The 45,695-nt window shown below is 63.6% G+C and carries 37 protein-coding genes and 1 pseudogene; 29 read left to right on the top strand and 9 right to left on the bottom strand.

The window, feature by feature from the left end; all coding sequences use genetic code 11:
• The 5 genes and pseudogenes from SX1_RS22790 to SX1_RS16385 all read left to right on the top strand — a co-directional run.
• Positions 1 to 2,591, top strand: a pseudogene (locus SX1_RS22790) (Tn3 family transposase); the annotation flags it as partial.
• 63 nt (positions 2,592 to 2,654) lie between these two features.
• Complete coding sequence (locus tag SX1_RS16400; RefSeq protein ID WP_019053861.1) at positions 2,655 to 2,876, top strand: YbhB/YbcL family Raf kinase inhibitor-like protein; 222 nt, start codon at positions 2,655 to 2,657, stop codon at positions 2,874 to 2,876.
• 179 nt (positions 2,877 to 3,055) lie between these two features.
• Positions 3,056 to 3,802 carry an SDR family NAD(P)-dependent oxidoreductase gene (locus SX1_RS16395; protein WP_019053860.1) on the top strand — a complete coding sequence of 249 codons (747 nt, stop codon included), beginning with the start codon at positions 3,056 to 3,058 and terminating at the stop codon, positions 3,800 to 3,802.
• A 289-nt stretch (positions 3,803 to 4,091) separates the two neighbouring features.
• On the top strand, positions 4,092 to 5,255 hold the full coding sequence (locus SX1_RS16390; RefSeq protein ID WP_019053859.1) for an epoxide hydrolase family protein: 1,164 nt from the start codon (positions 4,092 to 4,094) through the stop codon (positions 5,253 to 5,255).
• 96 nt (positions 5,256 to 5,351) lie between these two features.
• Positions 5,352 to 6,089, top strand: a complete 738-nt coding sequence (locus SX1_RS16385) for an alpha/beta fold hydrolase (RefSeq protein WP_019053858.1) — start codon at positions 5,352 to 5,354, stop codon at positions 6,087 to 6,089.
• A 58-nt stretch (positions 6,090 to 6,147) separates the two neighbouring features.
• On the opposite strand, the gene SX1_RS16380 is transcribed toward SX1_RS16385, so the two are convergent.
• Positions 6,148 to 6,885: an IclR family transcriptional regulator domain-containing protein gene (locus SX1_RS16380; RefSeq protein WP_052310917.1), complete on the bottom strand. Its 738-nt coding sequence runs from the start codon at positions 6,883 to 6,885 to the stop codon at positions 6,148 to 6,150.
• Between the two features lie 154 nt (positions 6,886 to 7,039).
• On the opposite strand from SX1_RS16380, the gene SX1_RS16375 reads away from it, so the two are divergent.
• From SX1_RS16375 to pcaF, 3 genes are read left to right on the top strand one after another with little or no spacing between them, the layout of a single operon-like run.
• A complete protein-coding gene (locus tag SX1_RS16375) occupies positions 7,040 to 7,723 on the top strand; it encodes a 3-oxoacid CoA-transferase subunit A (RefSeq protein WP_019053856.1) in 684 nt (227 codons plus the stop codon).
• 13 nt (positions 7,724 to 7,736) lie between these two features.
• Positions 7,737 to 8,378, top strand: coding sequence for a 3-oxoacid CoA-transferase subunit B (locus SX1_RS16370; protein WP_026149837.1), 642 nt, complete (start codon positions 7,737 to 7,739; stop codon positions 8,376 to 8,378).
• 24 nt (positions 8,379 to 8,402) lie between these two features.
• On the top strand, positions 8,403 to 9,611 hold the full coding sequence (pcaF, locus tag SX1_RS16365) for a 3-oxoadipyl-CoA thiolase (RefSeq protein WP_019053854.1): 1,209 nt from the start codon (positions 8,403 to 8,405) through the stop codon (positions 9,609 to 9,611).
• 148 nt (positions 9,612 to 9,759) lie between these two features.
• Here pcaF and SX1_RS16360 read toward each other — a convergent pair whose 3' ends face one another.
• The 3 genes from SX1_RS16360 to SX1_RS16350 are packed head-to-tail and all read right to left on the bottom strand — an operon-like array spanning position 9,760 to position 14,016.
• Positions 9,760 to 11,394 carry an AMP-binding protein gene (locus SX1_RS16360; protein WP_019053853.1) on the bottom strand — a complete coding sequence of 545 codons (1,635 nt, stop codon included), beginning with the start codon at positions 11,392 to 11,394 and terminating at the stop codon, positions 9,760 to 9,762.
• On the bottom strand, positions 11,391 to 12,338 hold the full coding sequence (locus tag SX1_RS16355; RefSeq protein ID WP_019053852.1) for an alpha/beta hydrolase: 948 nt from the start codon (positions 12,336 to 12,338) through the stop codon (positions 11,391 to 11,393). Before SX1_RS16355 ends, SX1_RS16360 begins: the two co-directional genes overlap by 4 nt.
• Positions 12,339 to 12,363: 25 nt before the next feature.
• Positions 12,364 to 14,016: a flavin-containing monooxygenase gene (locus tag SX1_RS16350; protein ID WP_019053851.1), complete on the bottom strand. Its 1,653-nt coding sequence runs from the start codon at positions 14,014 to 14,016 to the stop codon at positions 12,364 to 12,366.
• 566 nt (positions 14,017 to 14,582) lie between these two features.
• Here SX1_RS16350 and SX1_RS16345 point away from each other — a divergent pair.
• On the top strand, positions 14,583 to 16,988 hold the full coding sequence (locus SX1_RS16345) for a TonB-dependent receptor (RefSeq protein WP_019053850.1): 2,406 nt from the start codon (positions 14,583 to 14,585) through the stop codon (positions 16,986 to 16,988).
• A gap of 54 nt (positions 16,989 to 17,042) precedes the next feature.
• Here the strand turns inward: SX1_RS16345 and SX1_RS16340 are convergent, their stop codons facing one another.
• The gene (locus SX1_RS16340; RefSeq protein WP_019053849.1) at positions 17,043 to 18,074 is read right to left on the bottom strand and encodes an aldo/keto reductase; all 1,032 of its coding nucleotides are present in this window, start codon (positions 18,072 to 18,074) and stop codon (positions 17,043 to 17,045) included.
• 433 nt (positions 18,075 to 18,507) lie between these two features.
• Between SX1_RS16340 and SX1_RS16335 the strand changes: the two genes are divergently transcribed.
• Positions 18,508 to 19,623 (top strand): alkene reductase, encoded by a 1,116-nt coding sequence (locus tag SX1_RS16335; RefSeq protein ID WP_019053848.1) that lies wholly within the window; start codon positions 18,508 to 18,510, stop codon positions 19,621 to 19,623.
• Between the two features lie 146 nt (positions 19,624 to 19,769).
• Here the strand turns inward: SX1_RS16335 and SX1_RS22785 are convergent, their stop codons facing one another.
• From SX1_RS22785 to SX1_RS16320, 3 genes are all read right to left on the bottom strand, one after another.
• Positions 19,770 to 22,475, bottom strand: a complete 2,706-nt coding sequence (locus SX1_RS22785; protein ID WP_157410241.1) for a winged helix-turn-helix domain-containing protein — start codon at positions 22,473 to 22,475, stop codon at positions 19,770 to 19,772.
• A 75-nt stretch (positions 22,476 to 22,550) separates the two neighbouring features.
• Positions 22,551 to 22,868 carry a YciI family protein gene (locus tag SX1_RS16325; RefSeq protein WP_026149835.1) on the bottom strand — a complete coding sequence of 106 codons (318 nt, stop codon included), beginning with the start codon at positions 22,866 to 22,868 and terminating at the stop codon, positions 22,551 to 22,553.
• Positions 22,869 to 23,160: 292 nt separating this feature from the next.
• Complete coding sequence (locus tag SX1_RS16320; RefSeq protein WP_019053844.1) at positions 23,161 to 24,018, bottom strand: dioxygenase family protein; 858 nt, start codon at positions 24,016 to 24,018, stop codon at positions 23,161 to 23,163.
• Positions 24,019 to 24,330: 312 nt separating this feature from the next.
• Between SX1_RS16320 and SX1_RS16315 the strand changes: the two genes are divergently transcribed.
• The 18 genes from SX1_RS16315 (at position 24,331) to SX1_RS16230 (ending at position 44,688) form a co-directional block, all read left to right on the top strand.
• Positions 24,331 to 26,880 (top strand): TonB-dependent receptor, encoded by a 2,550-nt coding sequence (locus tag SX1_RS16315; protein WP_052310915.1) that lies wholly within the window; start codon positions 24,331 to 24,333, stop codon positions 26,878 to 26,880.
• A gap of 37 nt (positions 26,881 to 26,917) precedes the next feature.
• On the top strand, positions 26,918 to 28,111 hold the full coding sequence (locus SX1_RS16310; protein ID WP_052310914.1) for a cytochrome P450: 1,194 nt from the start codon (positions 26,918 to 26,920) through the stop codon (positions 28,109 to 28,111).
• A gap of 12 nt (positions 28,112 to 28,123) precedes the next feature.
• On the top strand, positions 28,124 to 29,197 hold the full coding sequence (locus SX1_RS16305; protein ID WP_019053841.1) for a maleylacetate reductase: 1,074 nt from the start codon (positions 28,124 to 28,126) through the stop codon (positions 29,195 to 29,197).
• A gap of 169 nt (positions 29,198 to 29,366) precedes the next feature.
• Complete coding sequence (locus SX1_RS16300) at positions 29,367 to 30,269, top strand: helix-turn-helix domain-containing protein (RefSeq protein ID WP_026149833.1); 903 nt, start codon at positions 29,367 to 29,369, stop codon at positions 30,267 to 30,269.
• A 131-nt stretch (positions 30,270 to 30,400) separates the two neighbouring features.
• Positions 30,401 to 30,901 carry a cupin domain-containing protein gene (locus tag SX1_RS16295; RefSeq protein WP_019053839.1) on the top strand — a complete coding sequence of 167 codons (501 nt, stop codon included), beginning with the start codon at positions 30,401 to 30,403 and terminating at the stop codon, positions 30,899 to 30,901.
• Positions 30,902 to 30,920: 19 nt separating this feature from the next.
• Positions 30,921 to 31,940 carry a hypothetical protein gene (locus tag SX1_RS16290; RefSeq protein ID WP_019053838.1) on the top strand — a complete coding sequence of 340 codons (1,020 nt, stop codon included), beginning with the start codon at positions 30,921 to 30,923 and terminating at the stop codon, positions 31,938 to 31,940.
• A gap of 26 nt (positions 31,941 to 31,966) precedes the next feature.
• Positions 31,967 to 33,469 (top strand): aldehyde dehydrogenase family protein, encoded by a 1,503-nt coding sequence (locus SX1_RS16285; protein WP_019053837.1) that lies wholly within the window; start codon positions 31,967 to 31,969, stop codon positions 33,467 to 33,469.
• A 26-nt stretch (positions 33,470 to 33,495) separates the two neighbouring features.
• Positions 33,496 to 33,912 (top strand): Rieske (2Fe-2S) protein, encoded by a 417-nt coding sequence (locus SX1_RS23530; protein WP_019053836.1) that lies wholly within the window; start codon positions 33,496 to 33,498, stop codon positions 33,910 to 33,912.
• A 107-nt stretch (positions 33,913 to 34,019) separates the two neighbouring features.
• Positions 34,020 to 35,303 carry a cytochrome P450 gene (locus SX1_RS16275; protein WP_019053835.1) on the top strand — a complete coding sequence of 428 codons (1,284 nt, stop codon included), beginning with the start codon at positions 34,020 to 34,022 and terminating at the stop codon, positions 35,301 to 35,303.
• 11 nt (positions 35,304 to 35,314) lie between these two features.
• Positions 35,315 to 35,650 carry a 4Fe-4S dicluster domain-containing protein gene (locus SX1_RS16270; RefSeq protein ID WP_019053834.1) on the top strand — a complete coding sequence of 112 codons (336 nt, stop codon included), beginning with the start codon at positions 35,315 to 35,317 and terminating at the stop codon, positions 35,648 to 35,650.
• A gap of 6 nt (positions 35,651 to 35,656) precedes the next feature.
• Positions 35,657 to 37,000 (top strand): ferredoxin--NADP reductase domain-containing protein, encoded by a 1,344-nt coding sequence (locus tag SX1_RS16265; protein WP_019053833.1) that lies wholly within the window; start codon positions 35,657 to 35,659, stop codon positions 36,998 to 37,000.
• Positions 37,001 to 37,096: 96 nt separating this feature from the next.
• Positions 37,097 to 39,775, top strand: a complete 2,679-nt coding sequence (locus tag SX1_RS16260) for a winged helix-turn-helix domain-containing protein (RefSeq protein WP_167539647.1) — start codon at positions 37,097 to 37,099, stop codon at positions 39,773 to 39,775.
• A gap of 133 nt (positions 39,776 to 39,908) precedes the next feature.
• Positions 39,909 to 40,919, top strand: coding sequence for a GFA family protein (locus tag SX1_RS23525; RefSeq protein WP_019053831.1), 1,011 nt, complete (start codon positions 39,909 to 39,911; stop codon positions 40,917 to 40,919).
• Positions 40,920 to 40,952: 33 nt separating this feature from the next.
• Positions 40,953 to 42,065: an S-(hydroxymethyl)glutathione dehydrogenase/class III alcohol dehydrogenase gene (locus tag SX1_RS16250; protein ID WP_019053830.1), complete on the top strand. Its 1,113-nt coding sequence runs from the start codon at positions 40,953 to 40,955 to the stop codon at positions 42,063 to 42,065.
• A 23-nt stretch (positions 42,066 to 42,088) separates the two neighbouring features.
• Positions 42,089 to 42,241, top strand: coding sequence for a hypothetical protein (locus SX1_RS24555; RefSeq protein WP_019053829.1), 153 nt, complete (start codon positions 42,089 to 42,091; stop codon positions 42,239 to 42,241).
• Positions 42,238 to 43,077, top strand: coding sequence for an S-formylglutathione hydrolase (gene fghA / locus SX1_RS16240; protein ID WP_019053828.1), 840 nt, complete (start codon positions 42,238 to 42,240; stop codon positions 43,075 to 43,077). The genes SX1_RS24555 and fghA overlap by 4 nt, the downstream gene beginning before the upstream one ends.
• A 20-nt stretch (positions 43,078 to 43,097) precedes the next feature.
• Entirely contained in the window at positions 43,098 to 43,415 is a 318-nt protein-coding gene (locus SX1_RS16235; protein WP_019053827.1) for a 2Fe-2S iron-sulfur cluster-binding protein, read from the top strand.
• A gap of 13 nt (positions 43,416 to 43,428) precedes the next feature.
• A complete protein-coding gene (locus tag SX1_RS16230) occupies positions 43,429 to 44,688 on the top strand; it encodes an NAD(P)/FAD-dependent oxidoreductase (RefSeq protein WP_019053826.1) in 1,260 nt (419 codons plus the stop codon).
• Positions 44,689 to 44,881: 193 nt separating this feature from the next.
• On the opposite strand, the gene SX1_RS24270 is transcribed toward SX1_RS16230, so the two are convergent.
• Positions 44,882 to 45,067 (bottom strand): hypothetical protein, encoded by a 186-nt coding sequence (locus SX1_RS24270; RefSeq protein WP_026149828.1) that lies wholly within the window; start codon positions 45,065 to 45,067, stop codon positions 44,882 to 44,884.
• 429 nt (positions 45,068 to 45,496) lie between these two features.
• Between SX1_RS24270 and SX1_RS24675 the strand changes: the two genes are divergently transcribed.
• A partial coding sequence (locus SX1_RS24675; RefSeq protein WP_043145846.1) for a hypothetical protein occupies positions 45,497 to 45,695 on the top strand: 199 nt, incomplete at its 3' end.

Genomic DNA, 45,695 nt, shown 5'->3' with positions numbered 1-45,695 from the left:
CCGGATCGGAGATCGCCGCCTCGACCGACCGGGGCGAGACGATTGTCGCCGGCATGGTCGATCGCCTGCGCGCAGACCGGATCGTGCTGCCGGCACCATCGACGCTGGAACGGCTCGCGCTTATCGTGCGGACACGGGCGCGCAAGGCCGCTCATGCTAACCTGATCCGCGACTGTTCGGCCGAGCAGGAAGCCGCGCTCGAACATCTGATCGCAACCGACGACCACGGCCGCACCCGGCTCGGGTGGATACGCGAATGACCCGAAGCCCCTTCGGCCGCCAACCTGAAAGGGATTATCGAACGGCTTGACGCTGTGCGCGGCATCGGGATCGCAGCGGATAGGGCGCGACGTATACATGCCGCCCGCTATGCCGTCATCGCACGGACCGCCGGTATCGTCACCGCCCAGCACCTGCGACGTCTCGAACGCCTGCGCCGGCTCGCCATGCTCATCGCCTCGATGATCGAGATGGAGGCGGGATTGACTGATGCCGCACTGGTCATGGTCGAGAAGATGGTGGGCGCGCTGTTCCGCCGCGCCGACCGCAACCGCTCCGATCGGTTGCTCGGCCAGGCACGGATGCTGAAGGACACCGCACGCTTCCATGCCCGGCTCGGTCGCCTTCTGGTCGATGCTCGCGCGAGTGGGCGCGATGCCTTCCGCACGATCGACGCCAAGGTTGGCTGGGAGCAACTCGAACGCAGCATCCGCTTCGCCGAGGACCTGACGCGCTCGGCCGACGACGGGCTGGAGGAAGTGGTCGAACGCTATACCGCCGTCCGGCGGTTCGCCCCGACGTTTCTTGCCGCTTTCACTTTCCGCACCGCGCGGTCGGGCGATCCGCTGCTCGGCGCGATCGAGGTGTTGCGCACGATGTACCGCGACGGTCGATCGGCCCTGCCGAAGCGGGTGCCAACCAGCTTCATCAAGCCGCGCTGGCGCAAGGTCGTGCAGCCTGCGGAAGGGACGATCGACCGGCGCGCTTACGAGATCGCGGTGATCGTCCATCTGCGCGAGCGGCTCGGGTCGGGCAGCATCTGGGTGGACGGCAGCCGCGCCTATCGCACGCTCGACGACTATCAGCTGCCCGTGCCCACTTTTGAGGCGATGCGCGCGACCGGCGATCTGCGCCTGGCCGTGCCGACCGACTTCCCCGAATGGTATGAGGAGCGCCGCACCCTACTGGTCCGGCGCATGACGGAGGTGGAACGCGCAGCCGCGGCGGGCGAGCTGGTCGACGTGACAATCGAGCGCGGGCAGTTGCTGATCTCGCCGATCCGGCGCTCTCCCTCCGACGATGCCGATGCACTGAAGGCCCGGCTCTACGCGATGCTGCCGCGCGTCCGCATCACCGACCTGCTGGTCGAGGTCGCCGCATGGTCGGGTTTCGCCGACCGCTTCGTCCATGCGCGCAGCGGCGCCTCCGCCTCCGACCAATCCGCGCTGATGGGTGCGATCCTCGCCGATGCGACCAATCTCGGCCTGGGCCGCATGGCCGAAAGTTCGCGCGGGCTGACGTTGCCTCGCCTGCGCTGGACGGCGGAATGGCATGTGCGCGACGAAACCTACCTGTCGGCGCTGGCGGCGATCGTCGATTGCCACACCGCGCATCCCCTCGCGGCGGTTTGGGGACCGGGCGACACATCGTCGTCGGACGGCCAGTTCTTCCGCGCCGGTGGTCAGGGCGAGGCCCGCGCCGATCGCAACGCCCGCTACGGCACCGAACCCGGCGTGCTGTTCTACACCCACGTCACCGACCGCTTTACGCCGTTCCATACCAAGGTCATCGCCGCCAATGCCGGCGAAGCCGCGCATGTCCTCGACGGCCTGCTCGACCATGAGAGCGAACTGGTGATCCGCGAACATGCGACGGATACCGCCGGCGCGGTCGATCACGTCTTCGGTTTGTGCCACCTGCTCGGCTTCCGCTTCGCACCGCGCATCCGCGACCTCAACGAGCGCCGGCTGTATGGCCTGTCGCCGCTCGACCCGTGGCCGACGCTGCGCCCGCTCGTCGCCGGGCCGGTCAACCTCCGCGCGATCGAGGAGAACTGGGACGAAACCCTGCGCCTTGCCGCCTCGATCCGTGCCGGCACCGTCAGCGCCTCGGTCATGCTGCGCAAGCTGGCGGGTTTCCCGCGTCAGAACCCGGTCGCCCGCGCCCTGCGCGAGATTGGACGGATCGAGCGCACACTGTTCATGCTCGACTGGTTCGACGATCCCGACCAGCGGCGCCGCACCGGCAGCATCCTCAACAAGGGCGAGGCCCGCAACGCGCTCGCCCGCGCCATCTTCTTCAACCGGCTCGGCGAACTGCGCGACCGCACCTTCGAGAACCAGCGCCATCGTGCATCCGGCCTGACCCTCGCCACCGCGGCCGTGACGCTCTGGAATACCGTCTATCTCGACCGCGCCGTCCGTCATCTGCGCGGCAGCGGCGTCGACGTGTCCGACGAACTGCTCGCCCACGTCGCCCCGCTGGGCTGGGAGCATGTCGGCCTGACCGGCGACTATCTTTGGGGCGAGATCGACAAACCCCGTGAACGGTTCAGGCCGCTCCGGCTCCACCAGCAAGGCCGGGACGCTTAGCGTACGTTTTCGACCATCCTCTCACCGGCCCCCTATACCGGCTGGTTTGCCGGCGATCCGGATATGGCAGGCACCTATCATGGCTACGACGGTCCCTGTCCGCCGTGGAACGACGAACTCGTCCATCGCTATGTCTTCACGGTTTACGCATTGGCCGCCCCTGCGCTCGCCGATGGCGCGGTTCTGGACGGCAGTGCGGTGCGCGAAGCGCTAGAGCGCGCGCCGATCCTCGCGCAGGCGAGCCTTACCGGGCTTTACACGCTGAACCCGGCGCTCACCGCCTAGCAGCCGGTGCGGCAAGATTGTTCATATTTTTGAACAATCAATTCAAAATTGATGTCCTTATAAACGACAATGCTATCCCTAAATCTACGTTGCGGCAACCGAGCCGCGCACAGTCAACCGCGTTCGCATTCGCTTCGCCATCGCGGCAGACGAACCGGATTCATCGAAGGAAGAAACATATGACACAAGTTCTGGCAGGCAAGATTGCCCTCATCACCGGCGGCTCGCGCGGCATCGGCGCGGCCACGGCTCTCGAACTCGCCGCGCAGGGCGCAACCGTCGCTTTCTCCTACTCGGCGAGCGAGGACAAGGCGAACGAAGTGGTCGCCAAGATCGAGGCCGCCGGCGGCTCGGCGGTCGCCTTCAAGGCCGACCAGACCGTGGAGAGCGACGTGGTCGGCCTGATCGCCGCCGTCGTGGAGCGGTTCGGCAAGCTCGACATCCTGGTCAACAATGCGGGCGTGTTCGAGGCCGGCACCATTCAGGATACGCTCGACACGGCGCGCTTCGAGCGTCAGGTCGCGATCAACTACCAGGCGGTTGTCGTCGCGATCCGCGAGGCTTCGCGGGTAATGGGCGAAGGCGGCCGGATCATCACGCTGTCGTCGGGTCTGGCGGCACGGTCGAGCTGGCCGGGCATCGCCGATTACAGCGCGACCAAGCGTGCGATCGAGGGCTATTCGAAGGGCGCATCGCGCGACCTGGGGCCCAAGGGTATCACCGTCAATGTGATCGGCACGGGGTCGATCGACACCGACATGAATCCGTCTAACGGTCCGCTGTCGGAATATCAGAAGGCGGCGACTGCGCTCGGCCGTTATGGCCGCCCGGAAGAAATCGCCGCGGCCATCGCCTTCATCGCGAGCCCGGCCGCCAGCTACATCACGGGCGCGATCGTTCCCGTGGACGGCGGATACAGCGCCTGAACCCGGCTATGCTCCCCTGCTTTGGCAGGGGAGCATAGTCACCGGCGCATCAAGCTCGCAGGCGCGCAAGATCAAAACACCAAACTGCGGCAGATCCCGGCAGGCCTTGCTTCTGCTCTGTCCGCGAGGGTCCGCGCTTGTCGCCACCGCACAATGTGAAGGAATCCCGATGTCTCTCCTGCCTGATCACTCATCTGACGCGGCGCTGACGTCTCGCCGTCTTTTTCTTCAACGCACGGCAGGCGCGTCCGCCGCACTTGTCGTCGGAGCACGTAGCGCGCAGGCCGAAGTGGCGCTGCCTAAAGCCACCAGCGACATCGCGCCGTTCCGGATTTCCGTTCCCCAGGCGGATATCATGGACCTCAAGGCCCGGTTGGAACGCGTGCGCTTTCCCGAAAAGGAAACCGTTTCGGACTGGTCGCAGGGCGTGCCGCTCGCCAAGGCGAAGGCGCTGGTCGCCTATTGGCGCGACCAGTATGACTGGCGAAAGGTGGAGCGGAAGCTGAACGCCATCCCCCAGTATCGGACCGAAATCGACGGTCTGGGCATTCACTTTCTGCACATCCGCTCGAAGCATGAGAACGCGCTGCCGATGATCATGACGCACGGTTGGCCGGGCTCGGTGATCGAGTTCCTGAAGGTGATCGACCCGCTGACCAATCCCACGGCGCATGGCGGAACGCCGGAGGACGCCTTTCATCTGGTGCTGCCCTCTCTTCCCGGCTTCGGCTTCTCGGACAAGCCGGCCGAAACGGGTTGGAACCTGGCCAGGACGGGGAAGGCCTGGGCGACGCTGATGCAGCGCCTCGGTTATACGCGGTGGGTGGCGCAAGGCGGCGATTGGGGATCGGGCGTCACCCATGTTCTCGGCCTTCAGCGGCCGCAGGGGCTGGTTGCGGCCCACGTCAATTGGCCGTTCGTCTATGACGGCAAGCCCAGGGAGAACCCGACTCCCCAGGAAAAGATCGCGCTCGAAACCATCGCCAAATTCACCGATGAGGGCGTCGGCTATTTCCGGGAAGAAGGCACGCGCCCGCAGACGGTCGGATATGCGCTGACCGACAGTCCGGTCGGTCTCGCTACCTGGATCTACGAGAAATTCTACGAATGGACCGATAATCGCGGCAATCCCGAGGACGCCTTGTCCATCGACGAGATGCTCGACGATATTTCGCTCTACTGGTTTACCAATACTGCCGCCTCGTCCGGCCGGATCTACTGGGAGAATCTTCCACACGGTCCAGCCTTCAATTTCGGAACCATCGAGTTGCCGATGGCCGTCAGCATGTTCCCCAAGGAGATCACGCGCTCGCCGAAAGAATGGGCCGAGCAGATGTGGCCGAATCTCTATTACTGGAACGACGTTGAACGGGGCGGCCATTTCGCGGCCTTCGAGCAGCCGGCGCTCTTTACCGACGAGTTGCGCCGCGCATTCCGCAGCGTTCGCACTTGAAGCACGCCAGGCGAGCCGGATGTCCTATCGGGCCCCAGCAGGAGAATGGATGATGAATAAACTGCTGATTGCACTCCCCATTGCGGGAGGCAAACTATGAGCACCTTCGTTCTGGTTCACGGGGCCTGGCACGGAGCCTGGTCCTGGACATTCGTTGTTCCTCTTCTGGAGCAAGCTGGTCACAAGGTTGTGGTGCCCGACTTGCCCGGGCTTGGCGATGATGAGACGCCGGTCGGCAGCGTGTCGCTTTCGGCTTATGCCGATGCGATCGCTGCGGTGGTGAGGGCTCAAAATGAGCCCGTGGTGCTGGTGGGCCACAGCATGGGCGGGTTCGTCATCACCCATGTCGCAGAGATGCTCCCCGAGAAGACCCGCGCGCTGATCTACCTGTGCGCATTTCTTCCGGCGAACGGCGAGTCGATGCAGGACTGGGCGCAGCGGGCCGCCGGCGGCCTTGCGATCGAGGATCTCGTTGTTGCCGAGGATGGCCTGTCGGCGACGCTGCTGGAGGACGCCATCTCGCGCAAACTCTATCAGGATGTCGCCGCCGACCGTGCAGGCTGGGCCCGGTCGAACTTGCGTCCGCAGGCCCTGGCCCCGTGGATGCAGCCGGTGTCGACCACAGCGGAGCGGTTCGGACGTGTCGAACGCCATTATGTCGAATGCGTCAACGATCGTGCGGTGCCTGTCGAAACGCAGAGAGCCATGATAGCCGCGCTTCCATGCCTTTCCGTCACATCGATCGAGTCAGGGCACTCGCCGTTTCTTTCCGTTCCGGAAGTTCTGGCCGATGCCCTGTTGCAGGCCGGGGGACAAAGAGGGACAGCCAGCTAGCTTCCGCCGCTATGCACGGGGATGGAGCAATGGGCGACCTGCCAACGGACCGACGCTCCTAATCGAGCGTCATCGCCCCCAAATCCCGGGCGACGCGCCGAAGCGCGGGCAGGAAGCGTGATCGCAATTCGGCTGCGGTTACGCGCGCGGCTTGCGTTCCGATGTTAAGCGCGGCGACCACCCTTCCGCGGTTCATCACCGGAACGGCGATCGAGCGCAGCCCTACTTCCAGCTCTTGATCGACGATCGCATAGCCCTCATCCGCGACATGATCGAACAGGGCAATCAAGTTGGACGGATGGGTTTCGGTTTTCGGGGTCAGGGCGGCAAGGTCGGTCCGTCGCAAATAGGCTTCCTGACCGGGACGATCCTGGCCCGCAAGCAGGACCCTGCCCATCGAGGTGCAGTATAGAGGGAGCCGGCTGCCGACCCGCAGCGCAATCGACATGATCCGCGACACCTCGGCACGCGCGACATAATAGACCTCATCCTCCTCGAGGACCCCGAGGGAGCAGGATTCGTGCAGTTCGTCGCGCAGGCGATCCAATAGTGGCTGGGATCGCATCGCAATCGTGCTCGACGATAGATAAGCATAGCCCAGCGCCAACACCTTGGGGCGCAGTGCGTAATGAACCCCATCCTGCGTGGCATAGCCGAGTTGGACCAGCGTGTGCAGGCAACGCTTCACGGCCGGGCGGCTGAGTCCGGTCAGACGGCTGCCTTGCGCGATCGTCATCGGCCGTTGCTCATCGGCGAAGCAGCGCAGCACGGCCAGACCGCGCGCCAGGGACGTCATGAACTCTGGATCGCCTCGGGCCTCCAGGATCGGATCATTCTTCAAGACTGTCCTCCAATCGAACGATAATCGGACAATACACCGTTTATCGATTGACGCAAGGCGCGCGCGGCACAAGACCGCGGCGACAACCCTGGTACGATCGGAGAGGCAGATGATCGACAAGAAGGTGGCGAGCGCGGGCGCGGCGGTTGCCGACATCTTTGACGGCGCGTCGGTGATGATCGGCGGGTTCGGGACGGCCGGTATGCCCGACGAGTTGATCGACGCGCTGATCGCGCGCGGGGTCGGTGACCTCACGATCATCAACAATAATGCCGGCAACGGCGAAAGCGGCGTGGCCGCGCTGATCCGCGAAGGGCGCGTGCGGAAAATCGTCTGTTCGTTCCCCCGCCAGCCGGACTCGCATCATTTCGATGCCGCCTATCGCGGAGGGAAGATCGAGCTGGAACTGGTGCCGCAGGGCAATCTCGCCGCGCGCATTCAGGCCGCCGGCGCCGGGCTCGGCGCGATCTTCACGCCGACCGGCTATGGCACGCTGCTTGCCGAGGGCAAGGAAACCCGCGAGATCGATGGCAAGCACCATGTGCTGGAATATCCGATCCACGCCGATTTCGCGCTTATCAAGGCGCAGCGGGCCGATCGCTGGGGTAACCTTGTCTACCGCAAGACGGCGCGGAATTTCGGGCCGATCATGGCAATGGCGGCGAAGACCACGATCGCCCAGGTGGCCGATATCGTGCCGCTAGGGAGTATCGACCCGGAGGCGGTCGTAACGCCGGGCATCTTCGTCCAGCGGGTGGTCAAGATCGCCCCCGCCCTTGCAGCCGCCGCCTGACCGGAGCGCCGCCATGAACCGACTGAACCGCGACCAGATGGCCGCCCGCGTCGCCTGGGATATCCCGGAGGGCGCCTATGTGAACCTCGGCATCGGCCTGCCCACCAAGGTCGCCAACTATCTGCCGCAGGAACGCGAGATCTTCCTGCAGAGCGAGAACGGCCTGCTCGGCATGGGCCCCGCTCCGGCGCCGGGCGAGGAGGATTGGGAACTGATCAACGCCGGCAAGCAGGCGGTGACGCTGCTGACCGGAGGCTGCTATTTCCATCATGCCGACAGCTTCGCGATGATGCGCGCCGGGCATATCGACATCTGCGTGCTGGGTGCTTTCCAGGTCTCGGTGACGGGCGACCTTGCCAACTGGCACACCGGCGAGCCGGGCGCGATCCCGGCGGTGGGCGGCGCGATGGACCTCGCTATCGGCGCCAAGCAGACCTTCGTGATGATGGAGCTGCTGACCAAGCAGGGCGAGAGCAAGCTGGTCGAGGCCTGCACCTATCCGCTCACCGGCCTGGGCTGCGTCAGCCGCGTCTATACCGATCTCGCGGTGTTCGACGTCGGGGCGGAGGGCGCCAGCGTGATCGAGATGGTCGACGGCCTCACCATCGAGGAGCTTCGCAAGCTCACTGGCGTGCCGCTCGCCTTCGCCGCCTGACCCCGAATTCCGAGAGGATCACCCATGACCGAAGCCTTCATCTGTGACGCCGTCCGCACGCCGATCGGCCGGTACGGCGGCATCCTCGCCCGGGTTCGGGCCGACGATCTCGGCGCGGTGCCGATGAAAGCGCTGCTCGCGCGCAATCCGGAGCTCGATCCGGCGGCGATCGAGGAGGTTTTCTACGGCTGCGCCAATCAGTCGGGCGAGGATAACCGCAATGTCGCGCGCATGAGCCTGCTGCTCGCGGGCCTGCCCCATACGGTCCCGGGCGTCACGCTGAACCGGCTGTGCGCCTCCGGGCTGGAGGCTGTCGGTGCCGCCGCGCGCGCGATCCGTGGCGACGAGATGGCGCTCGCCATCGCCGGCGGCGTCGAGAGCATGACTCGCGCGCCCTTCGTCATGGGCAAGGCGGACGGTGCGTTCGGCCGCGGCCAGAAGCTGGAGGACACGACGATGGGCTGGCGCTTCGTCAATCCGGCGCTGGACGCGCTGTACGGCACCGAGACGATGCCGCGCACCGGCGAGAATGTCGCGGAGGATCATGGGATCGGCCGCGACGATCAGGACGCCTTCGCGCTGCGCAGCCAGCAGCGCGCCGTCGCCGCGCAGGCAAGCGGATTCCATGCCGCCGAGATCGTGCCCGTCCTCGTGCCGGGCAGGATGCGCGGCGAGACGATCGAGGTATCGGTGGATGAGCATCCGCGCGCCGACACCACGATCGAGGTTCTGCAAAAGCTGAAGCCGCTGTTCGGGCCGGGCGGCACCGTCACCGCCGGCAATTCCTCCGGCATCAACGACGGCGCCGCGGCGATGATCGTGGCCAGCGAGGCGGCGGCGAAAGCGCATGGCCTGACGCCGCGTGCGCGCATCCTCGGCCTGGCGTCGGCGGGCGTCGAACCGCGTGTGATGGGCATCGGCCCGGTGCCGGCCACGCAGAAACTGCTCAAGCGGCTCAATCTCACGATCGAGGATTTCGATGCGATCGAGCTGAACGAGGCGTTCGCCAGCCAGAGCCTGGCCGTCCTGCGCTCGCTCGGCCTTCCCGACGACGGCCCCCATGTTAACGCGAACGGCGGCGCGATCGCGCTCGGCCATCCCCTCGGCATGTCAGGCGCGCGGCTCGCGCTGACGCTTGTTCATCAGCTGGAGAGGAGCGGCGGCAAGCGCGGGCTCGCGACGCTCTGCATCGGTGTCGGGATGGGGCTGGCGCTGGCGGTTGAGCGCGTCTGAGCGGCGTCCGGCCGTCCTCTGTCCTGTCCGTGGCGAAGCCTGTGCAAGCCCCCGCGCGACGGGGCGTGGCAGGACGAGCTTTCTCGCCTCCCGGGGATCCGACATGCGGGAAGCGGAGTCTTGCAAGGCGGCCCGCGCTCCGTCCTGGCTAGCCGTGAAGGGCGCGAAGCTCGTTCTTCCTGACCTTCCCTGTCGCGGTTTTGGGGAGCTCGACTATGAACTCAAATCGATCCGGTACCTTGAAGCCGGCGATTCTGCGTTTGAGATGGTCGACAAGTTCGCCCGCTTTTGCAGCGCATTCACTGGCATCACCGGGATCGACACCGGTCACGACAACGACCGCGATCGGTCGCTCGCCCCATTTTTCGTCAGGAACACCGATGACAGCCACATCGATCACCTCCGGGTGGGAGGCGAGAGCGTGTTCGATCTCGATTGTCGAAATATTCTCGCCCCCGGATATGATGACGTCCTTGGCGCGATCCATGATCTTGATGTAGCCGTCGGGCTGCATCACGCCCAGGTCGCCGGAACGGAACCAGCCGCCGGCAAAGGCTTTCCCGGTCGCCGCTTCATCCTGGTAATAGCCCTTCATGACGAGGTTGCCGCGCATCACGACCTCACCGATCTCGGCGCCGTCCTTGGCGACGTCGACAAGGCTGCCGAAATCGTCGGGCAGCGCGCGCACGACGCGGATCGTGTCGCCAGTCACCATCGCGACGCCTTGACGGGCGAGAAGCGTGGCTTGCTCCTCGATCGGCAGCGATCGCCATTCCGGCTTGGCTTCGCCGACGGCGAACGGGCCATAGGTTTCGGTCAGCCCGTAGATGTGCGAAATCCGGCCGCCAATTGCAGCGACTTTGGCGATCATGGCGGGGCTGGGCGGGGCGCCGCCGCACATGATGGTGAGCGGGCTCGTCAGCTCGTGCGCTTCGGGCGCCGAGACGAGCGTGTCGACGACCGTCGGCGCGCCGGCCATGCAATTGATTCCCTGCTTGTCGATCAGATCCCACATCTGGGGGCCACGCACCGCGCGCAGGCAATATTGGCTGGCCGCTACGGCAGCGAGCGCCCACGGTTTGCACCATCCGTTGCAGTGGAACATCGGGAGCGACCAGAGATAGCGGGTCTCGAAGGTGATGCCGTGATGGAGAACCACCCCGAGCGCGGCGAGATAAGCGCCGCGATGCGTGTACATGACGCCTTTCGGCCGCCCGGTCGTCCCCGAGGTGTAATTGATCGAGATGACGCGATCCTCGTCATCGACTTCCCATGGCAAGTCGTCCGGCAGGCGCGTCGCCAGAAAATCGACCATCGACGTTGCGCCGTCCAGGGTGACGGTGCGTCCGGTTGCGTCGGGGCAGACGATGATTTCACGGACGGTTTCGAGCCTGGCTTCCGCGAGCAGCCGGGTGAGGAGGTCCTCCTCGGACACCAATACCGCTGCCCCTGAATGGTCGCAGATATAGCTGATTTCCTCCGGCGAGAGCCGCGTGTTGATCGCAACGAGGATCGCGCCGATCAATGGCACGGCGTAATGGGCGACCAGCAGCTCCAGCGAGTTGGTCGTCAGAAAGGCGATCCGGTCGCCTGGCCCGATATGCCGGGCCCTGAGTGCGTTCGCGAAGTCGCGCGCCAGCGCCGCGAACCCCCGGTAGGTGAGAGTCCTTTCGCCGTCGACGATAGCGATCTTGTCCGGGTGCACCTCGGCGGCACGCGCCAGGAAGCGAAGTGGGCTGAGCGGCAGGTCGAGGCCGCTGCGCGCGCGGTTCGATGCGATCACGGCTCGACCGCGTCCGGAGCGGGGGCGAGATGACGTTGCAGGAACCGCCCGGCCGCAGCATAGATCTGGTCGGTCTTGTCGGTAAGGGCCGACAGGGTCATCGAGGCATGGATCAGGCCGTCGATCCGCACTTGCTCGACGGTGACGCCGGCCTGCCGCAGCTGCTCGGCAAAGGCCTCGCCCTCGTCTCGCAGCGCGTCATATTCCATCGTAACGGCCAGTGTTGGGGGCAGGCCGGCGAGCGAACTCGCCCTTGCCGGGCTGGCGAGCCGGGCCAGGGTCGGATCGGGCAAATACTGGCTCCACATCCAGTCGACGGCCTTGGCGGTGATCAGATAACCCTCGCCATATTCGGTTCGCGACGCGGTGTCGGCGTCCGGATCGATTGCGGGATAGAGGAGGATTTGCGCGGAAAGGGCAGGCCCGCCCGCATCCCTGGCGCGAAGTGCGGTTGTGGCTGCCAGCGTGCCGCCGCCGCTTTCGCCGGCAACGGCGAGGCGGGTCGGATCGCCGCCATATTCGTTGCAGTGAGCCTCCACCCATTGGAGTGCGGCGAAGGCGTCGTCGGGCGCTGCCGGGAACGGGTTCTCGGGAGCGAGGCGATAGGCGGCCGAGATCACGAGCGCACCCGTCGCGTTGGCGAGCGCGCGACAGGGACCATCGAGGAGATCGATATCACCCGCCATCCAGCCGCCGCCATGCAGGAAAAGGATGACCGGGAGCGTCCTGTCCAGGATCGGCCGGAAGATCCTGACCGGCAGAGGGCCGGCCGCTCCGGGATAGGTCGTCGTCTCTACCGACGCGACCTCCTGCGGCGTGCGCTGGAACTGGATAAGCGAGCCGATCATCCCGCGGACTTCCTCCACGCTCGACAGTTCGACGGGCTTTCCGCCCGCGCTTGCGGCCGCGGCGAGAAACTGGGCAATTCCATCATCGACAGGCATTGGACTCTCCGGGCAAAGGCGGGGTTCAGGACGCGATCGCGGTCTGGGCAAGGTGCTCCAGCGTGAAGCCGCGATATCCGTCGGCCGCGATGTCGTCGCAGATCTTCCGGTAGGTCGGCGCGCCGCCGACATAGATCATGCAGACTTGCGGTTTGCCCGGCACGTTGGCGCCGGTGTACCAGGACTTCGCGTCGGAAAAGAGCGTGTGATTGGCGACTTCCTGGACGTGGTCTCCCCACCAGGCGACCGCCTCGGGCGAGGGGTCGACGACGTCATAGCCATGGTCGCCCATAAACTTGATGAGGCCGCTGGCGTAATCGACATGGTCTTCGATCGCGAGTGGGTTGTTGTAGAGCGCAACCGCGCTTTGCGGGCCGGTGATCATGAACAGGTTCGGGAAGCCGTCGGACGCGATGCCGAGATAGGTATTCGGGCCGTCCTGCCAGCGCTCCTTGAGCGTGAGGCCGTTACGGCCGACGATGCCCATGTTGAGAAGCGGACCGGTCATCGCATCGAAGCCGGTTGCGAGCACGATCGCGTCGAACTCCAGGTCCCCATCCCTGGTGCGAATGCCCTTCTCGTAGAAGGAGTCGATCGGATTGGAGCGCAGGTCGACGAGATCGACATTGGGCCGGTTGAAGGTGTCGTAATAGCCGGTCTCGAACGCGGGCCGCTTGGTTCCGTAGGCGTGGTCGGTCGGTGTCAGCAGCTGTGCGAGCTTGGGGTCGACGACGTGCCTGCTGATCTGGGCGCGGATATAGTCCGAAGCTGCGGCGTTTGCCGCCGGGTCGACCAAAAGATCCTGGAAGGACGAGAGCAGCATCCGGAAGCCGCCGTCGTCCCAGCAGCGCTGATAGACTTCGCGGCGCTCGTCTTCCGACACGCCGAAGGTCGCGGGCAGAGCGTCGGGATAGGGGACGCCGCTGAAGTTCTTGCGCGAGGCGACCCGCAGCTCCGTATAGCGCTTGCGCACCTCAGCCAGTTCTTCATCCGACATCGGCGCGTTGCGCAGCGGTGCCGCGAAATTGGCGGTGCGTTGGAAGACGGTGAGGTGGTCGGCCTGTTCCGCGATGAGCGGTATGGCCTGGATGCCGCTCGAGCCGGTGCCGATCACCGCCACGCGCTTGCCCGAGAAATCGACGCCCTCGTGCGGCCAGCGCCCGGTCATGTAGATCTGGCCGCCAAACTTGTCGGCGCCCGGGAATTCGCCCTCCTTGGGAAGCGAGAGATTCCCGGCGCCGGAGATGACGAAGCGCGCGCTATGGGTCTGCCCGCGATCGGTGGTTACATGCCAGAGCGCGGCATCCTCGTCCCAGACCATCGCTATGACGCGGGTGTCGAAGGCGAAGCTGCGCTTGACGTCGAAGCGCTCGGCCACATGTTCGAGATAGGCCAGAATTTCCGACTGCGGCGCGAACCGCTCCTTCCACACCCATTCCTGCTGGAGCTCCTTGGAGAAGGAGTAGGAATAATAGATGCTCTCGAAGTCGCATCGCGCGCCGGGATAGCGGTTCCAGTACCAGGTGCCGCCGACTCCGGAGCCGGCCTCGAACGCCTGGACCGAGAGCCCCATCTCGTTGCGGAATTTGTGGACCGCGTAGATGCCTGAGAAGCCGCCGCCGACGACGATGACGTCGCTGTGCGTCGATGCGGCCGGTTGGGCCTGGGAAGTCGACATTGTTCTTTCCTTTCAGATTGGTGGCGCAGCGACTTTCGTGCGGGATAGCGCTCGATCTCGGCTGCGGCGCTGACGTTGATCGGGTATCGCAGGAGCCGTTGGAGCGTCCGGCTACGCTGTGGCCTTATCGACCGTAGAAGACGTCGATCGGCGAGGGGCGCCTCTTCGGCGCCGGAGCGTGTCGCATATAATTCAAGTTCAAGATCCGTCTCCTCTTCATCGCGGTCGGCGTCCCTGTAGAAATGGCGCGACTCGGTTTTTCGAGGCGAGGATCGATATTGCCGCGGGCTTCGTCACCTGACGAAAGTTGGTGTCCGCGAAAATCGAGCGGAACCGGCCGATAAGTCTGCCGGAAGCGAAGCCTTTTCTCTTCGGGAAGGCTAGCTTCCGGGATGGGCAATGCAGCTGGGTTGGAGGAAGGTTGGCACAGAAAACCAACCACCAACTTTCGTTAGGTGACACAGCCATTCGCCGACTTACCCTAGGGCCTCCTTGGTTGAGTTCCGCCACCTGAGTTCCTGAAACTCGGCAATTGAGCGGGACCAGAGGCATGGAGGGGATTGAGGATGATTAAGGCACCGCTATATGTTTCGCCCGCGCTCCGCGGGGTAACGCTTCGGGCAGTCTTGCTGGGGAGCACGCTGATTGCCTGCGGCCTTTCGGCAAGCGCCGCCCGGGCGCAAGACCAGCCGGCGCCGCAGCTGTCCGAGCCGCAGACACCGCCGGACGCCGAGAATCCCCAGCCATCATCCGTTCTTGGAGACATCATCGTTACCGCCACGCGGCGCAACGAAAGCTCCCAGCGGATCGGCTTGTCGATCACCGCCTTCAGCGGTGATCAACTTGCACAGCTGGGCGTCACCAATGCGACCGACATCACCAAGCTCACGCCTGCGGTGAGCCTCTATCAGGTGCATCCTTCGGTGACCGCGATCAACATCCGGGGTGTTTCGCAGAATTACTTCGCCGATCACCTCGAGGCGCCGATCGCGGTGTATCAGGACGATGCCTATATCGGATCGACGGGGGCGATCGGAGTACGCAGCTATGACATGGAGCGCGTGGAGGTCCTGCGTGGCCCCCAGGGGACGCTGTTCGGGCGCAATGCGACGGGCGGGCTCATCCAGTATGTGTCGAAGCCGCCAACCGACAAGTTCGAGGCCTATGCCCAGGTAACCGCCGGCGGTTATGAATATGGCAACGGCTATGCGCAAACCGAGGGCGCGGTCAGCGGGCCGCTCAGCGACACGGTCCGCGCGCGCCTGTCGGTCGCGACCAACAATGATCAGGGGCCGTGGCACAACGGGATCGGAGCAAATCCCGGCAACACCAACGAATATGCGGCGCGGCTGCAGATCGAGGCGGAGCTGGGACCCAGCACGACGGTGCGCTTCATCGGCAGCGCGGATATCAACCGCGATTCGCGCGGGGCCGCGTTCACAACTCAGGCGGCAGCCCCCGGCCCTCGTGGTTTGGGCGTGCCCCTGGCGCCGGGCGAGTTCGGGACCTACGCCAATCTGGCGGCGCTTCCGCTGATCCAAACGATCACCTCGCCGTGCCCGGGATGCGACCTGACCGGGTACCGGCAGGGCAGCAATCCCTATCGCTTGAACCTCAGCAATCCGGGGATGTTCAGGCGCAGCATCTATGGCGCGACCCTGAAGGTGACCCACGGTTTCGAGGGCGCGGAGCTGGTCTCGGTGACGAATTATCAGAACGTTGCCAAGCGCCTCACGCTGGACAGCGACGGGTCGCCCTCGACGCTTTTCGATTACGGCACGCAGCAGCGCTACAACCAGTTTTCCCAGGAACTCAGGCTGTCGGGCAGTTCCGACACGTTCAAATGGGTCACCGGCGCCTATTATCTGCGCATGCGCGGAAATTACAGGGTCGATGGAAACTTCGATCTCGGTCCCTACATCGGTCTCACCTGCACCGCGCCCGCCTGCGTCGGCGGATCCCCGGTCCAGGATGCCTTTCGAGCCGACTATCGGTTGACCGACGATACCTGGTCGGTCTTCGCGCAGGCGGACTATTATCTGACCCCGGACCTCTATCTGACCGCTGGCGCGCGCTACACCGACGACCACAAGAAATTCGACTATGGCTGGGCCGACCAGCTCGGCTTCCAGGCGGTGTTGACCGGCGGCGCCCCGACCGTCAGCTACGGCCCGGCAACCGATCCGAGCGCCGATCGCCATTTCCGGAATGTATCGGCTAAGGCCCAGCTCAACTGGACTCCGGCGCCGGGCGTCCTGCTCTATGCCGGCTATACGCGAGGCCATAAAGGCGGCAATTGGTCCAGCCCGATCTTCCCGCCGATCGTCGTGGCATCGCTGCCACACAAGCAGGAAGTGCTGTCGTCATACGAAGGCGGAGCCAAGCTGCGGCTCTTCAACAATCGCGCGACCTTGAACGGGTCGATATTCTATTATGACTATAAGGACTATCAGGCGTTCGCGATCACCAACCTGGTCCAGCAAATCTTCAACGTCGACGCGATCGCCTATGGCGGCGAAGTCGAGTTCCGCGTCAATCCGGCCGAAGGTCTGGACGTCAGCCTGACCGGGGCCTTCATGCACAGCCGCGTCAAGAATGTGCCGCTGCCGGATGGAACCTTTGCCGATCGCCGCCTGCCCGACGCCCCCACCGCGTCGATTGGCGGATTGGTGCGCTATTCGTTCGACGCGCTCGGCGGCCGGGTCGGCGGCCAGGTCAATGCGAACTATGTCGGTTCGCATTTCCTGACGGCTCTCAACGAGCGGACGAACTTCCAGAAAGACTATGCGACGGTCGATCTGCGCCTGGATTATGCAAGCCCGGACGACAAGTGGACGATCGCGGCCTTCGTCCGGAACGTCACCAACAACGCTCACGAGATTTTCGGGCTCGACGTCTCTTCGCTGGGATATGCAGCCAGCGTCTACGCGCCGCCGCGCACCTATGGCGTGACGCTGGGCTGGAAGTATTGAGGGGTGACGCCCGGTTGGCGAGAGCCCGCTGCCGGGCTCTCGCCAACCGTCTGTTTACCAGCGGGTCGGCGTCGGGTTTCGCTCTTCAAAGCCGACCTGATGCCAATAGGGGTAAGCTGGTTCGCGGTGGCTGGCATCGTCGAGGCGGCGGATTTGATCCTCGCTCAGATTCCAGCCGACGGCGCCGAGATTGGCCTTGAGCTGCGCTTCGTCGCGCGCGCCGACCACGATGTTGGCGACGGTCGGACGGCTCAGCAGCCAGTTGAGCGCGACCTGCGGGATGGTCTTGCCGGTCTCTCCGGCAATCTCCTCCAGCGCGTCGACGACCGTGTAGAGATACTCGTCATCCACCATCGGGCCGCCGACCGAACCGCCCGAGGCGATGCGGCCGCTCTGGATCGGCTGGCCGCGCCTGATCTTGCCGGTGAGCCGGCCCCAGCCGAGCGGGCTCCACACCATCAGCCCGACGCCCTGGTCGATGCCGAGCGGCATCAACTCCCATTCATAGTCGCGGCCGACCAGCGAATAATAGCCCTGATAGGCCACATAGCGGGCGAGGCCGTTCTTCTCCGAGGTGGCCAGCGACTTCATCAGGTGCCAGCCCGAAAAATTCGACGCGCCGATATAGCCGATCTTGCCGCTGGTGATGAGGTCATCCAGCGCACGCAGCGTCTCGTCGACCGGGGTCGTGGCATCGAAGCCGTGCATGAAATAGAGGTCGATATGGTCGGTGCCGAGGCGCCTCAGGCTCGCCTCGGCCGCGCGGACCAGATGATAGCGTGACGAGCCGACGTCGTTTGCGCCTTCGCCGACCCGAAAAGCGGCTTTGGTGGAGATGAGCGCGCGGTCGCGCTTCCCCTTGAGCGCCGCGCCGAGGATTTCTTCCGAAGCGCCATGCGAATAGAGATCGGCGGTATCGAAGAAATTGACGCCGGCATCGAGGCAGATGTCGATCAGCCGGATCGCTTCATCGACATCGGTCTTGCCCCAGCGCTCGAAGAACTCGTTGCTGCCGCCGAACGTGCCGGTGCCGAAGCTGAGCGCGGGCACCTTGAGACCGGACCGGCCGAGCTGACGATACTCCATTATTGGCTCCTATATGATCGATGCTGTGGCGGCGGGGCCGGCGGCGCCCGCCCTTTGGCCCGCATTCCTAACGCGTTGTCCGTGATGGTGTTGACGCTCCCATATTTTTTACGATACCAATCGTTACTGTAATGTCCAGTATCGCTTTGACGGTAGGAATGTCTCATGTCGCACCTGGTGAGCGCCATACCAAAGGGACCGGTTCAGCGTCGCCTCGATCGTCTGTGAATGATTCCCGCTCGTGACATCGGAGCGCCATGCGAGGCAGTCGCGCGCATATCCGGACGTGCTCTTGTACGCCCCTGTGCTTGTTGCGGAAGCAAGCCGCCACCTGCGGGACCCCCATCGCCTTGGAAACCAAACCGGTCGGTTGCCGGTCCGCCCCTTGGCCTGGTCGTTCCTGGCCAAAAGATGACTATCTCGGAGACAGAGAATGAAACGTCCAACGCTCTTTTCGCCGCTTGCCGCAGGGCTGCTCGAGCTTCAACACCGCGTGGTCATGGCGCCGCTCACGCGCATGCGCGCAAGCCAGCCGGGCAATGTCCCCAATCTCCTGAATGCCGAGCACTATCGTCAGCGTGCGACCCCGGGCGGGCTGATCATTGCCGAGGCGACGCAAGTCTCCGAGACCGGGCAAGGCTATCCGGCCGCGCCCGGGATTCATTCCGACGCGCAGGTTGAAGGATGGCGTGCGGTAACGCGCGCGGTGCATGAACGAGGCGGGCTGATCGCGCTTCAGCTCGTCCATTCAGGCCGTATCTCGCATTCCAGCCTGCAACCGGGCGGTGGACTCCCGGCGGCGCCTTCCGCGGTAGTCGCAGCGGGCAACGCCTTTACCAGGGATTGGGAGCGCGCGTCCTTCGAGGTTCCCCGCGCGCTGGAGACGGGGGAGATTCCCGCCATCGTCTCTTCGTTCCGGTCGGCTGCGCGCAATGCGATCCGGGCCGGCTTCGACGGCGTCGAATTGCACGGAGCGAACGGCTATCTGATCGAGCAGTTCCTGCAGTCGCGCACGAACAAGCGCGCGGACCAATATGGCGGTTCGATCGCAAATCGGATGCGCTTCCTGGTAGAAGCGGCTCAAGCGGTGGCGGAAGAGATCGGGGCTGGCCGCGTTGGCGTCCGATTGTCGCCTTTCGGCATCGCGAATGACACGGGCGAGGACGATCCCGTTCCGCTTTACACGCGAGCGGTCGAGGCGCTCTCCGAGCTCGGCCTGGCCTATATGCACCTGATCGAGCCGCGGGCGAGCGGGACAGGGGCAGCCGATATTTCCCGCCCGGAAATGCCGTCCGCTTGCGCCCTGTTACGCCCGCATTGGCGGGGGAAGATTATCTCCGCAGGTGGATATGATCTCCGGACGGCGCAGGAAGCCATCTCGGCCGGCAATGCCGATGCCATCGCATTCGGCAGGCTCTTCATCGCCAATCCCGATCTTGTCGAACGCCTTCGCGCAGGCGCGCCACTCAACGCCTGGGATAGGTCGACATTTTATGGCGGCACGGCTGCCGGCTACACCGACTACCCAGCCTACAAGATAGTCGCGTAATTCTGTAGCGCTTAGGGCGGCGTTGGCTCTCCGCACTGAAATCCGCTGCCGAGATGCGGAGGACCTGCGTCGAGCCTGGTCGGCTGGTGTAAGGCTGGCGGATTGGGCACGGCAGGACTGCGGCGCTCTTGTGGGGCCGGGCGTTTCTACGCGATCAGACCAAGTTGCCGGGCGCGCTTCACGGCTTGTGCCCGCCGCGCCACGCCGATTTTCCGGTAGATCCTGTTGAGATACCATTTGACCGAGCCCTCGGCCAGCCCAAGGTAGCGAGCGATCTCCTTGTTGATCTGGCCGTGGCCGACGCCCGTCAGAATCTCGACTTCCTTTGGGGTCAGGGCGTCGATCATTCCCCCGAGGTCCGGATCGTCGACCGGATCGTCATGCGCTTCGCTTCGGGCAAGATTTCCCAATATCGCGTCTTGGCGTACCAGCAGTTGGCCGATGAATTCGTCGGTCTGTGTCCCCGTGCCCGCATATTCGCGCAGAACGCTGAGGACGATCTCTCCCTCGTCGAGGAACGGCGTCACCAGCTCCGTCGGACGTGCGACCTCGATCACGGCCCGAAGCGACCGGTAGCCGCGGAGCCGGTCTCCATTTAGGACTTCGAGTTCGGCTGCAAGGATGCCCCATTGGACCGCCGGGAGCAGCCAGCCAGTCCGCTGGGCATGGTCGCGCCAACGCGCCGCCAGACGCGCGGCCGGGCCGTAGGATCCGGACGCCTGCGCCAGGCGGACTGCCAACGTCGCTTTCAGCTCCCATGTCGCGTCGCAGCCGATGAATGGCGCATGCTGTTCCAGCGTATCTTCCAGATCGCCGGGCAATGTGTAGCGGACCGCGAGATCCCTGCGCCCTTCCCGGACTTGATGACGCGCGGCCTCGGCGGCGACCGCGAGCCTGAGGCGCTCGAAGCCGAATGTGGCCGCCAGCGCAGCGTGCTCGGCGAGAATTTGTTCGGCGCCTGATCTGCCGTCGGCTGCCTGGCTGATGCGCAGGGAGACTTTGAGGCGAGCGACGAGTTGATCGACATATCCGATCTCGGCTGCGGCGTCTGAGTGCTCCTCCAGGAGCGCTGCGGCTTCCTGCCTGCGGTCGGCCAGATAATAGGATTCGGCGAGCAACAGGCCTCCTATTGCGGCCAGGCCGGACCGGTCACCGCCGATGCGCCGGCCGATTTGCAGGGCCTCCTCGAGCGCATGATTTGCGCGGTGCAGGTCCCCGGCACGCAGGTGGCCGATACCGTCCACGGAAGAATGCCAGATAAGGACGTAGGTGCTTCCGTTGCGCCGGTAATGGGCCTTCGCCTGCGCGGAGAGATCGGTGATCGCGGTGCGGACGAACTTGTTGATGCGAACATAGAGATCGCAGGTGATGTTGGTGCCGAGCAGATATTCGTCGTTGTGAGGGGTCAGTGATTGGAGGTAGCGAAGCTTGTCGAGCGCATCCTCCATCCGGTCCGTGAAGATCGCGAGCATCAGGTCGCGATGGGTATAGAGATAGTCGAGCTCTCGCAGGTGCGCCGGGGCAGCGTCGCCCTCCCGTTTGATTGCCTCGATGCGATCCCGCGCGATCGACAGGGAAATTTCGGCGTCCGAGAAGCGCCACATGATCGTGTCGTGCCAAGCTTGGGTAAGCAGAATTCGCGGATACTTGGCCACGGTGGCCTCGGGAATCTGTGCGACAAGCCCGCGAAAGAGGCCAATATCTCCGCTGTAGAGCAAGCCTTGGCAGCGGAGGTCGAGGATCTGCGCCGCCCGGTCGGGCTCGTCGGCCCGCAGCGCGTGGTTGAATGCCTCGTTGAAATTGCCCTGCTTCTCGAACCACAAGCTGGCGGACGCGCGGATCGAAGGGGCGAGCGAGGGATCGATTTCATCCAGACGCCGAGTTAGAAACTCGCTGAACAGGAGATGGTATCTGTACCAGATACCCTCAGCGTCGAGGGAAAAGAAGAACAGGCCTAGCGCTTCAATCGCAGCGATCATCTGCCGACCGTTCGTGTTTCCAGTCACGGCGTTGGCAAGATCGGCGCTGAACTGCGAAAGCGGCGATGTTTTCAGCAGGAACTCCTGGACATCCGCGGCCTGCTTGGCAAGCACCTCCTCCGCGAACAGAGCTTCGATCGTGCGCTCCCGGCCCGAAATCTGGGGCTGCAGGAGCGAGCCCGGGCTTGTTCCGCGCAAAGCGATGCTGGCAAGCCGCAGCCCCGAGACCCAGCCTTCGGTCCGGCAGCTGATCTCATCCAGATCCTCGATCGAAAGGCCCGCATGTCCCTCCCGCGCGAAGAGCTCGCGGGCTTCTTCCGCAGTAAAGCGGAGATCGTGCGAGCCGAACTCGGCAAGCTCTCCGCGCGCCCGCAATCGCCCGAGCGCGAGGGAAGGACTCTCCCGCGTCGCGAGAACGGCATGGGCATTGGGCGGCAGCTGCTGAAGCAGATCGTAAAATGCCTCTTCGCTCGGCTTGCCGTACAGGAGATGGACGTCGTCAGAGAAGAGATAGACCGGGCAGTCCATGCCCATGAGCAAATTGCTCGTCGCGACAGTGAGGGCGTGCGCCGTTGCAAAGCCGTCTGCGGCGAGGAGATCGTTCAGAGAGTCGACGGGGGTGCCGACATTCTCCAGAGATCGAATGAGCGCGACGTAAAGATCGTTCGGCGTTTGCTCATAGCTGTCGATGCTGAGCCATGCCGCGCTATCGCCTCCCGTGACGAGCTGCCGCTGCCAGTCGGCAAGGAGGCTGGTTTTGCCGTATCCGGCCGGGGCTTGCACCAAGGTGATGCGACTGGTCCGGATCAGACTGGAGCCCCTCGCGAGCCGTTCGCGATGGATGAACAGGCCGCCCGCGGTCGGAGCGATCAACTTCGTCCGCAAGAACTTCACTGTGCTGGGCCGAGGGTTGGCTGAAGCTGGCATCCGAGCACTCCCTGGATCGCTTCAAGTGAGTCGATCGGACGTTTCGATCGACCCGAGGCCGATGGTCCAGACATCGGTTTCGAGCCGGGAAAAGAGCTTTGCTTTGACATAGGGGTCATCTGCCATGAATTGCTCGACGGCGGCGCGGCTGGTCGCTTCAAAGACCAGCGCCGTTCCGATCATCTCTCCATGGTCGTCCCGCAATGGACCTCCAAGGACGCAGCGGCAGTCCGCAGCTGAACGGCGGAGATGGGCTCGATGTGTTTCTCGAATTTGAGCGCGGATTGCAGTGCCGCCATGGGCATCGAATGCGCGTACGAGAAAGTGAGACAGCTGCATGGAACCCGAACTGGCTAAGTTTACAAGACATCCACCCGATCCGGCAGATGCATCTGCCGAGCGAGCCTATCAAACCAAATCTAGGCCCTATAGTCTAGGCGCGTCCTGCACGAAGGAGGCGCCGATTTGCACATTTTGTCAGCTATGACGCGGCCTTCGTAAAGATAATCGGCTTTGTCCGCGTCCCGCGTTCCGGAATTGGAGACTGTCGCTGCCGAACCAGGCGGCGTCACGACCAGGCAGCTTGTCAAGCCCGGGCGCGCGACCGCAACGACATAGCGTGGCAATGCGATCATTTCGGGGAGAGAGCGAAGTCGCAGCGCGCCGCCCATTGGGTTGCGCCAGGTTCAGGACTATCGTGAGAGCAGGCAGGTCGCCGGAACTCGGCGATGAGCGAGGCTTTGACGCCGAGCACAGGGTCTTGCTGCAGGTAGGGGCAATCATCGACGAAGAAGTGCGTGGTCACCCGTTCGAACCCCGGCGCGCTGACGATAAAGTGGATGTGCGCCGGCCTGATCGCGGGACGCGCAAGACCATCGAGCAGCTCCCCCACGGGGCCGTCGCAGGGAATCGAATAGTGGAGCGGCTTGGCGGTGACGAAGTGATACCCGCCTTGTTCGCTGCTCGTGAATTGTCCCCGCAGATTTCCTTCGGGGATGGTTGCAGGGCGCTGGACATCGTAGAAGCCGTCGGTATCCGCCTGCCAGACTTCGATGTTCGCGCCTGAAATCGGTTGACCCGAAAGGTCGGTGACGGTGCCTTCGATGAGAGTGGCTTCCCCCTTTTTCTCGAGGCGGATATCCGCGCCATTTTCGTGTCGCGGCGCGTCGGAGACATAGAATGGCCCGAGCACGGTGTTTTCCGTGGCGCCTGGCCCGCGTTGGGTTGCGAGCGCGTCGACCAGCATCGAAATCCCCAGGACGTCCGACAACAGGATGAATTCCTGTCGCTTGTCGTCGCACATTTGCCCGGTCCTCGTCAGGAAGGAGATGGCAGTGATCCACTCTTCCGGAGTGAGCGCGGTTTCCTTGATGGCGGCGTGAAGATGCCGGACGACGGCGTCCACGATGAGGCGCAGGCGCGGGTTGGCATCGGCGCCGCACAACGAGTTGACGAGAAGCGCTGAGCGCGGGGCTTCGAAATAGGGCATCCAGATCTCCTGCCGGTACCTGGCATCTGACCCGGCCCGGGCACCACAGCATGCGCCGCTCACGATATTTCGTCCTGCACATATCGGCACATGGCTGCACAGAGCCGACCTTCGGGAGCGGATCCGAGCGGCGGATATCAGTGCAAGGCATCCCGTTTCATGCAGCACGGCGCTCTGATCGTGCAGGACGGCTTTCAGGACGGGGCATAAGCATGAGAACGAGGACGTGTGCCATCCTCGGCGATGGCGCGCATCCTCTGGGAAAACGCACGCTGGAAAAAGCCGGCGGCATAGGCAGGATCGGGGAGAGGCATGGCTAAGGCCCTTTTATATTTCGGCGCGATAACGTCACTCGCGTCCCTTTTGTCTGTTGAGCCTGCTTACGGGCAGACGGTCGACACTACGCGGCCGGAAGGAGCGCAACCGGTGCAGCCCCAGGCGGAAGAAAGCGGGATCGGCGATATCATCGTTACCGCTCAAAAACGCTCGGAGAAGCTGCAGGACGTGCCAATCGCGATCAGCGCGTTCACCAGTACGGCCCTGTCGGAGCGGGCCATCGACAGCGTCGCGGCGCTTTCCAACCTGGCACCCAGCGTTACCCTCGATGCCGCAGCCCCCTTTTCGGGTTCGTCGCAAGTCCTGGGCGCGACCATACGCGGCATCGGCCAGCAGGATTTCGCGATGAACGTCGATCCCGGCGTGGGCGTATATCTGGACGGCGTCTATCTTGCGCGCACGGTCGGCGCCAATCTTGATCTGCCCGATGTGGAGCGCGTCGAGATATTGAAGGGGCCGCAAGGGACGCTCTTCGGGCGCAACACGATCGGCGGTGCGATCTCGATCACGACCAAGGACCCGACCGACGCGTTCGGTTTCGACGGCGAGGTCATCACCGGAAGCTACAATCGCCTGGATGTGCGCGGCACGGTGAATCTGCCGATCGCCGATCATCTCAATGCGCTGGTGACCTTCTCGGAGAAGTCGCGCAGGGGATTTCAGCGCGGCATTCCGTTCCCCTCGTCTTCGCCGATCAATTCCGACCCCGTCACGGCCTTCCGCCAGGTCGGCTACGACACGAACGGCCGATCGGGCGGGGAGGGCGAATATACGATCCGCGGAAAGCTGGTGTGGGAGCCGACGTCACGACTGCAGTTCAAGGTGTCGGGCGACTATACGAAGGTGGATACGACCGCGACCGCCAACAGCCTGCTTGGCGTGTCGCTGACTCCGCCGCCCGGCCCCGCGGGAACGCCCGCGACCCCGCCGCTCGCGACAATCTACAATCTGTGCATTTCCACTCCCGCCGATGCGCTCGCCGCAGCGGGGTTGGGAGCGGTTTGCGGCAGCCGGGGAACGCCGCTCGATCCGAGCCGGCTGTTGCCGGGCCTCGCCGGTCTCAACGTGGATGGCGATCCGACCAACGACCGGTTGCCTTTCGACGACCGGTTCATCACGTCTGACATCGACACGACCTATGCGACCGCGCAGAATTTTTCGCGGATGACATCATGGGGTCTCACCGGGATCGCCTCATACGAGCTTACCGACAATGTTTCGCTGAAATCGATCACGGGTTATCGCGATCTCGATTGGGGTACGGGTCTTGATGGCGACGGTTCCCCGGTGCAGATGCTGGAGGTCGGCTTTTCGCTCAAGCAATGGCAATTCAGCCAGGAAACGCAGCTTCTCGGAAACTTCCTCGACAACAGGCTCAATTTCGTCGTCGGCGGCTATTACTTCAAAGAGAAGGGATTCATGAACGACTATGTCACCTTTGGTGACGGCCTCCTTCAGATCCAGGGACCGAATAATCTTAAGACGGAGAATTATGCGTTCTTCGGTCAGGCCGACTGGCGGATTTCCGACTTCATCGGCATCACGGTCGGCGGGCGGTACACGCATGAAGACAAGGACTTCCTTGGCGGTCAGACCGACCGCAATGGTCTCTATTACAAGCTTGCGAACTGCACGACCTATGGCGACCCGTGTTCGACGGCGATCGGCATCCCGGACCCTTCGCAGCCGCTGCGCTTCTACACGGCGGTCCCGCAGCGCCGGACGTTCACGAACTTTTCGCCCAAGGTCGGCGTGCAGCTTCACCCGACCGACGACGTCATGGTCTACGGTAGCTGGTCGCGCGGCTATAAAACGGGCGGCTGGACGACGCGCCTGACCGCGCCCGGCGGCGCAGTCGCCCCCGACTTCCGGCCTGAGAAGGCGGAAACCTTCGAGGCGGGTCTCAAGTCGACGTTGCTCGATCGCGCGCTCCAGTTCAATTTCGCGGCGTTCACGACCCGGTACGAGGACATCCAGCTCAACCTGCAGGTCGGCATCGCGCCGACGATCCGAAATGCCGGCGTCGCCAGGATCAAGGGCTTCGAGGCAGAGTTCGTGGTTGCTCCGGTGCAGGGCCTGTTCGTCAACGCGTCGGTCGGCTATACCGATGCCTCCTATACGAGTGTCCTGCCGGACTTCGTGCTCGCGCCCAATCCGCTCCAGGCGGGCATCTATGCCGGTGCGGCCCTTCCGAAAACACCTAAGTGGAAGGTCAACCTGAGCCCGAGCTACAAGTTTGATCTTGGCGGCGGGTCGGTTACCCTTGTTGTCGACTATACGCGCACGTCGTCGGTGTGGAACGATACCGAGCGCACCTATCTGTTGCAGCGGCCATCGACCGACATCCTCAATCTGAGCGCGACCTATCGGGCGCCGTCGGGGAATTGGGATCTGACGGTGGGCGGCACCAATGTGACCGACCAGCGCTATGTCGTCACGGGGCTCGCGCAGCTTTCGATCGGTCCGATCTACGGAACCTACAACGCCCCCGCCCAATGGTATGCAAAGCTGGGGATTCACTTCTAGAATAGGGAAAGGGGGCGGGAAAGCCGCCCCCTCTTTTATGATGAGCGAGATTATTGTCGAAAGAGCACCGCGTTCCGATATCGACCCTTATGAGGACAACGTCCTCCTCGATCCTTGGCCGATGTACGACAGGCTGCGCGACATGGGGCCGGCAGTCTGGCTCGACAAGCACAATATGTTCGCTTTGACGCGATATGACAGCGTCCTGGCCGCGCTTCAGAATGACGCGGCTTTTCCCTCGCGCTTCGGCGTCATGATGAACGAAGAGATGAACCAGGTGCTGCGCGGGAATACGCTGTGCAGCGACGGCGATCTTCACAACATGCTGCGCAAGGTGGTGATCAAACCGCTGACGCCAGCGGCGCTCAAGAGCCTTCAGGACGAGGTCGATCTCGAAGCCGAGCGCATCGTCGAACGGTTGGTCGACCGGCGAACCTTCTGCGCGGCGACGCAGCTTGCGACCCACTTGCCGCTGACCATCGTCTCCAACGCGGTCGGCCTTCCCGAGGAGGGTCGTGAACGGATGATGGAGTGGAGCATCGGCATGTTCAACTGCTTCGGCCCGGCCAACGGGCGGATGCGGGATTCGCTTCCGGTGCTCGACGAGCTCATGACCTATGCAAGGACGCAGGCCGTTCCAGGCAAGCTGAAGCCCGGGAGCTGGGCCGAAGCGATCCATGATGCGGCTGCGCGGGGCGAAGTGCCGCCGGAAGCGGTTCCGGTCATGATGATCGACTATATGGGGCCCAGCCTGGACACGACGATCTTCGGGATCGTAAACGGGGTGTGGCTGTTTGCGAACAACCCGGACCAATGGGACCGGATCGTCGCAGACCAGAGCCTCATCCCTTCGGCGGTCAACGAGATTCTGCGGATGGAAGCGCCGATCCAGGACTTTGGGCGCTATGTTGCCAAGGACTATAACATGGACGGCGTGCTGCTGCCGGAAGGGTCGCGCGTCATTGCTTATTACGGCGCGGCGAACCGCGATCCGCGCAAATTCGCCGACCCCGACAGGTTCGACGTTTCACGGAACGCTGCCGGGCACCTCGCCTTCGGCGCCGGACCGCATATGTGTGTCGGCATGAATCTGGCGAAGCTGGAGATGCGCTCGATTTTCAAGTCGCTGGCGCGCCGGGTCAAGCGCATCAGGATCGTCGAGGAGCAGCGCGCGCTCCACAACATCCTGCGCGGATTCTCCAGCCTGACGGTCGAGGTCGAGCCACTCTGAAGGCGTAGCGTCATGGGCATCGAGCCGTTCATCTACAAGGCAAATCCGGGACGGGTGGTGTTCGGCGCCGGTACCCGCCGCCAGCTTTCGTCCGAAGTCGAGGCGCTCGGGCTCGGCCGGGTGGTCGTCCTGTCGACCCCCGACCAGGCGGAGCAGGCGTGGGCGGTCGCGGAAAGCCTCGGCGGTCTTTGCGCGGGCACCTTCCACGGCGCGGCGATGCACACCCCCGTCGAAGTCACCAATGAGGCGCTGCGCCATATCGAAGCGCTCGCGGCCGACGGCGTGGTCTCGATTGGCGGCGGCTCCACGATCGGCCTCGGCAAGGCGGTCGCCTTGCGGACGGATCTGCCGCAGATCGTGCTGCCCACGACCTATGCCGGATCGGAAATGACTCCTATCCTCGGCGAGACGGAGAACGCGCGCAAGGTCACGAAGACCGACCCGCGCATCCTGCCGGAGGTCGTTGTCTATGATGTCGAACTGACCTTGACCTTGCCAGCTGCGCTATCCGCCACCAGCGGAATCAACGCAATGGCCCATGCCGTCGAGGCCTTATATGCAAGGGAGCGGAATCCGGTCATCAGCCTGATGGCGCAGGAAGGGATCCGGGCATTCGCCAAGGCGCTGCCGATCATTGTGGACGACCCGGCAAATGTGGAAGCCAGGTCGGAAGCGCTCTACGGAGCCTGGCTGTGCGGGACGTGCCTTGGCGCTGTCGGAATGGCGCTCCATCACAAGCTCTGTCACACGCTCGGCGGCACCTTCAACCTTCCCCACGCCGAAACACACGCGATCCTTCTTCCCCATTCGGTGGCATATAACGCACCCGCGACTCCCTATGCGATGGACGCCATGCGGATGGCGCTTGGGCAGCCCGATCCCGTCACAGCGCTTTACGAACTCACTCGCGCCCTCAAAATTCCCGCCGGGCTTCGCAATCTCGGAATGGCGCATGACGGCGTGGCGCTCGCGGCCAAGCTGGCCGTGACCAACTCATACTGGAACCCGCGCCCGCTGGAGGAAAATGAAATACGCGCGACGATCGAGAGGGCCTGGGCTGGCGAGAGGCCGCTGGCTGGTGTCTGATCCGCCACCACCTCCGCGCTATCGCGGCGGACCGGACAGGCTGGCCCCGAATATTGGCGACAGTGTCCACCCGAAACGGGTGGAGACTCGGCGCTTGTCATCGCCTAGCTTCGTGATCCGAAGATGATTCACCCACGCGCCGCAGATGGGTGGACGCGGTGAGAGAGATATGTCCGTTGAGCTGAAACAGCCGCTATATGCCAGCGACACGCATGGTATTCTGCTCCAACAGGGGCAGAGCGTCATCGAGTCGAGCGAAAGCCTCGGGTGGACGTCGCTCTACGCCTCCCGGCAGCGGGAAGACCCGTATGAGGGGCGGTTCGGAGCGCGCGATCTCGCCCTCATCATCGTTCATCTCGGTGGGCCGGCAAAGGTCGAGCGTGACCTTGCCGGCGAGCGCGTTCATCGCAAGGTGCAGGCCGGAGGCTTGTTCTTTCTTCCGCCCGGACGCGATTTCGGGGTCAAGCTTCTGCAGCATCTCGAAACCGTCCACATGTATATTCCCGTTCGGTATCTGCACGAGGCGGCCGCGGAACTCTCCAAAGGCGATCCGGAGGCGGTTGAATATATTCCTCGCCTGGGTGAGCATGATGCACTTATCGAACGCCTTGCGCGGATGTGCTGCGACATGCTGGTCGAACAGCAGTCGGATCTGTTTGCAGACAGCCTTGCGCGATTGATGGCCTGCCAGCTGGTGCGCAGGCACTCGACTGCCGGGCCGCGCCCGGATGGCGGGCCGGCACGAGGCCTGACTGCCCGGCAGTTTCGGTCCGTGAATGAGTTCATCGAGGCGCATATGGAGTATCCGATCGGTGTTGCCGATCTTGCGAAGGCGGCCGGGTTGAGCCCCATCCATTTTGCGCGGCAGTTCCGCCGTAGTTGCGGGGTGACACCATATCAGCATATCATCGACTGCCGCGTGAAGCGGGCTCAGGAGCTTTTGCTCGAGCCAAGACAGATCGCTGAAATCGCCTTGCTGTGCGGGTTCACGCATCAGGAGCACCTGACGAGAATGTTCCGGCGAAGTACGGGCGTGACCCCGGCCACCTACAGAAGGAGCCGGCTCGATTGATCGAGGCCCGGTAACATGCCGAAGTTGCACAGCTTCGTGCAGGAAATGCGGGTGCGATTGCCTTCATTATAGCCTCTGTTGACAGAGTCGCGGAATTTTGCGTTCCCGACCGCGATCAGGAGAGGACTATCATGTCCAGTGTTGTGACAAAGTTCGGCTCGCTGGCCGAATATGAAAAAGGCGGCGTGACGATTGTCGACGACAATCCGCGCAACTACGTATTTTCTAATGTTTTCGACGTCGCGGCGAAGAGCGCGCCGTACGAGCGCATCGCGGTGGGCAAGAATTTCGAATATGTGATCGAGGCCTTCCGGGCCGAAGGCGAGTCCGCCTGGTATGCCGCCGCGCACGACGAGTTCGTGCTGACGATGGATGGCGAGATCGAGGTGCACCTGGTGAAGCTCGCCGATCCGGGCGTCGTCGATCCGGAATCGCTTGGCGCGCACCGGCTGGCGAACTGGCCGGACGGCGCGAAGATGGGCCGCATCGTCCTGCGCCGCGGCCATATGGCGCTGCTCCCGGTCGGGTCGGCCTATCGCCTGGTCGCGACCGCGCCGGCTGCGGGCATCTTTCAGACCATTCAAGGTCCCGAGACCATCGAGCGCTGGGCCGAGATTTGTCAAGTTGACTGAACTTCTGGAGTATCAAGCTATGGCCATGTCCCTGGTTGCCGAGACGCATTCGAACCCCGACGCAAGTCGCGACGTAGAGACCCTCGCGATGTCCAACGAAACGGGTTATCGCCGCTTTCGAGCCGGCAAGTTTCATTTTGCGCGCGACGAGTATTTCGCCCGCCTGTCCTGGCCGGGCGGAACCCGAACGATCCCGATCGACGCCTTCCTGCGGGCGCTCATGCGCGACGTCGCCTGGGGCTTTTTTTATGGTACGGTTGCCTTCGACGGCATCTTCGGCACCATCAATCATTATGGGACGGTGACGCTTTATGCCGGGAAATTCGACGACGCATACCGTGCCGCCGGCCGCGACTATGAGGAGCTTTATGACTCGCCCGCGCTGATGTCGCTGTTCCGGGAAATGCTCTCGGACTGGACGATCGAAGGCTATGACCCGTTCGCCGCGCCGATGGAGACCGGGACCGCCTGGGGCAAGAAATCGGGCTCGAACGAGGCGGCGATCGGCCGGCAACGGGTGACGGCGCGCCGTATGGTCGGGCTGCCGGGTGACACGCCGGTGCGGACCGATGATCTCGGCTTCCCCGTCAATCGCGACTTCGCCGACGTCGCGCAGGATCAGCCGCTGGTCGAGGCCGAGCCCGGTTTCGAGGGCGAGGTCAGCGCCTACAACCTGTTCGGCTATCTCTCGCGGTCGGACGTGACCTGGAACCCGAGCGTCTGCTCGGTGGTCGGCGACAGCCTGTTCTGCCCGACCTCGGAGGAGTTCATCCTTCCGATCGAGCACGGCAACGACCGCTGCGAGTGGTTCCTTCAGCTCTCGGACGAGATCAGCTGGGAGATCAAGGACAAGAATAGCGGCAAGCCGCGCGCGACCGTCGTCCAGAAGGCGGGCGACATCGCCTGCATGCCGGCCGATATCCGGCATCAGGGCTTCTCGACCAAGCGCTCGATGCTGCTGGTCTGGGAGAATGGCTCGTCGAAGATCCCGGAGCTGATCGCCAAGGGCGAAGCGCCGATCGTTGCGGTGACATTCTGAAGCCCGGCGTTGAAGGAATTGTAGGCATGGCCACACAGGCACTGAGGCAGGAAGCGCGAGCCGACCTGCAGACGAAGCTGCTGATCGGCGGTCAATGGGTGGACAGCCTCTCCGGCGAAACGATTGAGGTTCACAACCCTTATGACGGTTCGGTCATCTGCGCGATCGCGTCGGCCGGCGAGGCCGATGTCGATCGCGCGGTCGAAGCGGCACAGGCGGCCTTTCCGGCCTGGTCGTCGCTGGCGGCGAGCGAGCGGGGGCGCCTGCTCCTGAAACTGGCCGACCGGATCGAGGAAGAAAGCGAGGCTTTCGCCCGGCTCGAGGCTTTGGACACGGGTCATCCGATCCAGGATTGCCGGCGGCTCGATGTGCCGAGGACGGTTCTGTGCTATCGCTATTTCGGCGGAATGGCCGACAAGCTCGAAGGATCGGTGGTTCCCGTCGACGCCGGATTCCTGAACTATGTCGAGCGCGAGCCGATCGGCGTGGTCGGAGCGATCGCGCCGTGGAACTTCCCGCTCATGTTCACGAGCTGGAAGCTCGCGCCGGCGCTGGCCGCCGGCAACACCGTCGTCTTCAAGCCATCGGAGTTGACGCCGCTCTCGACGCTGCGGATCGGCGAACTGATGATGGAGGTCGGTTTCCCGGCGGGCGTCATCAACATCGTGCCCGGCTACGGTGCGACCGCCGGCCAGCGGATCGCCGACCATCCGGGCATCGGCAAGGTCTCCTTCACCGGCTCGACGGCGATCGGGCGGCGTATCGTGCAGAGTTCGGCGGGCAATCTCAAGAAGGTCCAGCTCGAACTGGGCGGCAAGGGTCCGAACATTGTCTTCCCGGATGCGAACCTTGCGGCCGCCGTCGGCGGGGCAGCGTTCGGGATTTTCCACAATCAGGGGCAAGCGTGCATCGCGGGGTCGAGGATTCTGCTCCATGAGTCGATCGCCGACGAGTTTCTCGATCGTTTCTCGACACTGGCGCGATCGATTCGTCTCGGCGATCCGCTCGATCCGGCAACGGAGATGGGGCCGCTGACGTCCAGGCTCCATCAGGAGCGCGTCCTGTCGTTCGTCGACATCGCGCGCGGCGAGGGCGGTCAGGTCGTGAGTGGGGGCGCGGCGCCGGGCGTGGCGGGCCTTGAGGACGGCTATTTCGTGCAGCCGACCATCGTGCGGGCAGAACCGAGCCACCGTGTCGCCCGCGAGGAGGTGTTCGGCCCCTTTGCCACGATCCTGACGTTCAGAGACGATGCCGAGGCGCTCGCGATCGCCAACGACACCGAATACGGGCTGGGCGCGGGCTTGTGGACGAACGACCTGACGCGGGCCCACCGGTTCGCGAAGGGCATCCACGCCGGCATGATCTGGATCAACTGCTACAAGCGTGTTCATCCGGGCTCGCCGTTCGGAGGGTTCGGCGCCTCGGGCTATGGCCGCGAGATGGGGTTCGAGGTCATGCGCGAATATACCCAGCCAAAGTCGGTCTGGATCAACGTCGACGCGCAGATCCCGCCGTTCTACGCCCGGTGACGCGCTTTCAGGACTGAGACCGGAAGATGTCGGACGGCTATTGGCGCCGGCGGCCCTTCGCTCCGGTGCCGTCGACGCGGCTCATCGGGATCGATGAGCTTGTGCCGCCCGCGGCGCGTGCCTTCACCTTTGGCGCGGGGCCGAACGCGTTCCGGATGTTTATCGTCCGCTCGATCAGCGGTGAGCTGCGGGGATATCTGAATCTCTGCCCTCATGCGTCGCTGACGCTCGACCGGGATAGCGGGGAGTTCCTTACCCCGGATCGCGACGCGATCTTTTGCCGCCAGCATTGTGCGATCTTCTCGATGCTGGATGGACGCTGCTTCAGCGGAGCCTGCGAGGGTGAGTATCTCCATCCGATCGAACTCGCGCTGATCGACGGCTGGGTCTGCATCGGTTCCCGTCCGAACGACCCACCCGAGTCGGGTGGGGCGGCGATCTGAGCAGATAAAAATCTGTTCGCGTCACTCCGGAATGGACGGTGACACCAGCGCGTCAGCGAGAAAATATGGCCCGGAAATCGCGATAACGCGTATCTGGGAGAGAAATTGTGCACAATTCGCCGGAACTGGTCGAGAAGAATCCCGCCTTATCCTTCAAGCCCTTCTCGGAAGAATATCTTGCGGATCCGTACAGGGTCTTCTCGCTTATCCGGGAAGCGAAGCCGGTCTTCTACGATGAGGAGATCGGCTATTGGGTGGTCTCCCGCTATGCCGACGTGCGCGAGTGCTTCCGGGATCAGGAGCGCTTCTCTGCGGCGATCACGCTCGATCAGCTCAAGCCGCTCGCGCCCGAGGCGCTGCAGGTTCTGGTCGACAGCGGCGTGGTCCCCGGCAGCGCGCTGGTGAACGAGGACCCGCCGACGCACGCGCAGCGGCGCAAGCGGCTGATGGTCGCGTTCACCCCGCAACGGATTCGGGCGACCGAGCCGCGCATCCGCGAATTCGTGCGCGGCTATATCGATCGTATCGTCGCGCGCGGGTCGGCCGATCTGGTGCGCGACCTGGTCTGGGACGTCCCCGCGCTGGTTGCGTTTCACTTCACCGGCATCCCCGAGGACGAGGTGGAACTCTGCAAGGGCTTCGCCACCTCCTACGCCCTGTTCAACTGGGGCTATCCGAGCCAGGAGGAGCAGCTCCGCCTGAGCCGGAAGCTCGCCGACTATTGGCGCTACGCGACGATGCACATCGAGCGGCTCAGCCGGAATCTCGGCGATGATTTCATCAGCGAGATGATCCGCGGCCATCTGGAAGACGGCGAGCTTTTCGACCGCAACTATCTCGTCTGGATGATGATGAACTTCACGTTCGCCGGCCACGAGACGACCACCGCGGCATCGGCCAACATGTTCCGCGCGCTCCTCGAAAACCGTGCGCAATGGGAGGCACTGGTCGCCGATCCGTCGCTTATCCCGAACGCGGTCGAGGAATGCCTGCGCTATTCCTCGTCGGTGGTGGCCTGGCGCCGCACGACGAAGGTGCCGGTCGAGATCGACGGGGAGGCGATTCCGGCGGGCGCGAACCTGCTGATCCTTAACGGTTCGGCCAATCATGACGCGAACGAGTTCGCGCAGCCCGAGACGCTCGATATCCGCCGGTCCAACGCGAACCGGAACCTGTCCTTCGGGTTCGGCGCGCATCTATGCATGGGCGCGCCCGTCGCGCGGCTGGAGATGCGGATCATGCTTGAGGAGCTGACCGCGCGGCTGCCCCATCTCCAGCTCGTGCAACCGCAGGATTTTCGCTTTTCCGCCAACACCTCGTTCCGGGGCCCGTCGAGCGTCCTCGTCGAATGGGATGCGAGCCGGAACCCCGAGCCGGCCCAGGCAGCATAAGGAGGCGATCCATGGCTTTCGTCGTGACGGCGGCCTGCATCGACAAGGTCGATGGGGCTTGTGTGACCGTGTGCCCGGCCGATTGCATCTACGAAGGTTTGCGGTCGCGCTACATCAACCCCGACCAATGCATCGATTGTGGTGCGTGCGAGCCTGTATGCCCGGTCGGGGCGATCTTCAACGAATATGACGTGCCGAAGGAACTGGAAGCCTTCATCGAGGACAACAGGACCTTCGTCACCGATATCCTGGGGGACCGCTTCACCGCGCTCGGATCGGGGGCGAGCGCCGGCAAGCTTGGTCCCGCCGGCGCCGACACCATTCTCGTTTCGAACTTTCCAGGATAGATCGCGATGCACCATCCCTCGTTGCGGATCGCAATCGTCGGTGCCGGTCCGTCAGCGCTTTACGCCGCTGAAGCGATATTGAAGGCGGGCTTGGGGGCGAAGATCGCTATCGTCGAGCGCCTGCCCGTGCCCTTCGGCCTCCTGCGTTACGGCGTGGCGCCCGATCACCCCAATATGCGTGCGCTCGGCGACAAGCTCGAGGACGTGATCCGCGACCCCGACGTCGCCTTTTTCGGAGGAATCGAGGTGGGCAGCGCCCTGTCGGTCGCCGATCTGCGGTCATGCTTCGACGCCGTGATCTTCGCCTATGGTGCGTCGCTGCACCGCTCGGCCGGATTCGAAAATGAGGGCGCGCGCATTTGCATTCCTTCGTCCGAATTCGCCCGCTGGTATTGCGGTCATCCCGACGCGGACCCGTCGATCTTCGACATTGTAAGGCGGGCGCGGGACGCGGTCGTGGTCGGCGCCGGGAATGTCGCACTGGATGCGTCGCGGATATTGTCGCGATCCGCGGACGAGCTGGCGACGAGCGAGATGCCGGACCGGGTGCGCGAGGCGCTTGGCCATGTGCGAACGAGACAGGTGACCCTGCTGGCCCGACGCGGCCCCCATCAGGCGCGTTTCACCACCAAGGAGTTGCGGGAACTCGGCGAGCTGAGCGACTGCGCGGTCATGACCGATGCGGGAGACTTCGCAGGCATCGACGCTGCACGGATCGAGGATCGGGCCGCTCAGCGGAATTTCGAGCTGCTCAAGGCGTTGAGCGTGCAAGGGGAGCTTCCCGCCAACCGGCGCAAAAAAATGATCCTTCGGTTCGGCGCCCGGCCGGTGGCAATCGCTGAAACCGCTGGCGGTCATATCCTTCGGGTGAGGCAGAGCGACCCGATGGGAAGCGAGGCGATGACCGAGCATCCTGTCGATCTGGTCGTGACAGCCGTCGGGTATCGCGGCGCGGCTTTGGAGGGTCTTCCCTTTGCGACCGATCGCGGCGTGGTGCCGACGGGCGAAGCCGGCCGGGTGACCGACGAGCAGGGCCTGGCGGTCCCCGGCTGTTATGCGACCGGATGGATCCGGCGAGGTCCGTCGGGCGTGGTTGGCTCGAACAAGGCTTGCGCGGGCCAGGTCGTGGCGGCCCTGATCGAAGACCTGGGCGCGGCGCGCCCCGGAGCGGCCTTGCGCGACTGGGAAGAGATGCTGCACGAGCGCGGTCTGCGGTGGTTCGACGCGAGCCATTGGCATCGCGTCGACCAACTGGAGCGCGAAGACGGGAGCGCACGGGGAGCGGTCAGGACCATCATCGACGACAGGCAAGTTCTGTATCGGCGGCCCCGGATATTAAATGAAGCTTGACCTGAGCGATACAGGGTAAAGGATGAGGGAGGTACGGCGCGGAACGCGAAAGAGAGGCTGGCCCCTGGAGAATGGTGTCTGGATGGAGAGCCGGCCTTGCGCGGTATTGCCTCAGTTGTAGCGGCGAAGCTTACGCCACCTTGCCGTGCGGGTCCTTTGGTGGAGCGCCGGTCGCTTGACGACAAGATGGCGGCGGCGATGGCGAAGCGGCTGGTTCTGGTGTGTGCGCCGGCTGGCTACGGCAAGACCAGCGTACTCGCGGCGGCATTCGAGCGCCTGCTGAGCGCCGGGGAGCCGGCGGGGTGGATCAGCGTCGAGGCCGCGGACGATTCCCTCGTTGGATTTCTGCGCTTGCTCATCGCCGCATTGCAGAAGCAACGACCTGACTTCGGCCTTGGTCTTGCGACGCTCACGACAAGCGGCATCACGCTTCCCCGCGAGATCCTTGAAACGGCGCTGATCCAGGAGTTGTCCGCACTGGATGAAGATTATTATCTGTTCATCGACGATTATCATGCGATTCAAAGTGCTGAGGTTGATGGTCTTCTCGATCATCTGCTTTTGAGCAATCTCCCGAGATTCCATCTCTTCATCGCTGCCAGGCATGCACCGAATCTGGCGCTCAGCCGTTTGCGTATGGCGGGGCTTATCCGTGAGATCCTGTCAGCCGATCTCGAATTCTCGGAAGAGGAAACGGGGCGGCTGTTGATCGGCAACGGCGCGGCCATCGACGGCGACACGATCGCAAAGCTGCACCGCCGCACGGAAGGCTGGGTCGCGGGCATCCAGCTGGTCGGCCTCACGATCGCCAATGGGCAGGATGCGGCCGAGCTCGTCGATTCCCTGTCGGGCGAGCTGGCCACCATCTCTGATTTCCTCGTGAGCGAGGTTCTGCGCGGAAAGGACGAGCGGAGCGCCACCTTCCTGCTCGAGAGCTCGATTTTCGTGCGGTTCGACGCCCGGCTCTGTGACGAGGTGCTCGGCATCGAGGACAGCGCGCGGATCATCGCCCAGCTCCGGCGCGAGCAGCTCTTCATTTTCGAACTCGATCGGGATCGCCGCTGGTTCCGCTATCACCACCTCTTCTCGGAATTCCTGACCCGCCGCCTGAAGGACGTTGATGAGCCGCGTTGGAGGGAGCTGCATGCTCGCGCCATCGCGTCGCTCAATCAGCGCGGTCATGTCCGGGAAGCGTTCGAGCATTGCTGCGTCATCGGCGCGTTCGACCTTGCCGGCACGCTGCTCGACAATGCGAGCAGCGCGCTCTTTGCGGCCGGCGAAATCGATGTCCTGACCAAGCTGGTGCAGCGACTTCCCGGACCGGTCGTGAAATCCGCGCTGGAGCTTCAGCTCGAGCTTGCATGGGCGGCCGAGATCAATTGGCAGTTCGCGCGGGCGGAACGGTATCTGGACAATGTCCGGACCGCACTGGCGATCGACGGCGAAACCGAACGGTTGCACCACATGCGCACCAAGCTCGCGCACCGTGAGATGATGTTGTCGGTGTTCAGCGACAACCTGCTGTCGGCAAGGCGTGAGGCGCACGAGTGGATGGAATCCCGGTCGACCGACGACGCCTTCATGCTGGCCTCGGCAGGCACGACGCAGATCCTGGTGTCGCGGGAGCTTGGTGTGCTGTCGCTGCTGCCCCATCGCGCGCAGGAGTTGCGCGACCTGTTCCTCGAAGCGGACGCGCGCTACGGTGTGGTTTTTCACGACTGCCTCGCCGGCCGCACTTTCTTCTCGCGCGGCGACCTCGACATGGCGCGCGAACACTATCAGCGGGCTTTCGAAGCGGCGCGCCGTCTTCACGGCCCGCATTCGCCTCTCGCCGCCATGCCCGCATGTTTCCTGGCCGAGCTTCACTATGAGCAGAACCGCGTGTCGGATGCGCGCGAGCTTCTCGGATCCTATCCGCTGGAGCTTTCGAGCATGGGCTTTGTCGACAATCTCCTTGCATCGTTCCTGGTCCGGGCAAAGCTCGCATATCTTGAGAACGATGCCGCGCAGGGCGAGGAACTGCTGCGGAGCGGACTCGCGCTGGCGATCGACAATGGTTTCGATCGCCTGGAGGTCATGCTCCGCTCCGAGATGCAGCGGCGCGGTATTGCCGGCGCGGTGAATGCTACCCTGCCGTCGCAGGTTGCGGCTGGCGATCGGGAATTGGACACGACGTGCCTGAGCGTCGCGATCGAGATGCGGGTCATGCGGGTCCGTGCGGCAAATGCTGGCGCCGCCGCCGGGCTGTCGCTGGAACTGGCAGCGATCGCCGGGGATGCCGTTCAGCGGCAGGCCTATCGGGAAGCGGTCCGCGCATTCCTTTATGCCGCGATCGGAGCGGCGAAGGGCGCCAGGGAGCGGAAAGGGCAGGAGTATCTGGAGAATGCCCTTCACATGGCCAAGAAACATCATTTCCTGCGATCGGTGACCGACGAGGGCGAGGTTGCTAGCCTATTGGAGCAATATGCCAACGCGCGCGATACATCGCGGCCGTTGCGGGAGTTCGCGCGCATGTTGCTTTCCGCTGCGCGGCGTCCACAGCCTCTTTCACGTCCGAGCATGTCGCGTGGTGTTGATACCGACCTCCATCTCTCGGAGCGTGAATTCGCCGTCATCAGAGCTGGTATCGAGAGCCGTTCGAACCGCGAGATCGGCGAGCTCCTCGGCCTGACCGAGAACACCGTCAAATGGTATTGGCGCGAAATATTCTCGAAACTCAATGTGAACCGGAAATCGGAAGCCATTGCGATCGTGCGGGCTGCCGGCGGGCTCTGATCGGCATTGGCGTCGCTGGGAACGGTCTGTTTCATGGTCCTCGCGACCCTGTCTGTGCAGGAACCGCGATCCCCGGGCCTCTAGCCTCGGCGATGAGAGCGCATCGAAACACGCGCGGCCGGGAGGGGAAACAATGCGTCATGTTCTGAAGACCGAGATCGTGATCGACGCCTCGCCGCAGACGGTGTGGAGCGTGATGGACGACCTCGCCCGCTATCCCGAATGGAACCCGCTGATGCCCGAACTGGTCGGGCAGACGATGGTCGGGCGCACGGTGACGGGGCGCATGATCATCGAGGGAGGACCGGAGATTCCGCTCGGTCCGGTCATGACGCGGATCGTCGGCGCGCGCGAGCTGCGGTGGATAACGATCATTCCCGGTGATGAAGGCTTTTCGGCCGAGCATTATTTTATCCTGACGCCGCTCGAGGACGGTCGCACGCACCTCACTAACGATGAGATCTTCGATGGGCCGACCGCCGACCAGGTCTGGGAACTGTTCGACACGCTCGGGCGGCAATCCTACGAAGCCTTCAACGTCGCGCTGAAGGCGCGTGCGGAAGCTCTCGCCGGCGCTTCTGTATCGATCCATCCGGCCGTGCATGCGACGGTTTCAAACGCGAGCGGCGAGGGCCCTGCACCGGACGTTTTGACCATCAAGTGCCACTGCGCAGCCGACGCTGTCGAGGTAGCGATCAGCGGCGAACTCGCCCACAACCACCTATGCGGTTGCAGCAAATGCTGGAAGCCGGATGGCGCTCTCGTGTCCCAGGTCGCAATCGTCGCTGCCGACACAGCGAAGATCACGCACCACGAGGAAAAGGTGGCAGCCGTCGACGCGGGGCAGTCGATCGTGCGGATGGCGTGCACCGAATGCGGTGTCCATGTGCTGGGACGGGTCGACAATCCCGATCATCATTTTTTCGGTATGACCTTTGTCCATCCGGAATTGACCACCGCTGCGGTGAGCCCCCCGATCGAATTCGCAGGGTTTCTCTCGTCGCTGATCGAGCAGGGCGCCCAGCCGTCGATCATGCAGGCAGTCCGCGGCGAACTCAAGGAGGCTGGAATTCCGACCTACGACGCCTTTTCACCTGAAATCATGGATTTGATCGCGTGGCATAAAATAAAGGCTGCCGCCTGATTTTCGCAGATAAGAATATTGGAGATTCGAGGCATGAAGACCCGCGCCGCCGTTGCGTTCGAAGCGAAGAAGCCGCTCGAAATCGTCGAACTCGACCTCGAAGGCCCGAAGGCGGGCGAGGTGCTGGTCGAGATCATGGCGACGGGCATCTGTCACACCGACGCCTATACGCTCGACGGTTTCGACAGCGAGGGCATCTTTCCGAGCGTGCTGGGGCATGAGGGCGCGGGCGTGGTGCGCGAGGTCGGCACGGGCGTCACGTCGGTTAAGCCGGGCGATCATGTGATCCCGCTTTACACGCCGGAATGCCGCCAATGCAAAAGCTGCCTCAGCGGCAAGACCAACCTCTGCACCGCGATCCGCGCCACCCAAGGAAAGGGGTTGATGCCTGACGGTACGACGCGCTTCAGCTACAAGGGCCAGCCGATCTTTCACTATATGGGCTGCTCGACCTTCTCGAACTTCACCGTGCTGCCCGAGATAGCGGTCACGAAGATCCGCGAGGACGCGCCGTTCCAGTCGAGTTGCTACATCGGTTGCGGCGTGACCACCGGGGTCGGCGCGGTGATCAACACCGCCAAGGTGCAGGTCGGCGACAATGTCGTCGTCTTCGGTTTGGGCGGCATCGGGCTCAATGTGATCCAGGGCGCGCGGCTTGCGGGGGCGAACAAGATCATCGGCGTCGATATCAATCCGGACCGCGAAGAATGGGGCCGCAAGTTCGGCATGACCGAGTTTTTGAACTCGAAGGGCATGAGCCGCGAGGACGTCGTCGCGGCGATCGTCCAGATGACCGACGGCGGTGCCGATTACACCTTCGACGCCACCGGCAATACCGAGGTGATGCGCACGGCGCTCGAAGCCTGCCATCGCGGCTGGGGCACCTCGATCATCATCGGGGTGGCCGAGGCGGGCAAGGAGATTGCGACACGGCCGTTCCAGTTGGTCACCGGACGCAACTGGCGCGGCACCGCGTTCGGCGGCGCCAAGGGCCGCACCGACGTGCCCAAGATCGTCGACATGTACATGACCGGCAAGATCGAGATCGACCCGATGATCACCCACGTTATGGGGCTGGAAGAGATCAACAAGGGGTTCGACCTGATGCACGCGGGCGAAAGCATCCGTAGCGTGGTGGTTTACTGAGCAATCGATCCGGCAGACGAAAAATGACGGTCAATTCACGGCATCCCTCGATGGACAAAGGCGTGAAGCCGGGGTCGGGCAGCTTCACCGGCGGCACGCTGGTCGGCCGCTGCTCCGATCGGCCGCTGATGGATGCGCTCGCCACGCAAGCCTGGAAGTTGAAACAGACGGCATGACCCTGGAAACGCTTTCTACCAACGCATCGCACGGCGGCATCCAGGGCGTCTACCGCCACGCGTCCACCGCGACCGGCACGGACATGACCTTCTCGGTGTTCGTGCCAGAGCATGAAGAAGCCGAGAAGCTGCCGATAGTCTGGTATCTCTCCGGCCTTACCTGCACGCACGCCAATGTGACCGAAAAGGGCGAGTTCCGCGCCGCCTGCGCCGAGCTTGGCCTGATCTTCGTCGCGCCCGATACGTCGCCGCGTGGCGAGGGGGTGGCTGACGATCCGGCCGGCGCCTATGATTTCGGCCTCGGCGCCGGCTTCTATGTCGATGCCACTGAGCCGCTTTTCGCGCCGCATTACAGGATGTGGAGCTATGTCACCGAGGAGCTTCCCACGCTGATCGCCGAGCACTTCCCGGCCGACATGGATCGCCAGTCGATCATGGGGCATTCGATGGGCGGGCACGGGGCGCTCACTATCGGTCTGACATTTCCCGAGCGCTTCAGGGCGATCTCGGCCTTCGCCCCCATCGTGGCGCCGACGCAGGTGCCATGGGGCCGAAAGGCACTGGGCGGCTATCTCGGCGACGACGAGATATTGTGGCGCAGGCATGACGCCGTGGCGCTGATCGAGGATGGCGCGCGGGCGCCGGCCTTGCTCGTGGATCAGGGGGAGGCGGACCAGTTTCTCGAGGAGCAGCTCCGTCCGGAGATCCTCGGCGCGGCTTGCGCACGCGCGGGTATCCCCCTGACCCTCCGGCTCAGGCGGGGCTACGACCACAGCTATTATTTCATCTCAACCTTCATGAGCGATCATCTGAGCTGGCACGCCAGCCGGATGTGAGCCCGATCGGATTAACGGATATGCCCAACATTCATGTTTTGGCTCGCGATGGAAGCGAGCGCACAATTTCGGTCGCTGAGGGAATCAGCCTGATGGAAGCGCTTCGCGAAGGCGGCTTCGATGATATTCTGGCGTTATGCGGCGGCTGCTGCTCGTGCGCGACCTGTCATGTTTATATCGAGCACGGGCCGGAGGAGCTGAAGGCACCTGGCAGCGATGATGAGGACGATCTGCTCGAGAGTTCTGCTCACCGGGGAGAGGGTTCGCGATTGTCGTGCCAGATCACGCTCGACGGCGCGCATGATGCGCTGACCGTTCGGCTGGCACCGGAAGATTGAGGTTCCGAACGAAATGCCGGTCGAGATAGGGTCGCATTATGATGTCGTTATCGTAGGGGCCGGGCATGGCGGTACACAGACCGCGATCGCACTGAGGCAGGGCGGCTTCTCCGGATCGATAGCGATCGTCGGTGACGAACTCGAACTCCCTTACGAGCGGCCGCCGCTGTCGAAGGAATATTTTGCCGGCCAACGCGACGCGGCGCGCATTCGCATTCGCCCCGAGGCTTTCTGGGCCGACAAGGATATCGCGCTTCTCCTTGGCCATCGTGTCGCGCGCGTCGATCCGGCTGGTCGCGAAGTCTGGGCGTCCGTAGGTGGCCGGATCGGCTACGGCAAGCTGGTTTGGGCAACCGGCGGCAGGCCGAGGCCGCTGCCCTGCCACAATTCCGGCGCCGAAAATCTTCTCTACATTCGAACCCTCGCCGACGCGGATCGGCTGAAGGCGCTTGCGGAGACCGCGCAGCGTGTCGTGATCATCGGAGGCGGCTATATCGGGCTCGAGGCGGCGGCGGTGCTTCGCAAGGCGGGCAAGTCGGTGGTGCTGCTGGAGATGCTGGACCGCGTCCTCGCGCGTGCGGCGGGCGAGGAGATGGCCCGGTTCGTGGAGGCGGAGCATCGCCGGCACGGTGTTGACTTGCGGCTGGGAACGAGGGTCGAGGCGCTGGAAGGCGGCGATCGGATCACCGGCATAAGGCTTGCCGGGGGTGAACGGATTCCCTGCGACTTCGTGGTGGCCGGCATCGGTATCATTCCTGCGGTAGAGGAGCTTGCAGAGGCGGGTGCCGCGACCGGAAACGGGGTCCTGGTCGACGACCGGTGCCGGACCACGCTGGGCGATATCTATGCAATCGGCGATTGTGCCGCGCACCGTAACGCCCATGCTGAGCTTGCCATTATCAGGCTGGAATCGGTGCAGAACGCGTCCGACATGGCGACCGTCGTCGCCAGGGACATCATGGGGCAGGGCCAGCCCTATGCCGCGATCCCGTGGTTCTGGTCGAATCAATATGACCTCAGGATTCAGACGATCGGCCTTTCAATCGATCATGACGACACGATCATCCGCGGCGACATGGCGTCGGGGTCGTTCGCGGTCATTTATATAAGGAGTGGGCGGATTGTCGCACTCGACTGCGTCAACGCGACCAGAGACTATGTTCAGGGCAAGGCGCTGATCTTGGCGGGGATGCATGTAGCAAGCGATCTCGACCGTGAGCGGTTGGCTGATGCATCGCTGCCGCTGAAGTCGCTGTTGGCCATCGAGGCGTGAGAGCCCCTGCGCCGAGCTTGCATGCGCGTTGCGACCCGGACAGCGTTGTATTCTTCCTTTCACGCAGGGCACCATCCGGAGTTTCCAAGGCTGGATCTTTGCGAGGCTAGCTCTCCAAGCCGTCATTGCGCACCTTAGTCAGCACCTTGATGTCAATATCGGTGCCGATTCCAGCGTGTGTAGATGCTGATGCCTAGACTTCGGGACAAAGCGCCAGATGGCATGACAATTCGGCAGGTTTCAGCGCTTCGCCAAGAACAAGCGCGCCGAGCGGAAAGAGGGTTTCTTGGCCGTCGGGCTGCGCGGCGAGCGCTGCGACGCCGGCGCGCAATTGGTTCGAGGCGCAAGACGAATCGCGACTCCGCTCCGTAAAACGCATGGCAAGCCTGCCTTCGCCAACTCGATAGCCAGGACATCGTCTGTGCCTTCTGCGCCGCCGCATCGTACCGCGCCAAAGCTTCGGTCATGGAATCCGAGGCGCATTTCGGACATCAGCGGTCTACCGTGACCGCAATTTCCTAATGATTTGAGTGCCCATCATACTCATGCCGGGCGCGCCATTTGCCTCAGATTGTGGCATTCATGCACCCTGAACTGATTGGAAATGCTGAGGGCAATTGTGGGTCTGAGATTCCCTGCGCGGGCGCGTATCTTGATCGCCTTCAGTCCAGTGCCGCCCAATATCTTTCTGCTCACATCTCCGGATCAACGTGCGACCGAAGAGCAGCTAAACCGCTGAATTCGAGTCATTTTGCTATGCGCCTAAATACTTGAATCTAAGGCGTGATTCCTGTAGTTTTCCTTGGCTATGAACGTGCCGCTCTTGCATCGCGAAACGGATGAGGGCTTTAATCGGCATTCCAACAGCGAGATGCCGGTGTCGTATAAGCCTCCAGAAGACGTACAGCGCGTCGATCTCGCAGATATTCTCGCGAGCCGGGGCGGGGCGCCCTTTGAATCCAAGCAACTGGACCTGATGTTCGGCAGTGAGCGTGAGCGCACGAAGG

The organism is Sphingobium xenophagum NBRC 107872 (genome assembly GCF_000367345.1).
GTDB classification, from domain to species: Bacteria; Pseudomonadota; Alphaproteobacteria; order Sphingomonadales; family Sphingomonadaceae; genus Sphingobium; species Sphingobium xenophagum.
This window is presented reverse-complemented; position numbering and strand designations above follow the sequence as displayed.

Excerpts from the sequence above, each read along its gene's own strand:
- SX1_RS16320 (WP_019053844.1), bottom strand. The coding sequence starts at position 24,018 with ATGCCCTATTTCGAAGCCCCGCGCTCAGCGCTTCTCGTCAACTCGTTG.
- SX1_RS16230 (WP_019053826.1), top strand. The coding sequence starts at position 43,429 with ATGCCGGTCGAGATAGGGTCGCATTATGATGTCGTTATCGTAGGGGCC.
- SX1_RS16300 (WP_026149833.1), top strand. The coding sequence starts at position 29,367 with ATGTCCGTTGAGCTGAAACAGCCGCTATATGCCAGCGACACGCATGGT.
- SX1_RS16350 (WP_019053851.1), bottom strand. The coding sequence starts at position 14,016 with ATGTCGACTTCCCAGGCCCAACCGGCCGCATCGACGCACAGCGACGTC.
- SX1_RS23530 (WP_019053836.1), top strand. The coding sequence starts at position 33,496 with ATGTCGGACGGCTATTGGCGCCGGCGGCCCTTCGCTCCGGTGCCGTCG.
- SX1_RS16250 (WP_019053830.1), top strand. The coding sequence starts at position 40,953 with ATGAAGACCCGCGCCGCCGTTGCGTTCGAAGCGAAGAAGCCGCTCGAA.
- SX1_RS16310 (WP_052310914.1), top strand. The coding sequence starts at position 26,918 with ATGATGAGCGAGATTATTGTCGAAAGAGCACCGCGTTCCGATATCGAC.
- SX1_RS16345 (WP_019053850.1), top strand. The coding sequence starts at position 14,583 with ATGATTAAGGCACCGCTATATGTTTCGCCCGCGCTCCGCGGGGTAACG.
- SX1_RS16335 (WP_019053848.1), top strand. The coding sequence starts at position 18,508 with ATGAAACGTCCAACGCTCTTTTCGCCGCTTGCCGCAGGGCTGCTCGAG.
- SX1_RS16340 (WP_019053849.1), bottom strand. The coding sequence starts at position 18,074 with ATGGAGTATCGTCAGCTCGGCCGGTCCGGTCTCAAGGTGCCCGCGCTC.
- SX1_RS23525 (WP_019053831.1), top strand. The coding sequence starts at position 39,909 with ATGCGTCATGTTCTGAAGACCGAGATCGTGATCGACGCCTCGCCGCAG.
- fghA (WP_019053828.1), top strand. The coding sequence starts at position 42,238 with ATGACCCTGGAAACGCTTTCTACCAACGCATCGCACGGCGGCATCCAG.
- SX1_RS16265 (WP_019053833.1), top strand. The coding sequence starts at position 35,657 with ATGCACCATCCCTCGTTGCGGATCGCAATCGTCGGTGCCGGTCCGTCA.
- SX1_RS16385 (WP_019053858.1), top strand. The coding sequence starts at position 5,352 with ATGAGCACCTTCGTTCTGGTTCACGGGGCCTGGCACGGAGCCTGGTCC.
- SX1_RS16305 (WP_019053841.1), top strand. The coding sequence starts at position 28,124 with ATGGGCATCGAGCCGTTCATCTACAAGGCAAATCCGGGACGGGTGGTG.
- SX1_RS16395 (WP_019053860.1), top strand. The coding sequence starts at position 3,056 with ATGACACAAGTTCTGGCAGGCAAGATTGCCCTCATCACCGGCGGCTCG.
- SX1_RS16355 (WP_019053852.1), bottom strand. The coding sequence starts at position 12,338 with ATGCCTGTCGATGATGGAATTGCCCAGTTTCTCGCCGCGGCCGCAAGC.
- SX1_RS16235 (WP_019053827.1), top strand. The coding sequence starts at position 43,098 with ATGCCCAACATTCATGTTTTGGCTCGCGATGGAAGCGAGCGCACAATT.
- SX1_RS16290 (WP_019053838.1), top strand. The coding sequence starts at position 30,921 with ATGGCCATGTCCCTGGTTGCCGAGACGCATTCGAACCCCGACGCAAGT.
- SX1_RS16295 (WP_019053839.1), top strand. The coding sequence starts at position 30,401 with ATGTCCAGTGTTGTGACAAAGTTCGGCTCGCTGGCCGAATATGAAAAA.
- SX1_RS16380 (WP_052310917.1), bottom strand. The coding sequence starts at position 6,885 with ATGACGTCCCTGGCGCGCGGTCTGGCCGTGCTGCGCTGCTTCGCCGAT.
- SX1_RS16400 (WP_019053861.1), top strand. The coding sequence starts at position 2,655 with ATGGCAGGCACCTATCATGGCTACGACGGTCCCTGTCCGCCGTGGAAC.
- SX1_RS16285 (WP_019053837.1), top strand. The coding sequence starts at position 31,967 with ATGGCCACACAGGCACTGAGGCAGGAAGCGCGAGCCGACCTGCAGACG.
- SX1_RS16375 (WP_019053856.1), top strand. The coding sequence starts at position 7,040 with ATGATCGACAAGAAGGTGGCGAGCGCGGGCGCGGCGGTTGCCGACATC.
- SX1_RS24270 (WP_026149828.1), bottom strand. The coding sequence starts at position 45,067 with ATGCGTTTTACGGAGCGGAGTCGCGATTCGTCTTGCGCCTCGAACCAA.
- SX1_RS16325 (WP_026149835.1), bottom strand. The coding sequence starts at position 22,868 with ATGCAGCTGTCTCACTTTCTCGTACGCGCATTCGATGCCCATGGCGGC.
- SX1_RS16270 (WP_019053834.1), top strand. The coding sequence starts at position 35,315 with ATGGCTTTCGTCGTGACGGCGGCCTGCATCGACAAGGTCGATGGGGCT.
- pcaF (WP_019053854.1), top strand. The coding sequence starts at position 8,403 with ATGACCGAAGCCTTCATCTGTGACGCCGTCCGCACGCCGATCGGCCGG.
- SX1_RS16370 (WP_026149837.1), top strand. The coding sequence starts at position 7,737 with ATGAACCGACTGAACCGCGACCAGATGGCCGCCCGCGTCGCCTGGGAT.
- SX1_RS16315 (WP_052310915.1), top strand. The coding sequence starts at position 24,331 with ATGGCTAAGGCCCTTTTATATTTCGGCGCGATAACGTCACTCGCGTCC.
- SX1_RS24555 (WP_019053829.1), top strand. The coding sequence starts at position 42,089 with ATGACGGTCAATTCACGGCATCCCTCGATGGACAAAGGCGTGAAGCCG.